Here is a 57,671-nt window from a genome sequence, read left to right on the forward strand (position 1 = left end):
AATGTGTTGAGAAGAAGTAAACCGCGCATGTCATGTGCGGTTTTCGTATTTTCACCAGAAAATGGGCAGAATTTTCGGATGGGAAGTATCTTAGTTGATATGCCAAAAGAAATCTGTACTGGGAAGGTTTTAGTCTGATTGCTAAATGATACTAATTAAAAGGAGTGGTCTGGAGTGGCTAAAATTATGATGGCATTTCAGGTGTTGCCAAAAGTTGAAGACGATCGGCTTTTTGAAGTTGTCGATGAAGCAATCGCTGTTGTGGCTGCCAGTGGTGTGACCTATGAGGTTGGGCCGATGGAAACTACCATGGAGGGGGAACCCGATGAACTGTGGGCGATTATACGAAAGGCACAGGACGCTTGTATAAAAGCCGGGGCGGGGCGGGTTATGACGTATATTAAGATGGACTATAATCCTGGTAAAACGACCATCGAAGAAAAGATTAAAAAATACCGGGAGAAGTAAGGAAATGCCATTCAAATCAGGGCGGTTCCAGAAAAAATGGCGTGATAGTATTCCGACAATCGTATTTCTAGTAATCTGTTTGGCCCTTTGGCAAATCATTGTCTCCTATTTCAAATTGCCTCTCTGGCTGATTCCATCTCCTATAGATGTACTGAAAGCCTTTTGGAATACTAGAGAGTTGCTTTGGGCACACACGTTGACAACACTTTTAGAAACAACTGCGGGGTTCGTTTTGGCAATAGCTTTAGGATTAGCGGCAGGGGTGGCAATGGTACTTTCGCCTTTGATTAAGCGTTTGTTTTATCCCTTGCTGATTGTGTCCCAAACAGTGCCTCTTATCGCGGTTGCCCCACTTTTGATTCTCTGGCTGGGATATGGCCTGCTGCCTAAAATTGTTACTGTTGTCTTAGTGTGTTTTTTTCCAATTGCCGTGAGTTTAATAGAGGGATTAGAGGTCAGTGATGATGACCTGCTTAATCTGCTTAAGAGTATGGGAGCAACACGCTGGCAAATCTTGTATATGATTCGCTGGCCTAATGCTTTACCATCATTTTTTGCGGGATTGAAGATAGCTGCAACCTATAGTGTTATGGGAGCAGTGATTGGTGAGTGGCTTGGAGCTAGTTCCGGTTTAGGAGTATATTTAACCCGTTCGTCTCATTCATTTCGAACAGATCAGGTATTTGCCGCAATTGTCGCTATTACGATATTAAGTCTATTTTACTTTGTCTTAATCGCGGGGATTCGGCGTCTTGCATTACCTTGGTTACATACTAAGGAAGATTAAAAACCTAAGAGTAAAACCTAAAACCATAGAACATCACTATGTTTTAAGGAAGTTGCGAAAAGGAGTAGGAATCATGATTAAACCATTGTTTAAATCAGAAGTTGTCGACGGACGAAAGAAAATAAAGCATGTTAAAAAAGTATTAAGTGTAACGCTGGCTGCAAGCTTATGTGCCCTCCTTTTGTTAACCGGATGCAGCACAAGTACGCAGAAAGCAGCAGAATCTGCGCAGACAAAGCCGGCAGCTCAGCCTGACAAAGTGACAATTATGTTGGACTGGACACCGAATACTAACCATACGGGCCTCTATGTGGCTAAAGACAAAGGCTATTTTAGCAAGGAGGGCCTGGATGTCCAAATTGTTCCTCCTTCGAGTCAAGGAACGGTGGAACAGTTGGTGGCCACTGGCAAAGCTGATTTCGGGATAAGCGCTCAGGAACAAGTCACTGATGCCCGCGTCCAAGGGCTGCCCTTAGTTTCTATAGCCACAATCCTACAGCATAACACGTCGGGTTTTGCTTCCCTGAAGAGTAAGAATATCCAAACTGCGAAGGATTTTGAAGGCAAGACTTACGGCGGCTGGGGTCTGCCGTCGGAGACAGAGACCATTAAAGCCTTGATGGAAAAGGAACATGCGGATTTTAACAAGGTTAAAATAATAAATATTGGTGATGCTGATCCCATTGCCAGTATGTCAAAAGGTTCTATCGATCTGACCTGGATTTTCTATGGCTGGGAAGGGATTCAGGCCGAACTGGCGGGTACGCCTCTGAACATGATGTGGATTAAAGATATTAATCCGGCTCTCGATGATTACACACCGGTTTTAGTCACCAGTGAAAAAATGATTAAGGAAAAACCCGATGTCGTTCGCCGCTTTACTCAAGCCGTCAGTGAAGGATACCAATATGCTATTAAAAACCCCGATGATGCGGCAAATATCCTGATCAAAAATGCTCCGGAGGAGGACCAGAAGCTTATTAAGAAAAGCCAAGCTTGGATTAGCAAGCAATATCAGGCAGATGCTTCGCAATGGGGTGTTCAGAAAGCCTCTGTTTGGCACAATTATGCCCAATGGATGTTCGAACACAAGCTTCTGGATAAAATGATTGATACGGACAAAGCGTTTACAAACGATTTCTTACCCAAGGCTTAGATTATGCTAATACTTAAAGATGTGTCGCTATCGTATCAGGACGGCGGGAAATCTGTTCTGGATGTTTTGAAAAACATTAATCTTGAGGTGGAAACGGGAAAATTCGTATCTCTGATTGGTCCTTCCGGTTGCGGAAAGAGTTCGATTTGTAATTTGATCGCCGGAGTTGAGGTGCCTGCTCAGGGTGATATTTTCTTAGAAGGCCGATCCATTAAGGGTATCCCTGGTCAAGTGGGATATATGCCCCAAAAAGATTTACTCTTGCCTTGGCGCACCTTGTTGGACAATGTCGCCTTAGGCAGCGATATTCGGCGTGAGGATAAACGTCAATCCAGGGAGAAAGCACGCCACTGGCTCGATCGTTTCGGCTTGGGTAAGTTTGCAGAGCATTACCCGCATCAATTATCCGGCGGAATGCGGCAAAGGGGGGCACTTCTAAGAACCTTCTTATTTGGACAGAACGCCTTGATCCTGGACGAACCTTTTGGAGCACTGGACGCTTTGACCCGGCGAGAAATGCAGGAATGGCTTCTTAATGTGTGGAGTCAGAGCCGCCCGACGGTTGTTTTTATTACCCATGATATTGAAGAAGCAATTCTTTTGTCAGATGAAGTTGTTGTTTTAAGCCATAGCCCTGCTCGAATCTTAGATAAGATCCACGTTCCCTTCTCCAGGCCTCGTGAGCAGGACCTTCTCCTTTCCGGTGAAGCAATTAACATTAAAAAACACTTGTTGGATTTGTTGAATGGAAAAAGGAATGTATAGAATTTATTATTCAGAGAATCCTATTTGTGAAATGTTAAAGGGGGTAAATTGGTTATGGCTAAAAAAACAAACAATAAATCACGGAAGCCAGATAACACAGAGAAGATTCCCCTGCCCTTCGACTCTGATAAAATTGGAAAAGATGTCGCCAAAGACCGGGTTTAATCCCGGTCTCTTTTACTTTCTTTCAGGAAATTTAAACTTTCTGAGCAAGGCAGCGAGACTGCCGCGGCCGTACCGAATGTCTCGCTGCGGTGGTCAATGCAAAGTGATGTAATATAATGCAATACAATACAATGCCTATATAATTGAAACCGCTTTGTGTTATGATAAGAAAAAATAAGGGGATATTTTTAGGTAAGCAAGATTAATCTGATTTAATTATCAGAATAAGTTATTAGAAGTTATAGAGAAAGAGAGAGGCTATGTTCGAATTAATAAAGCAATATTCTCCTTATAATGAACAAGAAGCGAAGGATAAAGAGGTCTTTTTATACTGTGCTGAAGTATTTGAAGATATTTTGACAAGGAACAATGAAGTGGCACATATTACCTGTTCAGCCTTTACGGTCAACGGCCGCAAAGATAAAGTGCTTATGGTCCATCATAATATTTATAACTCCTGGTCATGGATAGGAGGCCATGCTGACGGGGACGAAGATTTATTGGCTGTAGCCATAAAAGAACTGCGGGAGGAGACGGGCGTAAAGACAATTCGTCCAGTTACCAACGATATTTTTTCCTTGGATATATTAACCGTTTTAGGGCACATAAAACGCGGAATTTACGTATCCCCTCACTTGCATTTATCCGTTGCTTTCTTAATCGAAGCGGATGAAAAGGATTTGCTTAGGGTTAAAGAAGATGAAAACAGCGGCGTTAAATGGATTCCTTTAGCTGAAATCAACACCTACAGTACCGAACCTCATATGCATAAGGTCTATACGAAACTAATCGCTAAAATCAAGGAGTTTCCCGATTCTCCCGCTTAATTTGTAAACTTAACGAAGGACCCACCCCCATTTATAGAAGTGGGGGCCTTATAAACTGAATAAATAGAATCGCGAACTCCTAAGAAGGAGCTCGCAGATAGTTTTTAATTAGCCAAAACGGACTTAAACGGCTAATAGTTTTATAGTATCAGTTCCGTTGCTAAGGTCCCCCGTTTCCCCAGTGCGACGTTCTTTTGGGCCCGGGTTAAAGGCCGCCCTGATTTGACTAAAGCTGTCAAAACACCACACTGGGAGGTGTCACCAACGAGGATAAAGCCCTTAAGGACGTCCCCCTGCCAAATTAGTTTTTGGTAGATGGTTCTGCCATCGATAATTCGCTGCGCTAGCTCTTCTTCCCAATCTCCTGTTCCCATGGTTTTATTAAGCTTGGTAATACCGGCAGACATGGCTGAGAGACCGAAAAAATCAACCGAATTTTGGCTCAATGATCCCGAATAAACGTTATGGACTCCGCACATATTGGCTCCGGCAATTCTACCTTGGGTCGCTGCATTCGGCCAGGTGGCGTTTACTGTGAACCTTTGGCGAACTATATCCCAGGTTTCGGCAATATCCCCGGCCGCGTAAATATTGGGCAGGTTGGTGGCCAGCAAAGCATCTACCTGAATCCCTTTGCCAATATTAAAGCCGCAATGCCGTAAATCTCCAACATTGGGACATACGCCTTTACCGACGATTACGAGATCAGCGGCAAGTTCTGTTTGAGGTGAGAGCAAGACAACTTGCACACGATCCTTTCCTGAAACAGTTATCACCTCAGTCTGGAAAAGAAATTGAATCCCATTTGCTCTTAAATGATTTTCGATGATACCGGCAGCTTTGTCATCAAGCATCTGAGAGAGGATTTGTCTGGAAGAGACTACTACAATGACTTCAAGTCCCCGTTTTCTCAAGGCGTAAGCACATTTTAAACTGACTAAACCTCCTCCGACGACAACGGCCTTTTTTGATCCTCGTTCAATGACCTTATTAATAGCTTCCGCATCCTCCATGGTACGCAGAGTAAAAACTTCCGGAAGATTCTTACCGGGAATGGTGAGCTTTTTCGCCGAAGATCCCATAGCCAACAAAAGTTTATCATAACGCCATTCCCGACCGTCTATGCTTTGAACCAGCTGACGTACAGAGTCAACCCTGTTAATGTTGACTCCATAAATAATGTTCATGTTCAATTGCTCAGCAAAATCGTCATTCCGTAAGTAAAGCCGAGAAGCGGGGATATCACCTGCTAAAAAATAGGTGGTAAGGCAGCGGGAATAACTTGAGTTTTGTTCAGCTGTGAGAACGAGGAGTTCTGACTGGGTGTCATGTCTGCGAATTTCTTCGACAGCAAACAGGCCGGCAGCGCTGTTGCCAACTACGATATACCTCATACGTTCTACCTTCCTTAACCAGGAAGTCCAAGCTTTTTCCGCTTGGCCCGGATATCCTCAAGAAGTCCTTCGGCCGCTTTAAGGGGATCGGTTTCGACATAGAATTTTCCGCCAATGACATCACTGAGACCCTTGGTAAGCAACTCGGTTACCATTTTACTCCCGAGAACAGGCGGAACAACACCAAGGTGAGTTGTGAGTCCCAAGGTTACGGCCCAAGTCCCAATACTCAGGGCCTTTTCATGTTGGAGTTCGGGAGCGCTTGCAGCCACAGGCAGTTCGGCAGAATCCGTTTTCAGGTAACCGGCAATAGCTGTGACTAAATCCCCGATTCTTGAGTTATCAACGCAGCTTCCCATATGCAGGACCGGGGGAAGGGGAGCATTGAGACCGGCGGCTTGCCCTAAGGCCGCTAGAACTGTCTTTAGGCCTTCACCAGCATACTTTTCCGTTCCCTCAGAATTCATAAGTCCTGCTTTCGCCAGGGCATGGGCAGAACATCCCGTGGCAACGACTAAAACGTTATTTTTCACAAGTTCCTTCACAAGTTTGACATGCATCAGATCTTGAGTAACTTTGACATTGTTGCAGCCTACTGTGCCCACCACTCCTAAAATATTGCCCATAACAAGATTATCCACGAGGGGTTTGAGCGGGTCTTTGGGATCTATTCTTTTTAATGTTCCGATGATAGCCTCCACGCTAAACCCAGCCATAATCTTACATTTGTGATTCGGAATTTTAACTTTTCCCTTGTCTCTTCCGCGATAAGCTGTAATTGCCTTGCGTACAATTGCTTGAGCAGCCTGATCTGCATTTTCCAAAGTAAAGGGTATGTGGCTCGCTCCGGGTATTTTGACAATCGGCATAGTTGTAATAATCTCCGTATGATAACAAGAAGCGACTTGGGTTAAAGAAGGCATAATACATTGAACGTCGACGACTATGGCATCAACTGCCCCTGTAACTATGGCTAATTCCTGGGCCAAGAAGTTCGTGGCAAGCGGAATGCCGTTGCGCATTAAGACTTCATTGCCTGAACAGCAAATTCCCGTGACTTGAATTCCTTCAGCTCCGGCAGCAATAGCTTCTGCTTGAAGTTTCTTCGACCAATAAACAATTTTTTCTGAAAGCAGGGGGACATGCCCATGAACGACAAGATTGACAACGTCTTCTTTGAGAACTCCTAAATTAGCTTCAGTGATAACGGGTGTAGGAGTTCCAAAGAGAATATCCTGCATGTCTGTTGCCAGTTTTAAACCGGAATAACCATCTACGAGACCTTGTTTAGCTGTCGCTAAAACGAGATTTACGGGGTCGGCATCCATTCCCATAGTCGTTTGGTGCATGGCTTCACGGATTTCCCGATCTGGGTTGCGTGGAAGAATTCCAAGATTTCTCCAAACGTCGATTCTTTCTCTGGGGGCATGAGCCATTAACCATTGAACAGGCTTATTTTCATGGTTCGCCAAATCGCTATAAGCAACTTCAACGATCTCCAGGGCAAGCTCCCGCTTGTCTTTATCTGAGACATCTATACCTAAACCCTGGGCAAGCTGCTTTAGTTTTATTTCATCCGTGATAGAGTAATTTATCGTTCCTTTGGCGGCTAACTCTAGCGCTTCAACGGCCTCATAGGCATGGTCGACATGAGCTGCCGCCCCGCCGGCTACTTGCCTCAGCAAATTGCGTGTTACAATGGTTTCCGCACTAGCTCCGCAAATTCCTTTGTTCGGGCCATTACCAAAGGGATCGATCCGGCAAGGGCCTTGAACACAGTGCCGGCAGCAAACTCCTAAACTTCCAAAGCCACACTGAGGTTGTTGAGCTTCGTAACGATCCCAAACAGTTTCAACTCCATCTAGAGAGGCTTTAGACAATAATTCTCTAACGGCAGGATCGATTGATTTTGGAGACTTCATCTTAATTAACTCCCTTCATTAATTCTAAAAGTGCCTGTCTTCCGCTGTGAGTGAATTCCTGAACCTCTACAAATTGCAAAGCTTTCGTGGGGCAAGCTGAGACACAGGCCGGATTATAATCTAAGTCAAGGCAGCGGTCGCACTTCGCCACTTGGCGGATTGATCGAATTTCAGCAATAACTCCATAGGGACAGACCATGACGCACATCATACAGCCAACACACTTTTGGCTGTCAATTTGGATAAGCTCAGTCTTGACGTCAATTTGCATTGCTCCACTCATACAGGCATGAACACAAGGAGAATCTAAACACTGACGGCATTGCAAGGGAAAATTTTGTTCACCATTGGACTCGACAAAGATTCTTTTTTGGGGTAACCTGGGTTCAGCAAGTGCCTGAAACAACGTTTTGCTGGTTGAATGGGCAACGGCGCAAGCCAGCTCACAGCTCTTGCATCCGAGGCAAAGTTCGCTTCTGGCAAGAATATGTCTCACATTTATCCCTCCTAAATACTCCTAGGTTATCTTACGATGGAACCTTACATTTTATGGCATTTTTGCAATAAGTTAACCATATTCTTTGTTACCAGTGGATAAATTAAGTAAGCCCCTCAGCTTATAAGCCGAGGGGCTGTTCCAGTTGATAATCTGTAAGGTTACTTAAGACTAACTGTTACTTGGAGAAGGGCTTGTTTTACTAAAGCCATGACCGTGTTTCTTTCCGAAGCCGGAATATTGTCCTTTAGCAAAATCCTCTTCAACCTGCTTTTGACGCTCTTCAATGAAGGTTTTGATTTTGGCCGCTTTTTCCTGATCAAGGAGTCCAGCTTCCAATTGTTTATCCACCATTTGCTTTTTCAGCGTGAACATTTGCTGGTTTAAGGCTTTAAGCTCATCAAGTTTCGCAGGATCCGGAGCAGCTAAGCAGGTTCCGGCACCTAAAGCCAGAAAAGCTACGGTTAATGAAGCCACTGCAAACTTTCTTAACAATTTGCACTCCCCCTTGTAATTATTTAACTGGAACATTGTTTAGAATGCCCAATATCGGAGGAGAAAATTTTAAGAAAATGTCAAGAATTTGTGAAAGCAATTTCGTCACTGAAGTCCCGATGGGGATTCAATGAGGGTGCCAATAAGTTTTGCTGCAGCCCTGAGTTTACTCACTTTAAAATCTATGAATAGAACCGAACGTCAATTCAAAGACTAGATTTCAAACGACAACCCGTTTCAATTATTTGGAGGTGCTTACCGTGCGAGAATGGAAGGATTTAACGAAAGACGAAAAAGAGATTATTTCAGCTATGCGAATGCAAGGAATTACTCCTGATGACTTAATTCAAAGAATGCGCAATTCCGGCAGAATGGATGAACATGCCCTTGAAGAATTAAGAAAAGCCCTTGAAGATGTTAGACCGTTTCTCGTACATTAGGACAAGATCAAATAGTCTAGTCTCCAATCACTAAAATCAGTAGTTAACAAAGTGTAGATTAAGGAATCTAAACTTATCCTTAGTGAACAATAAAAAGAGTTGCAGCAAACAATTTTGTCATTTGCTGCAACTTCTTCAATCATATTATAACCTTACTCGCACACTTTACCGGGATTAAGAATATTTTTAGGGTCAAAGGCTAATTTGATATTTTTCATGAGCTCCACAAATTCAGGTTCATATTGGTCGAACATATATTGCTTTTTGGCATAGCCAATGCCATGCTCTCCAGATACCAGTCCATGAAGTTCCTGAGATTTTCGATACATTGCGTCAAAAACTTCCGCAAGCTTCTTTGGCCAAGCCTCATCAGAAAGGTCATCCTTTAACACATAGACGTGCAGGTTGCCATCACCGGCATGACCAAAGCTTCTAATTCTAACCTGAAATTCTTCTTGCAGGAGATGGGTATATTTAATAAACTCGGCAACTTTATTACGCGGAACAACAACATCACATTCATCCATGTCAGTGGTTGAAGCTTTCACTGCCTCTAGGAATGCGCCTCGGGCAGACCAGACAGCTTCTTTTCGCTCATCGGTATCAATAATAAAGGCATCCAGAGCACCTTCCTCGAGACAAATATTCGCCACTTTCTCGTAGTCCTTTTCTAATTCTTCGGTGCTATTGCCATCAAAAGTCAGCAAGAGATAGGCATCGGAAGAGTTGTCAGGGAACTTTTTGCCCAGAAACTCCTCAGCTGCAAGAATAACTTCTCTCTGCATAAACTCTATGGCCGTAGGAACACTTTTGGACTTAATAATCTTTGGAACAGTACTAATGGCTTTATCAAGATCAGGAAAGGGTATTAAGAGAGAAATTGATTTTTTCGGCAGCGGGATTAACTTCAAGGTTGCCTTGGTCACAATGCCCAGTGTTCCTTCTGATCCACATATTAAATCTTTTATGCTGTAACCGGATGAGTTTTTGACAACTTTTCCGCCGACATTAATAACGCTGCCGTTAGGCAGGACAATCTCCAGACCGCGAATATAGTCTCTGGTTACACCATATTTAACGGCTCTCATGCCGCCGGCATTAGTATTAATGTTTCCCCCAATGGTAGCTGACTTTTCACCAGGATCCGGCGGGTAAAACAAATCATGATCTTCAACATATTTGCTGATTTCCATTAAGAGTACTCCGGGTTCTAAGGTGAGGGTTAAGTTTTCTTCGTCCAGTTCCAGGATCTTGTTCATGCCGGACATATTCAGCATGATCCCTCCGAAGATAGGAACTGAAGCCCCAACAAGACCTGTTCCCGAACCACGTGCTACAACAGGAATATTGTTATCATAGGCATAGCGCATAATTTTAGAGACTTCATCGGTGGTCAAAACGTTGACTAAAGCCTCCGGAAGTTTACTAATGCCTCCTAATTCATCATGGCTGAAATCATCACTAATTGCTTCACCCGTGAAAACTCGTTCTTCACCTAATAATGAGACTAAAAACTCTCTATCATTAGTATTCAGCGTTTTATAGTTATTCATGAAAATACCTCCGCGTTTTTACTTTCCGAAAGTACAACAACTCCTGCTCATGCCGGTAAGCGGACGGGCTTATCGGCATGAGCAGCTCATTACGTATAGTTCTTCAAGAGTGGATTGCCTGAGTATCTCTGAAGTCAGGGATGGCGAGAAGAGGCGGTCCGTATAGTTTTTTCTTGAGTTTACCGGCTTTATTTCTTAGCGCGCACAAGCCGGAGTCTCGGATCTTTTTAGATTTTCAACTAATTGAGGAACAATCTCATAGATATCGCCAATGATTCCATAATGAGCAATATTGAAAATTGACGCTTGGGGGTCTTTATTGATAGCGAAAATTTGGTCTGAACCGTTCATGCCGGCAGTAAACTGGACAGCACCCGAAATTCCGAGGGTAATGATCAGCTTGGGTTTGACAGTTCGTCCAGATAAGCCGATTTGACGTTTGGCGTTTAACCAACCTGCTTCAACTAAGGGGCGGGTGCCTGCAATTTGGGCGTCTAATAATTGAGCTAATTCTTCAACCATCTTCAGATCTTTTTCGGATTTGAGGGCTCGTCCGACAGCGATAATTACCTCAGCATCAGAGATATTTTCTTCAGCCTCTTTGCGTGTTACCTTTAAAACTTTAATTCCAGACGCTAATTTTTCTGGATCTAAATCACAAAGCGTAACCTTACCGCTGGGCTCATCTTGCTTTTCCGGAGCAGTCATAACTTTATAGCGAACCGTTGCCATTTGAGGTCTTGTATTAGGGCAAATGATCTGAGCCATAATGTTGCCGCCAAAAGCGGGCCTGATCTGCACCAGATCAGTATTTTCCTTCATTTCCAGGGTTGTGCAATCAGCGGTTAATCCGGTTCGAAATCTTGCCGCTACTCTGGGAGCCAGAGAACGCCCGATGGTAGTTGCGCCGACGAGCAAAGACGATGGTTTTACTTTTTGAATAAAGTCTGCAAAGGCTGCGGTGTAAGGTTCAATACGAAAATGTTTTAATTCTTCATAATCATAGACAAATACTTCGTCAACACCATAATGAAGTAATTCTTGAGCTTTATCTTTAATGTTACAACCGATAAAAATGCAATAAACCGGAAAATTGACGACAGAGGCAAGTTCCCTGGCCTTACCGATTAGTTCCAGGGTTACGGGATGAATTTCTCCTTCGATATGATCAACGTAGACTGCAATACCCTTCCATAAACTTTTATCGACGGAAGGCACAGCTTCTTCGATGAATTCCATAACCCCTTTTGGACCTTTTTTGACGCATAACTTACACATTTTACATCCGGCTGTGATTTCAAGGGTCCCGTTGTTAGCTTCAAGAGCTCCAAAAGGGCAAATAGCCACTAATTCTTGAATTTTGGATTCGTCCAGATTTTCTTGATGGCAAATTAATTTACTCATAAATCTTCCCCCCCTAAACAAACTTAAACTGTCTAAGTTTATTGACAATTTGAGATCTTAACTCTTCTGGAGTGCCTGTCCAGGTTTCTCTGTCAGTGTTAGCGGACGGCGGGAATATGCGTTCTACTTGAGTGGGGGAACCTGCGAGTCCATACCTATGCTCATTTTGATCTTCAAAATCCTTAAAGGAGATAATTTTAATTTCCCTGTCCTTCGTGCTCAATTTTCTCTTATAGGAAGGAAGTCTGGGCTGAAAAATATCCTTTTCTACAGTTAAGAGGCAAGGGAAGTTAATTTCGGCAACTTCTATGGTATTAGCCATATCCATTTCGACAAGGAGGGAAGTATCATTGACTTCAATAATATTTAAGACATTAGCTATATGGGGGATGCCCAAGTATTCAGCCATTTCCGGGCCAACTTGGGCTGTATCTCCATCCGTTGTCTGCTTGCCGCAAAGTATGAGATCGAAGCTGCCAAGTTGACGAACTCCTTGAGAAATTGTATAAGAGGTGGCCAAAACATCAGCTCCCGCAAATTTCCGGTCTGAAACTAAAGCCCCTTCGTCAACGCCCATCATATAAGCTTCTCTGATAACGTCTTTAGCCTGTGGCGGTCCCATGCTAATGACTTTAATAGTTCCGCCATGTTGTTCTTTAAGTCTTAAGGCAGTTTCAAGGGCGAATAGATCATAAGGATTCATTTTGGAGTCAACGCCGTCGCGCTTCAAGACACCTGTAATTGGGTCTACGTCAATTTTTGAGGTTCCTGGAACTTGCTTAATACATACGAGAATTTCCATGAGTAAAACCTCCCTGTTTGATTTAAGATGGTTGAGATCGAGAGATAAGGGAAGGAAAGAAAGTTTGTGAAAATTAGTATGTGGTCAGACCATCAGACCGATTGATTTTAATATAGCATAAGATTCATAGTTGTTCAAAATCTATTTATTCACAAGCTTTTGTGAAATATTTCTTATAAATAACAGCTAAATTAATATAAAGGGAAAATTTAAGCAATTTCAAGGATTATGAGCCTCTAAAGGACTTAATTATTATTTTAATGATTGGAAAGAAAAGAAAATTTTATATAAAAAAACTGCCATTCCTTCTTTATTAGAGGTATGACAGTTTCTCTATAATGATATATCCTTGAGTTAATAGTATAATATTAATAGTACAATGAATAGGGCAAAGGGTGGGCGGTCAAGCCTCCGACGGAAAGGAGGTGAGGCCAATGGATGATTATCATGTGATGTCATTGATGATCGCGTTCGCAACGTTAATGGTATTGATATTACAGGGAGCATGATGTGTTAGCAGCACATCATGCTCCTACTATTCTCATTATATCTCTAATCATAATAGTCATGCAAGAAATTGAATTGATCAGTTGATCAAATCCTATGATATAATTTTCCAAAAGGGGTTCTGGGGTATCGTTTGATATTGGCATGAACAGTTAATAATTTGTTAATAAATCGTTTAGAGAAATTCAAGGGCGAACTGTTAAAATAAAGTTACGGAAGCTTCTAGAAAACGGATAAGGAGTTGGGTCCATGAAATTAACCAAGAAAACGACCATGGTTTTGAGCTTTACCCTGGGGGCGATGCTGCTTGCTACGACGGCTCTGGCCGATATCGCAGCCAAGAGCGGATACGATCAATTGAAAGATGCTCTTAAAGTTACGGCTGCTCAATGCAGTGATAATTTAAACAGCTTCACAATGGATATATCTTATGATGTAAAAGATAATGGGAAAACAATAGCTAACATGAATCAAACCGAGAAGTGCGATAGAACCAAGAATGCAAGAGACGAAATTTCATCCGAACAAACTATTAATGGAAATAAATACAGTAATCATACCTATTCTGACCAGTCAACAATGATTAGAGTGTCTAATGATGATCCCACCTATTATGTTACGGAGTTTACCCAAGTACGTAAAAACAACGCATTTTCTGATCCTTTCAAAGAAAACAGTGCCGAAGATGCTGAAAAAATAGCGGATGCTATTGTCGGAAATCTGAAGGATAATGTTGTGGTCACGGAGAACCCGGACGGAAGCAAAGTACTTTCCGGCTCACTCACAGAAGTACAGATACCTTCATTGATCAATGCACTTGCTTCCTTTGAAATGAAACAACGATTTAATGGGCAAGACGGGCAAGATAATGTGCCTCACCTCAGCAAGGATGTTTTTGTCAAAACTATTGACGGAACGGCGAAGGTTAATAAAGATGGCGTAATGGAGAGCATTTTGGGGTCTGCTGTGGTCTCCGGGAAGGATGAGAAGGGGACCGTTCATGACATAACGATTGAGATTTTAGCAAAGCTGACCGATGTAAACTCCACAGTAGTAACTAAGCCCGATCTGAGTGGGAAGAAAGTGGTCAAAGATGTTGTTAAAAATGAAAATTCGGGGCCCGAAATTTCAAATCCCCAAGAATTTATGGGTAAGTTTAAAAATGACATTCTGATCACCAAGGACGGTAAGTTTGTTAAAGTTGGGGAACGAATCATTGAGATCACACAGATTGATCAAACATCGGCAACCGGACGATATTATGAGGTGTATAAACCGGGATTTGAGCAATATGCTACAACGAAACGGGATTTTAGTTTTAAGGCCACGAAGTCGAAGGCTAAAAATTCTCCAGACTATAAGTTCAGAACAGATGCTGGAGTTAATGAAGCTTTCTTCCTCGACGAACATGCCGGGAAAATATATTTAAATGAAAGCACTACATCCTCTGAGGGCGGCATTATCCTCGATTCTACCTTCAGCCCGGATTTGGAATAGTCCATTTGCCTTAAAATACTGTGAAAAATAGCTATGACTGCCGGTTATTCCGGCAGTCCTCTTACCATTGAAGGAGGCAGGTATGGAACCGATTATAGAGATCAAGAATTTAACAAAACAATATGAAAATGGGCGGGGAATTAAGAATATTAACTTAGAAATCTTTGAAGGAGATATTTTTGGCTTCCTTGGGCCGAACGGTGCCGGAAAGACCACCGCCATGAAACTTATGACAGGACTCATTCACCCTGATTATGGGGACGTAAAAATCTTCGGGCACAGCATAACGGAAGACTATGAAAAAGCAATGGCTAAAGTCGGCTGTCTGATCGAAATCGCCGAAGCTTATGCTTTTCTTAGTGCTTTTGATAACTTGAAACAGTTGGCAAGATTTTACCCGGATGTGGATTATCAACGTATTGATGAAGTTCTGGAACTAACGGGTATGGCTAAATATAAACATGAAAAACCGAAGAAATTCTCCTTAGGAATGAAGCAGCGACTTGGTTTAGCGGCAGCTATTTTATCCCGACCTAAAGTCGTTATACTGGATGAACCGTTAAATGGTCTTGACGTCGAGGGAATGATTGATATCCGTAAGCTGATTCAGAAATTAGCCGATGAAGAAAAGACTACATTTTTTATTTCCAGCCATTTAATTCATGATGTCGAGTTGACGTGTAATCGTATCGGTGTGATTTATAATGGCGAAATACTTAATGTTGAGAGCACTAAGACAATTTTGAGAAACTATGCGACACTTGAGAACTATTTTGTAAGTGAGGTAGAACGAAATGGCCGTCTTTCAAGCAGCGTTGGTTAATGAACTAGAGAAGCTCTATAAAAAGAAAAAGGCTTTGGCTGCCCTTTTGCTTTCTATGGCTGTGATTGTTATAGGTCAAATTATTATTGTAGGGGTAAGGAGCGGCTTTGGACTTAGAACAGCAGGCAGCATGGAATTTCCCATGCTTGTATTGTCGGTTGTTGTTAACACTATCTTGCCCCTGTTTACTGCATTAGTAACTATTGATAGTTTCTCAGGAGAGTTTGCTCATAATAATATGCGTATAACGTTAACCCGGCCCGTGAGCCGTTTAAAAATCTTCGCAGCTAAAATTACGGCTATCAGTCTATTCATTTTAGCAACTCTGCTCTTGCTGCTATTTTTTTCGATCATGGCGGGTTTTATTTTCAATACCAATTCAGCAACTCTGGATTCCTTTGTTAGAACTGTATTTTCTTATCTCGTTAGCTTGTTTCCTATGATTGTTTTAGCTTTAGGAATTGTTCTCTTGACAAATTTACTTAGGAGTGGAATTTCTGTTTTCTTTGTATCAATCTTAATCTTTTTAGGCTTAAAAGTATTGGGAGTGTTCTTTTCACAATATTCAAGTATCTTGATGACTACGCAACTGGACTGGTATAATTTATTTCTTATGAAATCCTTTCCCTTAGCAAAAATTATGCGGCAGTTCTTGATTATGCTGGGGTCAAGCATTATGTTATTTACAGCGGGATTCTATTTATTTGATAAAAAGGAATTATAGGGTGACGATTAATGGACCTCAAAAAACGAATGATTTTAGCCAACGCTTCAACAGTCATCATTCCAACGGTGATTACTGTTTTTATTGCCGTGGCTTTTCTTTTTATTTACGGCAAGCTTTCCGGCGATGATCTATCCTTCAAAAATTATCAACGTTTGTCGGAAATTAAGTTTGAGCTTTTAAATACCGAAACCAATGTTCTTCAACAAACTCCAGAACTTATAGAAGACGGGGGGGTTCAAAAACATCTACAAGAACGGCTGGCAGAGATTCATGGGCAGCTTGTGGTTATAAAAGATGAAAAGGTAATCTTTTCTTCCCTCAATCTAAGTAAAATTGATATAGAAAAGGCTTTGGATGCAGGGAATATGAAGAGAACAGAACCCGTTGTTATTGGAGACAACACTTATACCGTTCAATCGATAAGCCTGCAGTTCAAGGATGGTACGAAGGGAAACGTCTTGTTGTTAGCACCTTTAGATCAAGCGGCAATAAACTTTACGAGATTTATAATCATCATTGGAGTAACCTTTGTGCTTGTCTTTATGTTAACGAATAGTCTTGTATCGTATCATTTTTCGCGCACAATTCTTAAACCGCTTCGTAATTTACAAAGTGCCGCTGCGGAAATTAGCCGAGGAAATCTCGAGCAGGCCATTGTTGAAGAAGGGGATCAAGAAATTCAGGCCTTATGCCGCGACCTTGAAGTTATGCGCCTCAGACTAAAGGATTCTGTTCATACGCAACTGAAGTATGAGGATAATCGAAAAATGTTAATTTCAAGTATATCTCACGATTTAAAGACCCCTGTAACCTCTATCAAAGGATATATTGAAGGGATTTTAGACGGGATTGCCAATACACCCGAGAAAAGGGAACGTTATCTCAAAACAATCTCTTTGAAGGCTCATCAAGTTGACCAAATGATTGATGATTTACTTCTTTATGCTAAACTAGATTTAAACCAAATTCCTTTTGATTTTGAAAAAACGGATATTGAGGATTATCTTAAACTCTGCCTGCTTGAAAGTGAGCCGGAATTGGAAAGGAGTCAGATCAAGGTTTCTTTGCGAAATGATCTGCGCCAAAAGCAATTTGTTTTTCTAGATCGTGCGAGAATGAAACGAGTCATCGTGAACATTCTGGATAACTCTCGTAAATACATGAATAAAGAGCAAGGTGAAATTGAAATTCTTCTCAGAGATACGCCCACCAGTATTATTATTGAACTGCGGGATAATGGTTCAGGTATCAGCGAAGGGGATTTGCCCTATATTTTTGACCGATTCTATAGATCTGATAGGGCCCGAAGTAAAGGAAGCGGTCTGGGATTGGCAATAGCTAAGCAAATCATCGAAGGCCATGAAGGAAGAATTTGGGCTATTAGCCATGGAGAGGAGGGAACGAGTATTATGATTTCTTTAAGAAAATCATAATACTGAGAAGGTTATAATGAAGAAAAAGATTTTGATAATTGAAGATGATTTGAGTATCGCTGAATTACAAAGAGACTATCTTGAAGTTGCCGATTTTGAGGTTCTTGTGTGCGCAGACGGCTCAGAGGGTTTAAGAATCTTTCAGGAAAACGATATTGATTTGTTGATTTTGGATATCATGCTCCCGGGAATGGATGGCTTGGAAATTTTAAAGAGCATGAAAGTGGATAAAGATATTCCTGTTCTTTTAGTCTCTGCCAAAAAGGAAGAAATTGATAAGATTAAAGGCCTCACCCTGGGTGCCGATGATTATATTACCAAACCCTTCAGTCCCGGCGAATTAGTCGCTAGAGTAAAAGCTCATCTAGAGAATTATGAACGATTAAAACAGAGATTCCGAGACAGTGTCAAAAAGGGGAATACGTTGACGATTCGTGGGCTGAAGATCGATCAAGAATCTCATAGAGTTTTTGTGCTCGGCCGGGAAGTATGTTTAGCTCAGAAAGAATTTAGTTTACTTTTATATCTGGCCCAAAATCCCAATCGTGTGTTCGGACGCGAAGAGTTATTTGAGCGTGTTTGGGGTTTAGAGGCCTTAGGGGACTCATCGACAGTAACGGTACATATTGCAAGAGTACGGGAGAAAATCGAAAGCGATCCCTCCAATTCTCAATACATAGAAACTGTATGGGGTGCAGGTTACCGCTTTAGGGTCTGAATACAATACATAGTTCCATCCGACCAAGTAAATACTATAGGTCAGGTAGGTGCGCCTATACGTTTACATAGGAAGGTGGTTCCCCATGATCAGTCAAAAAGAACGGATGATGCTTCAAGATCAGAAAAGCCATGAAGAAATGTGTGTTCAAAAATACACAAAATATGCTAATGAGGCTCAAGATCAACAACTCAAACAGTTATTCAATGACCATGCTTCTCATGAAAAACAACATTTTAACACTCTCAACCAAATTTTAAACGGCCAAACGCCAACCATAAGCGGTCAAGGCCAAGGTCAGCAGACCGGAGGGCAGAATCAAGCAGCGCAAACAAATCCTGCCGGACAAACTGTAAACCCTAATGATGTCGCCTTGACCAAAGATATGCTTGTAACAGAGAAGTATATCTCGGGCGCCTATGATACGGTTATCTTCGAGTGCCAAGATCATAATATTCGCCAGGCCCTAAATCATATCCAAAAGGAAGAGCAGCAGCATGGCGAAGACTTATTTAATTATCTTAGCAGCAGAGGAGCCTATCCTATTCAGTAACCTAGTCTATGAATGCAATAAGGCTTTTCATCCAGCCTTCTGAGAGATTGTATATAACAATTTATCAGAAGGCTTTTTATCCGATGTTCAGCTTTAGCTGAACGAGTTCACTTACTCACTCTTACGCACTTTCTAGAGAACAGCATTTCAGTTAGAATCGTAATTATTGACATATGTTTTTAATGATGTATAATTAAGCTTGAAAAAGGCATATGTCAATAATCTGAAAGGAGACTATCAGTGATGGAGGTTAATGGGTCGTAGTGCATAATCGAAGGGGCATAGTTTTTCGGCGAAATTGTTTCTATATCTGGCAAGGGGATGACATAATCGTAAAATAATGATATAAGATAAAGAAGCAGGAGAACGCTTCTGTTCCTTACGTCACAAGCAGAGGAGAACGAATTATGCCAAGACCAAGAAAATGGAGAAAAGTATGTTGTTTGCCGGAAAGTAACCAATTTGGGCCGCTTAACGTTCCTATTAATCAAGAACATTTTCTGACTATGACTGTTGATGAGTATGAAACGATACGGTTGATTGATTTGGAAGGATTTACTCAGGAAGAGTCTGCAGATCAAATGAAGATAGCACGTACAACAGTTCAGCGTATTTATAATGATGCTCGGAAAAAGCTTGCAGAGTCGTTAGTCAAAGGGAAAGTGCTAAGGATTGAAGGCGGAGATTATCAACTTTGTGACGGCCTTGAACCGTACTGTGGTTGTGGCGGCTGTCAGAAACATCGATGTAACCGAGCTTTTCAGGAAAAATAAAATTGCTCAAGAAACTAGTGTATGCCATTTTAAACAAAGTATTCTAAATGCGCAATTTGGGAGGATTCTTTTATGAAAGTTGCAATTCCGGTTAATGACAAGTCAATGGAAGCAAGTGTAAGTGAATCCTTTGGACGGACACCCTATTATTTGATTTATGATACCGAGTCAAAGGAAAGTGTATTTCTTGATAATAGTGCAATTGCCAGTCAAGGCGGTGCAGGGATAAAGGCTGCACAAATTGTTGTGGATAATAGGGTGAACGCTCTGATTACTCCACGATGTGGTGAAAATGCAGCAGAAATTATTCAAGCAGCTAATATTAAACTATTTAAAACGATTAACGACTCAATTAAGGATAATCTTATAGCTTTCGTTGAAGGAAAGTTAGCTTTATTAGAAGAGATTCATGCTGGATTTCATGGCCATGGAGGAACCTAAGATGAAGATCGCTGTGCTCAGTGGCAAAGGCGGCACAGGCAAAACACTGGTATCCGTTAATTTGGCAGCTTCTGCTATAGATTCCTGTTATATCGACTGCGATGTTGAAGAGCCTAACGGGCATCTTTTTTTTAACCCCAAGGATATAAAAACGGAGAACGTTTCTGTCAAAATTCCTAGTGTGGATAATAAACTCTGCAGCGGATGTCGGAAATGTATCGATTTTTGCAGGTTTAACGCCTTAGCCTATATCAAGAATAATTTGCTTATATTTGACGACGTTTGTCATTTCTGCGGCGGCTGTGTGCTCTTCTGCCCGGAAAAGGCTCTGTCGGAGAAAGATTATGCTGTTGGCGAGGTTCAAAGAGGTGTTTCCGGGAATGTTGAAGTTATTACAGGAATATTACATACTGGGAAAGAATCGGGCGTTCCGATTATAAAGACACTTTTAGAGAATCTCCAGGGGAATGAGAAATTCACAGTTATTGATTGTCCTCCCGGCAGCGCCTGCACAGTTATGGAAAGTATTAAGGACGCGGACTATTGCCTACTGGTGGCTGAACCTACGTTATTTGGGGTTCACAATCTAAATATGGTTCATGAGCTGGTGACTTTGTTTGGTAAGCCACACGGTGTGGTCCTCAATAAGTGCCAGGAAGGAGACAATCCGGCGGAAGAATTTTGTTTGGAAAAGGGTATCAATATCATAGGCAAGATCCCTTTTGAAAATGAGTTGGGAACGCTAAATGCGCAAGGGCATATTGCCGTTAGAAAAAATGAAACGTATCGGGAATTCTTCTCTTCGATGCTTCAAATAGTGTCTAAGGGGGTGCAAAATGAAGCAACTACTCATCCTTAGCGGCAAAGGCGGTACCGGTAAAACAACGGTTGCCAGCGCCTTTATTAAGCTATCTGAAGCCAGGGCTTTTGCAGATTGTGACGTCGATGCTCCCAATTTGCATTTGATTTTACATCAATCTTCGGAAGCCAGACGAGCCAACTTCTACGGCATGTCCAAAGCAGCGATTGATCCGGAATTATGTGTGCAATGTGGTTTGTGTCAGCAGTATTGTCATTTTGAGGCAATTCAGGCAGGTAATCCTTATAACGTTGATAGCTTCGCCTGCGAAGGATGTGGTGTCTGTGAAGCGATCTGCCCTGTAAAGGCTATATCCTATCAACCTTCCGTAGCAGGCGAACTTATGCTTTATTCTGGTGATAGAGTGTTTTCCACTGCGCGGCTGAAAATGGGAAGCGGGAATTCGGGGATGCTGGTAACCGAAGTAAAAAGGTATATGAAGTATACAGCAATAAACGCCGACCTGGCGATCATTGATGGATCACCGGGGATTGGCTGTCCAGTGATCGCCTCATTGAATGGTGTTGATATGGTACTGATTGTGGCAGAACCCTCTATCTCAGGCATTAGTGATATGGAACGAATCATTAAAACCGCTGAGAAATTTCAAACGCGAATCGCAATTTGTATTAATAAATTTGATGTAAGTCAGGATAATACCGAAAAAATTGAATCGTTCTGTCAAAGACTTAGACTTCCTATCGTAGGAAAAATACCCTTTGATCCTGCCGCTGTCAAAGCAATCAATGAGGGAAAGAGTATTGTCGAGATGGATTGTGCTTCGGGGCGTGCCGTCAAGGATATTTTTGCTCAGACAATAAGTTTGCTGTAAAAGCTTAATCTAAAAAGGGCATAGTCTTGATTTTTTGCTTCACATATGGTACACGCTAGGTATGCGGCTAACATGCAATTCAATAGGATAAAGATTAAAACGCCTTCTGGAGTCGATTCGAGTAATCTGCTCCAGAAGGCGTTTGTTTAAATAGTTCCTTAAATAGTCCGCCGGAAAACGTTGAAATTATTCTTCTAAAAACTCCATAAACGGCTTTTTCATACTCACAAGAGCATTGACCATTAATTCTACTAAACCACCATACTGAACATTGAATTTTGCCGTTGCTTCATAAAACTCCAGAATATCTCTAATTGCTCCTTTGCAGTTAGAACAAGGAGCACATACATATTTAGGCTGATTGGAGTCCGCCATTGTATCCTGAAAGGCTCCAAGGATCTGATTAAACTTCATGCGCGAGCTTACTTTATTTCTCCATTCGCTGAAGTTGACGGAATTTGTAATGGCAAAGCCGCCGCCCCCGCCGCAGCAATAATTATTTACTCCGTGAGGTGTCATTTCTCTAAACTGAGGGCAAATCTCCTTCAGGACATTGCGCTGTGGCTCAACAATTCCCATGCCCCGAACATAATTACAGGGGTCATGAAGGGTCACCGGGAAATTATTTCTGCTAGGGTCCAACTTTAAACGTTTGTCCTTCACCATATTCCAAAGCAGAGGCAGGCAGCTTTCCACCGGAATCTTGTCATCACCGTAAGTCATGCGATCGCCTACAATCATGGCAGCTTTATGAGCATGACCGCATTCCGCAATAACAATTCGATTGACTCCCAGTTCTTTGGCAACTTTCATTTGCAGCAAGGCAAGCTTCTTGGCCTGAAAATCATCATACCAAATACCGTAGTTTACATTATCATAGCCCGCAATTTCGCTGCTAAGTGTCCAGTCTATACCCGCTTCTTCAAAAAGAATGGCAAAAGCAATAGGGTTTTCAGGCCAAGCCATATATTCGCCAGCATTGTGGATGAGAAGAATATCGGCACCTTTTTTGTCAATGGGGAATTTGATTTTATAACCATACTTTTCCTTGATATCCTCTTCCATAAATTCGATGGTATCTAAAAAAGCAGGCTTGGTAATTCCTGTCGATGAGCCTGTTTTAAGCTGCAGGACAGTACCTTTAGTGTGGAGAGGCAGAGGTGCAATGCCCATTTCTTGGCTGAAGATTTTACGAATCTCTTTGGTAAGAATAGAATTGTCTAAACCAAGGGGGCAGGTTTGGGCACAACGGCGGCAAAGATTGCAGCGATAAGCTAATTCGCCGAGCCGGGCTATGGTTTCCCAGTTCACATCGATATCTGCACCGACAAAACCTCCTAACAATTTCCCACTTTTGGTAAAATATTTTTTTACGATTTTTCTTAGAACCTCGGAACGGAAAATTGGACGATATAGTTCATTTTTCCCTGATGCTTCGTAGATATGACAAGCTGAGGAACAGGTATCACACTTGGCACAATATTCAAAGGACAATAAGAAGGGTTGAAGCGCCCCATTGTTACCATCCGAAAAACTTTTCTCTAAGCCGTTGAGAAACGTCTGAACGAATTTGTCCTCTTCTTCTTTAGTTTTTGGGCGTGTTAAGGTGTCAATGCCTACGTAGCCATCCAAAGAAGTACAGAATTTTTCTCTCCAGGCAGGTTTAGGATCCGTAAGCGGAGGTTCCATCCCCGGTAGATTATAAGGCGGCAATAAAGGCATGAGCTGCCTGGGATTCACTCTGACCAGTTGTTCATCCGCTCTCCCCATATCCTTGGGGCGTAAATTTTTGTGATCTATCATACTCGACTCTCCTCTTCCACAATGTTAACGTTCAAAAACTCATGGTGAGGTTCCCACAGTCTATAATCTGGCGGGACTATGTAATCATTAAATACCTAATGTGAATGTGAATTAAGGTATAAAGTAAAGTAAATAATATAAGGCAATTAGGTGCAATAAGCTAATAAAGTAACAAAGAAATAAAGTTAAACCTCCTTTTTAGTTATAGGCATATGTCCTTTTCGGATTAATTATACTAAATATTGAACATATGTCAATTAGGCTGTTTTATATACCCCATTTAAATAAGTCGATAATTCTTGAAGCCAGGCGAAAAAGTGCAAAAGAAAAAGGCATGCAATTTTATTATTCTGCATGTCTTTTTGTTAATTAGGCTTAATGAATATAAGAGGTGTCACAAAACACGCCCTTTATGGGTACAGTTCGGCCTTTTGTAAACTATGTTGCCAGCGGTTCCAGACCTTCAAACTGCATATTATAGTAATGAGCGTAAATTCCATTCTTTTCAATTAACTTCCTATGACTGCCCCTTTCTTGAATACCTTCATCGGTAACAACGATAATCTCGTCTGAATTTTTGATGGTGCTTAATCTGTGAGCAATCACAACAGTAGTTCTGTTAATTGAAAGTTTTTCCAGCGATTTTTGAATATAGAGTTCACTTTCATTGTCGAGTGCTGAGGTAGCTTCATCTAGGATCAAGATCGGAGGGTTTTTTAAAAACACCCGAGCAATAGAAAGTCTTTGTTTTTGCCCGCCCGAAAGCCTGACACCCCGTTCTCCGACATAAGTGTCATAGCCTTCTTCAAGTGACATGATAAACTCATGAATATTGGCGTTTTTCGCTGCCTCTATTATTTCAGCATCCGTTGCATCCATTTTCCCGTAAGCAATGTTCTTTTTAATGGAGCCGTCAAATAAATAGACATCCTGCTGCACAATGCCAATAGCATTTCTTAAAGATTTTAGAGTAATATCTCTAATGTCCTTTCCGTCGATCGTTATAGAACCTGAGGTTACATCATAAAATCTCGGCAAAAGTGAACATAAGGTTGTCTTGCCGCCACCGGAAGGCCCCACTAGAGCAACCGTTTTACCTGCTTTTATTGACAGGCTGACATGATTTAAAACATTATAGTCATCATTATAGCGGAAGGATACGTCTTTATATTCAATATTCCCAAAGACCTTGGTAAGAGGCTTAGCCGTTGGTTTATCAGAGATGTCCGGCTGGGTTTCCAATACTTCGACAAAACGTTTAAAACCTGCGTATCCTTTTTGAAACTGTTCGGTGAAGTTTATTAAGACATCAATAGGGTTAATAAAAATGTTAATGTAAAGAACATAGATCGCCAGATCCGTGATTTTGAGCGATCCTCGGGCGATAAATAAGCCGCCTGAGACAATGACGACAACATAGAGTAATCCCTCAAAAAAAGAATCCCAAGCAAAAAATTTGCCCATAGTTTTGTAGGTTCTGATTTTGGAGACTAAGTATCCCTGATTACTTTGGCGAAATTTTTCGCGTTCTACGTCTTCATTAGCGAAGGATTTAACGACTCTGATCCCCGAAAGGCTGTCCTGAACGCTGGAATTAACGGTGGCAATTTTCACACGGTTATCTGTAAAGATAGGAGCCATTTTTATATTGTTATGGACAGTGTAGAGCACCATAATTACCGTTACAATTAATAAAATCAGCGTCATTTTGCTGTTGATCAGCATTAAGAGGATAAAGGAACCAAGGATTTTCAGAGCGGAGATAAAGAGGTTCTCCGGACCGTGGTGCGCTAATTCAGAAATATCGAATAGGTCCGAGACAAGTTTAGACATCATTTCACCGGTATTATTTTTGTCATAATAGGAGAAGGATAGACGCTGATAATGATCGAAGAGATCGTTCCTCATTGCGTTCTCCATCCTTGCTCCCATGACATGTCCCCAGGAAATGATGAAATACTGGCAGAAATATTTGCAAACATACATTGCTACTAAGGCTATTCCGATAAAAGGTAAGGCATGTAGAATCGCAGGTGCATCCTGAGTAAAGAGAGTTTTAGTCAGGTAATTGAGTATTTGCGGAAAAGCCAGATCAATGATCGATACAATGAGTGCGCAGAATAAATCAGTAAACAGAAGGAATTTATGAGGCTTATAATAGCCAATGAATTGTTTGAAGATATCCATAAATGCGGCAGGTTCTCCTCTCAAGGTATAGGTATTTCACTGCAATCTACAGAAGAGACTCAGTCGTTGCTGCACGGCTGAGTCCTTTGAAGGCGTTTTCAAAAACACCGATAGGTCCAAAAAGATTCTCGCTGGAGCATGTGACTATAAGCACGGGGAAACATCACCTGGGATTGCGAGCGGTGCGCCAGGATGGCAGCGTATTTGACATCAGCAACTGCTGAAATATCGTTGACGATATCTGGCGGACCAATCACGTCTTGACAGTTTCGGGCAAAAGCATGGGCATAGATGGTAGGGCGATCTTGCGTAGAAAGATGAGATACTGCCTTGATGGTCAATTCCCCCAGGGCATTGTGATCCGGATGTACCGCATATCCGGGATAATGAGTAAGCACCAGAGATGGCTGAACTTCCCGGAGAATCTGTTCAATTCGGGTGACGATAGGTTCAGGGTCCTCAAACTCAATGGTTTTATCGCGTAAGCCAAGCTTGATCAAATGTTGAATCCCAATGGCTTTGCAAGCTTCCTCCAACTCTGCTTCCCGAATTTTAGGCAATGTCTCTCGGTTAGCGAAAAAAGGGTTTCCCATGTTTCGCCCCATTTGCCCTAAGGTTCCGCATATATATGTGATCGGAATTCCTGATTTGGCAAAGAGTGCTAAAGTTCCGCCGCATCCAAAGGTTTCATCGTCTGGATGAGGAAAAACTACTAGAATGTGTTGGCCCAAAGAATGTTCCTCCCATGTTAATTTACTAATTAATTACAGCATCGAAGGTTCTACCCCCAAAAACAATTTGTATACTTTTGAAAGTTACAACTCAAAGGGCTCCATACTGAGTTCCAGAGCTACAGCCAGCCGCCCCTCTTCATCATGACCGGCGAGCAAAAGTTTTCCTTCTTGTCCCAGATCAAAATCGGTCAGCCCTTCGGCGTAAACCCAGCCGTCTTGCATCTTCAGTCCCACCCGATAGGGTCCTTCACCCGTGATGGTTCCCCGGATAAAAGAAATACGGCCATTGCGGATGTAGGCCCCTACTGTCATCTTGCTCTCTTGTCTATGTGCGGCATAGGCCCCATTGGTTGTCTCAAGGTGGAGGTAAACCTCCCGATTGAGAAAACGGTCCAGCGCCGGTTGTACTATTGACCTATCGATTGGGTGCATGACTATCAACCACCTTAACTAAGGATCATTCTCGACTATTTTATATTATATAAAGTCTAACTTTCGGTTGCCTGCTTTCCTCTATCATAACTGTTGCTAACCTGCCGCTGGCCGTGGATGGACGAGTGTCATGTTTTTTTTTCATTATATACTGTTTGGCGAAGAATGAATAGTTTGGCCTCACTGTTTACAAGGGGTTCTCCATAGCCTTAAGGTCAGACAGCGAAGACTGCCGCCGCCGGCTAAAAGAGCAGCGGGATGAAATTCATGGATCTGAACACCGCGTTCCTTCAACAACTTTTTTGTCTTAATAGTTAAAGCTAGATCATAGTGAATTAGTTTTTTAGGTTCTAAAGAGACAAAGCTGCAACCCCAATTTCTTTGTTCTTCATCACTGATTGGTATCAGTTCTATAGACTTCCCCCTTAAGTAGTTCTTAAAGTTAATTTCTTTTCTCGTCTGCCGATTAATTAAGTAGGTATGAAGAAATGCCGGGGGAAAATACAGCGCCAAGTCTTCACTAATTCTGTTAAAAATCATATCTGCATGCATATACCGGCGGGCTTGTGGTGCCTCAATATAAATGACTTCCGCAAAAATCGTCAGGGCTTTGCTAAAAAAACCTTCAATTGTATTGGAGTTTGATCGTTCGGTATTTACGATGATTAAGGTTGTGGGAGATAGTATTAAACAACCTTCAAACTGTTCCTGGGTATTAAATTCATGAAAGATAGGTATGCCGATATTCGTGAGGGCCTCTTTAACGACCTGTTCCTCTCCGGCCCGGGTGCCGGGACACATTTCAGATAAAATAGCACCTTTGCTTGTGATGACAGCGGTATCGTGGAGATAGGGCAAATTAGGAAGTTTTGCCAACAGGTCTTTAGTTTGTCGGACAAAATCTCTCACAAACAGGACTTTGACATCGTGTTCTCGCAACATTTGAACATATTGTTCATGTTCTTTCAGGTATTGATCAACCTTGGGAACAAAATTGAACAAATGATACTTGTAATTCTCTTCAGAAATTGCAGAGAGGGATTCGATGGGGTTATGGAGCAAGACTTTTCTCAACCGGCCAAGTTCCTCGGTTCCAAACATCGTTTTCGATTCCATTCTTCACACCCTAATTTTCAGTATTTGTTAATCTCTATTATTTACCACTGTCCAATTTAGATACTTGTGGGCGTGGCGAATCTGGTTTTGAAAGCAATTTACCAGGGTGATACCATGAAAATCTTGCAGGAAATATTAGAAAAACGCAGAATTGACAGAGGTACCACCTATGCCTTTGTGGTAATAGGAGTGAAAGGATAAGTCTATGTTAAAAAAACCAATTAGACTAAACATTACTCAAAAGCTCGCTATTTTTTTAGTATTGTCCTGTGTACTTCCTATGGCTCTTTTAGGCAGGATGTCTTATGTGAAAACGAAAGCAGCTATGACAAACGAAATGACTATGTCTGCACAAAACTTGATGACCGAGAAACAGCGCAGTTTGGATGTTCTGACAGATAATATTGAAGGGCTGTTCGCTAACATATCAAGCATTGACTTTGTCAAAAGAGTGTTGGCGAAGGATGAAAAAAAAGTCTCTGAGCAGGAGAGACAAGGGACACGAATCATGATAAATTCTATTCTTGGCAGCTTTACCAATCTTAAAGGTCTCGTTTCGATTGATCTTTTCTCGTTAAACGGCCAGCATTATCATGCCGGGGATATTTTGGGCGGACAAAAAATTAATCAAAATGCTTTGGCCGCTTTATATCAAAAGGTCTTGAACTCTAAAACCCCGATTCTTTGGCAGGGCATTGAAGATAATATTAACCTCCAATCAAGCTCTAAAAAAGTAATTATTATCGGGACAATTCTTAAAACAATTGATCCAAATTCCCTCAAAGAAAAGCCCGTCGGTCTGCTTGTGCTGAATTATAATATTGATGTTTTCTACAATCATTTTACGAGCACTTATAATAATACGGAGTATTTGATTCTGGATAAGGACAACAGGATCGTTTACAGCTCAAATAAGTCAAAAATCGGCAGTAAGATGAATGGGGATTTATTGCGAAGTGTTAATGCTGATTCCGGAAGTTTTAAAACATATGTTGATGGCGATGATAAGGTGGTCCTTTATGAAAAATCAAAGAGGAACTCCTGGATCCTTCTGTCACTGATCTCGGAACAAAGCATTATTAACAAAATAAAAGATACAAGTTTGGGAATGCTTTTCGGCATTTCTATAATTCTTGTATTCCTTTCTGCTTTCCTTATTGGCAGGATATTTGTCAGTCGCATTAAGAAAGTAACGAATTATTTTAAGGAAATCCAAGAAGGCAGCATTGATTTTAAAACTCGCTTACCTGTTACATTAGGCGACGAAATGGGAGAATTGTATAGATGGTTTAATGTATTTTTGGAAAGTCTCGAACAAAAACAAAAGACGGAAGAAGAATTGGTCAAGGCCAAGGAAGTTGCTGAAGCAGCGAACAGAGCTAAAAGTCAGTTTCTAGCCAATATGTCCCACGAAATAAGGACTCCTATGAATGGGATTATTGGTTATATTGAGCTCCTCTCCGCCATGCCTTTGGAAAGAGAACAGGCAAGTTATATAGCTGAGGTTAAAGCGTCAACGGACGCGCTTCTTGTGCTGGTAAATGATATTTTGGATTACTCGAAGATCGAAGCCGGTAAAATGTTGATTGACAACATTCCCTTTAACTTGCACAGACTAATCGAAGACGCCGTTTCTTTATTTTCGCCGAAAGCCCATGGTAAAGGAATTGAAATTCTATCCTTTATTGCGGCAGGAGTTCCCAGTCAAGTTCAAGGAGATCCGGCCAGATTGCGGCAAGTCATGAATAATATTATCGGTAATGCTGTTAAATTTACTGACCAGGGCGAAGTGACTCTCAAAGCAAGAGCGCTCAAGGAAGATGACGATAAGGTCCTTTTGCAAATTGATGTTCAGGATACCGGCATAGGCATTTCTGAGGAGGATATGCAGCGGTTATTCCAAGTATTCACTCAGGCTGATGCTTCCACAACAAGAAAGTACGAAGGAACCGGGCTTGGGCTTGCTATATCCCGTAGGATCATGGACCTTATAGGTGGGAGCATTTCAGTAGATAGTCAGATCAACAAAGGCAGCACCTTTACCATAACTCTCGAGATGAAAAAAAGTAAAATCATCATTGGGAATGAAAAGCACCAACTTCTGTACACCAGCTTAAAGGGATTAAAGATCATGATTGTTGATGACAATGAGAGCAATAGAATGATCTTTAGGGAATACTTGAAAGAATTCGGTTGTGAGATCATAAGTGTTACAAATGGTAGAGAGGGTCTTGAGTTTCTTCAGGGGCTGGATGATGAGAATTTATTACCTCAGTTTATTCTTGTTGATTATATGATGCCCGGAATGAATGGCCTTGAATTTGGCCAACAGGTGATGGGAGATAAAAAGTTCAGCCATATCAAGCTGATTTTACTTAATTCTGCTGTTCTGCAAGGTGAAGCAAGATTAACCAAGACAATGGGCTTTTATGGCTATATTTCCAAGCCTGTCCGAAAGCTGGAGCTGCTTGATGCAATTTCTGGTTTTGCCTTTCCAAAAGCTGCCGCAGCGAAGGAGGAGCAAGTTAGGCCCTATACTATCATGGAAGACCGGCAACAAGCTTCAGATATTTCCATCCTGCTTGTCGAGGATAAGGTGATCAATCAACGGTTGGAAATGATTATGCTGAATAAGCTTGGCTTTTCCGCAGATTTAGCAAGCAATGGGAAGCAGGCCGTAGAACTATGTGATACTAAAAAATACAATATCATTCTTATGGATTGTCAAATGCCTGTAATGGATGGCTACGAAGCAACAAATAAAATAAGAAAATTGAGTTTATTTAACAAGGACTCTCCTGTTATTGCAATGACCGCCCATGCTATGGGAGGCGATCGAGAAAAATGCCTTGCGGCAGGAATGAATGATTATATCAGTAAACCAATTACTCTAGTTATGCTCAAGGAGAAAATTAACAAGTATTTACAAGCCGAAGATAATTGAATTACTCCTTTTTGTTCAACTTTAGGATTACAGAAACGTAGCCAAAAGCCCACGGTTTTAATCGTGGGATGAAGGCGGCTTCGTAATTTCATGTAAATGTCTTAGCACTATGATAAACTAGAATTAGTTTGATCTTTGAAAACTGGATAGAGTAAGAGGTTCTGATAGCTAATGCGTCTATCAGGTAAAACTCTATGTGTCGTCAAGAAAAAGACGTTAAAACGATCGTTTTCAAAGAAACTGTGGTAGCTGGTAACAGGCTATCAGCCTAGAGTACCATTGTGTACTGCTCTAGGATGGGCTAATGGCATAGCCCTGAACTTGGGGTCATACTCCGATAGCAGAAATGTACTTCGGTTTAATCACCCAAGAATCCCATCGGCTTTAGCCGTGGGAGTGTCAAACTAGTGAACTCGCTTACGCTAAAGCTGAACATCGGGGCTTTAGATACAATAATGTCCAGTGGACATTATTGCCAAGCCGCCTTTCCCAATAGGAATACTCAGCGGCGAAGGAGGACTCTACCTCACCTGAAGTTAACGAGGGACCCACCCCCACTTATAGGAGGCCACTGAAAATCTAGGAAAATCTATTGCTTGGGTATCCAAAGCCACCATATGCCGTAGGTAAAATAGAAAGTCAGCACTATATATGGTACTGACCTTCTCGAAGATAAAGTTTTTCAGTGGCCTCACTTATAGACGTGGGGGTCTTAAAAGCCGGATAAATTTTTGAGAGCGAATACTGCGAGTTGTGTTCTATCCTTAAGGTGAAGTTTAGAGATTATCGTGGTAATTATATTTTTAACGGTCCCTTCAGCAATGAACAGGGAGGCGCTTATTTCTTTGTTATCTTTTCCCTCAACAATCATTTGGACAATATCTAATTCTCGATCTGTTAGCTTTATATCAATTCCCTCAATGGTTACTTGGTTGTGTCGTAGCATATTGGTTTCTCCTGAAGAGCCGGCGAATGTTTCGGGTTTAAAAACATCCTTGTGAATAATTTGCAGGCCAAGATATGTACTTTTTATCGAAAGAATTAATTCTTCAGTTCCAACTGTTTTGAGAATATAACCGTCTGCCCCATTCATTATAGCTTGTGAAACATCGTTTTCGTCGTCAGAGGCAGTAACTATTAGAACTTTTATGCTGGGATATTTAGATTTGATTAATTTAGTTGCTTCGGTTCCATTGTATAAAGGCATCGAGATGTCCATAAGTACAACATCCGGTTTAAGTTTAGCACATAATTCGATGGCCTCTTTGCCATTAGCAGCACATGCTACAACCTGCATCTCGCTATTTTTTTCGATAATCGTTTTGAAGCTTTCCCTTAAGAGCTTTTGATCATCTGCTATTAAAACTTTCAACATTATTACCTCTTTATATGTATCAAGATAATCAATTTTTCCAAATTGAAATAGGTTAGCCATAGAATTATTATCTGATATCGATACCGTGATACGCAAAGAAAGCTGTTATTTCCTGAACAGCATTTTCATAAATGATAAAAAGATCATTTAATTGGGATTGCAGAGATAGAATATCGCAGCTGTTCTTTAAGGTCTTACTTATTTTGCAAGTTTGTTCATATAGGTCTAAAATCTTAAAGTTTGCTGATATTCCCTTGATGTTATGGTTAATCCGTTGAAGTTCCTCAACGTTATTGTTTATTAAAACGTTTTCTGCTTTAGACAATTCATCTTTGATTTCTTTAATAAACTCAGAGAAAAGCTCGGCTGTATCTTTTAAAGGAAGTCCAAGCTCATCTGAAAAACCTTTAAGATCGTACCTACAGGGGGAGTTCATAAAGACACTCCTTTTTAGCGATTTAATTTTAGTATACCTCAATATACGACAATGTGTAATATAATTTTTCTTTAACCCTACAAAATTGTGCTTTTGGCATACTGTTTTTGTGCCATTAGTCACTTCTCAAGATCCATAAATTTAAGTATGCTTAAAGGGCCAGTACTCTGAGATGAAATCAGAATTTACGGCCTTCTTACTTCTTAAGTGGCTTAAAACAAGTTCAGGTTCAATAAATTATTTTAAGTTAGTTCTATTTGACTGTTTACTTAGCATTTAGTTTAAGTAAACTAAGGAGGATAAGAATGGAGATTCAGACAGAGGATCTAAAAAATTTGATTGAAGAAGGCTCAAAGCTTTTAGAAATGGGCTGCAAAGTTCAAGACTGCAGATGCATCTATTGGTTCCTGCGAGGGAAATCAACGCTGGATCAACTTGGCTTAGAATCGGAACTATTAGATAGATTCAGATACAGTAAAGAGCTCGAAGAAAGGGTTAATATCTTACAGTCAGTTTCGGGTTTATAAATCACCCCATTGACATTGAGCAGGGTATTGCCCGCCAAATTAAATGGGTAATATCAGCAGCGAGTTTCATAACCGTATGTAGACGGGTTCCTTGCAAAACTTGAAATTCAAAAAAACCCCCGACATTCACAACCCCCAAAATAGAAATATCACCTACTGAGGGCAAATTTTTGTGTACTGCAGAACCAGGGGTTAAGGGAAAATCAGCGAGGGTGATCATGCCAATATCTTCAGTCTTACCGAGGCAGGCATCAATAGCAATAACTATATCGGGCCGCTGAATCGCCAGAACGTTATTGATTTCTGAAATTAAATTTTGTGCGTGCAGGGGTTCGGCTAATGTCCCTAATACTGTATACCCTAAACGCTTTAAATTTGTGCCGACCAGTGGTCCCAGACAATCACCCGTTGCTCGGTCCGTACCTATACAGGCGAAGAGAACCTTTTTTCCGAGGGAAAGATCATTTAACGTGGAGATGAATGACTGTCTTTCGCCAAAATTATAGACAAGGGAATTAACTGAGACAAATGTTTTTCTTGAAAGCTCTGGAATAATTTCCACCTCCACCGAATTTAATGCCTAATCTATCCCGTTTATTTTCAGCGATATGACATAACAATAATAAAAAAGGGAGCACCTAAAGCCCTTATTAATCATTGTATAGTTAAGAATAAAATATATTCCTGGAGAAAAGAAAATTGGCAAACGAAGAAAAAATGTGGGGATGGCTTATTGTTCACAGCAGTAATGCCTGTCCCCACGTTTTGTTATCCCAAATACTTCTATGTAACTATAAAAAGGTGTAAAGTAAGTAGTATAAAAGATGATGCAAGGAGACAATATGGATAGAATTGCAATAATATCGGATATTCATGGTAATATGCCTGCTTTAGAAGCGGTTTTGGCTGATATCAAGAATAAGAATATTCAGATCATTTACTGCCTGGGTGATTTAGCGGGGAAGGGACCTAACCCGGCAGAAGCAGTCGATACTATTAGGGAAAACTGCGAAGTCGTCATTAAAGGCAACTGGGATCATTTTTTAACTGAACAAAAAGGGCAGGAAGTATTAACCTGGCATCAGAGCAGGCTGGGAGCAGAACGTTTAAAGTATCTGAGAGACTTGCCGATGTACAAAGAATTTTATATTAGCGGTAAGCTCCTAAGGCTCTGTCATGCTTCCCCTAATGATCTTTTTCATAGAGTTTATCTTTCTACGAAGCGCCGGGAACGACTAAAACTATTTGAAGCCACGCCTACCCTTGATATCGAAGCAGATGTAGTTGGATATGGAGATATTCATGGTGCTCACGTCGATTATTTCGCAGGAAAGACAATTTTTAATGTTGGAAGTGTGGGTAATCCTCTTGATATAACCCAAGCTTCTTATGGCATAATCGAAGGAATATTAAATAGCAAACATCCATCCTCATTTACTATAGCTCTTGTAAGAGTACCGTATGATATCGATCTGGCTGTTAACCAGGCTGGATTAACCGACATGCCTGAGAAACAGGAATACATTAAGGAATTAAAGACAGGGATTTATCGCGGTCTAACCAAACATAAGAAAGAAGGATAACTATGCTGAACATTGGCTGCCATCTTTCAATTTCCAAAGGATTTAAGGCGATTGGAAATGAGGCACTTAAAATCAACGCTAATACCTTTCAATTTTTCACCCGTAATCCAAGAGGGAGCAAAGCCAAAGAAATTGATCCCGGAGATGTTGAGGGATTACTTAAGATAATCCTGGAAAATCAATTTGCGCCAATTTTGGCTCACGCTCCTTACACTCTTAATGCCTGCTCGCCGGAAGGAAGAGTGAGAGAATTTGCGTCAGAAGTAATGGCTGACGATCTGATGCGAATGGAATATATACCGGGCAACCTGTACAATTTTCATCCGGGCAGCCATGGAGGACAAGGTAGTGACATTGGTATTCAACAAATAATTGACCAACTTAATAATCTCCTAAAGCCAGAGCAGACAACTACAGTACTGCTGGAAACCATGGCGGGCAAAGGCACAGAGGTGGGCCGAACTTTTGAGGAGATCAAGCAGATTTTAGAAGGTGTAACACTCTCTGAAAAGATGGGTGTTTGCTTAGATACTTGTCATGTTTATGATGCCGGGTACGATATTGTCAATGACCTTGACGGTGTGCTTACTTCCTTTGACAAAGTTATCGGTTTGGAGAGGCTGTATGCCATTCATCTTAATGATAGTATGAATCCAAAGAGCAGCCATAAAGATCGCCATGCCAAAATTGGTGAAGGGTCGATTGGTCTGGAAGCCATAACTCGAGTTATCAATCATCCCCAACTCCGTCATCTGCCCTTTTTCCTTGAAACACCAAACGATACAGACGGTTACGCTCATGAGATAGCCCTATTGAGAGATCTTTATAAGGAATAATATTAGAGAGTTTACAAAGGATCCACCCCCACTTATAGAAGTGGGGGCCTTAAAAACAAGATCAAACATGCCCACGACGAAGATGCTTTGTCGTGGGCATGTTTGATCTTGTTTTTACTTAGGACCCGAAATCATTAATAAAACGTCTTTATTCGTTTGGCGCGGCAGTAAGGCGATGGTATGATTGTTTTTCTGGGCAACGAGGCTTGCGGGCTTTTTGTCTTTCGTATAACTCCAGCTTAGAGTCCAGCCATCGTTTTTGAGGATATCCCCATATCCCGTTAATACTTTATCGACGGTTGTATTTTTAATTAGGTACCTGGAGGTTTGACTCTGATCGGTTTGGGTTAAGCCCTGATACTGCATATTGTTATAAGCCGGAAAATATGAGAATTCTTTCGTATAGGTAACCGTATTTTGAGAAGTGTCAGATGGCGTTTTTGAATTACAGGCGGTTAATCCAACTACCAGAAGAAAAAGAAGAATAAACGTTGCTATTTTTTTCATCCTCAGTCACCTCAAAAACTATATTTTCAATACTATTTTAATACATTCTTTAATGATTACAAAATTAAATACATGCATTTTTACAAGCGTCAAAAATTCATATATAATGGTAAGTATTAGTAGTTTGACAAAGATAATGTGGATTTTAATAGAATCTTGGCGAGGAGGAACGAGTGTGCTTGACAGTGATATTCTCATAGCCGGAGCTGATCCGGGATTTGGAGCAATTAAACTGGACACCCGCGATACGAAGATCTTATTTCCTGCGGTAATCTGTAAAGGCAATGAACGGATTTTCTCAACCTTAGGGAACGTTATAATGGATAAGGGTTCAGACATTGAAACCCAAGTCTCTTCGCTTGATGTAATTGTTAAGAATAATTCAACAGGTGTAGAAAACCATTATTTTATGGGGAGTTTAGCGGAAAGCTTAAACCCTAATGAAGCTCACTATTGTTGGGATGAAGATAAATCTTCTGATGAGGAGGCTACTTCATTATTAGTAGTTGCTTTAGCCCTAGCTCAACAAAATCCAAAGGTTAATGTCTATCTGGGGACAGGTGTACCGGTAAAATACTATTCGAGCTTGAAGGAAAAGTATGAAGCTGAGTTAAAGGGATCCTTTTCTGTAAAGTTCCTCTCCGGTCCTTTAGAAGGAACGACACGTCATCTAAATATTCTTCGCTCACGAGTGCTCCCGCAGAGTTATGGCGTGTTTATAAAAGAAACTCTCGATGAATACGGACTTCCGACGAATGAGAAGCTTTTTAACGGCTATGTTGTTGTCATCGATGTCGGTTTTCGAACAACGGATATCGCAACTTTTTATGACGGTGTTATGCTTGATCCTCCGAACTCCTTCAGTATTGAGAAAGGCTTGAAATGGGCGTACACTGGTGTGGCGGAAAAGCTTAAAGAAATGACAAGTTCTCACGCCAATCCCATTGAGACGGATGATAAAGAACTGGATAAAATTTTCCGTGTCAATCAAGGACAATATCCATGGAATAATGGCTCCTTAAATCTTAATCCAATTATGCAAACTATGTTAGCTCAACTGGGAGCAGATATTACCCGAGAAGTGAAGAAGACCCTAAAACCAATGCTTGGCAAAATACACACGGTTCTCGTTGCCGGAAATGTTGGCGAAAAGGTATTTGCACATATTCAAATAGAAAATAAAACCTTAATTGAAAATCCACAGTTTGGGAATGCTGCGGGATTTAGAATAATGGCTTCGACCTTAATCAACTCATTAACTAAGAAGGAAAATTCTACAGTATGATAACGCCTTTACCGTCCTCTATTCTACTGAATTTTAATGAGGCTGACACGGAACTTTGGCAGGATTTGCAACAAATTGAGCCGGATTTGCGAAATGATTTTATTAAAGAGGCCTTGTGTATGATGTTCAAATGTTGTCACGCTGCGAAGAGATTTCTGCCACAGTCGGCCATGATGAAAAGCGGCGATGTTCTGCAACATCCCGAGAACCACGGTATTCATGAGCATTACGACTCCAAAGGGATTGAGGAAGATTATTCTCAGGTAGATTCCAAAGTGGATTCCTTTTCTCTGGAGGCGTTGTTTACTGAAGGGACGGTTCTTAGCAGAAGTGAAAACCAATCTAAATCATCACTGGGATATCAGCATCTTATGAACAATGTTATCGGACTTGAAGATGATGAAGAGGTACTAAAGGTATTGCAAGACCTATCCAATCATAAGACTAAATAACTTCCAACAGGGCTTATAGGTTAAAAGTAGTCGGTCAATATGTTTGCTGGTCATGGTAAAGGGCGAGTATACTGTTTAAATTAAGCAGTGTTCCTGCCCTTTTGTGTGATTAGCGGAATGATGCGGATAGCGAAGTGATCTTTGAATCAAGTAGGGCGTATGAAATTTGAGACAAATCTTAAATAATAGTTGTCCCTCTATAAAATTATTTATTGATTTCTCAAAAAAAGAGGTTTTTCTGATTAATTCGTGAATATATTGTATAAAGTATAAAGTTTTTTAGGTTCAACGAAAGAGGTGCACCCACTTGCGTTCGCTCAGACATAAACTGTCAATCTTGCAGCTGGTTTCACTTATTATTTTGGCAGCGAGCTTAGTCATGATTTTTGGCTGGTATATGAAGGACCGTTTAACAGTTGAAAGTTCTTCAAAAGCTCAATCAGATTTGACAATATGTAAGGAATTTATTGACTTGAAATATCCCGGTTCATGGGTCGTAAGAGACGGCGAGCTGTATAAAGGGACTACCAAAATGAGTCTCAACAGCGATATTGTAGATCATATCTCCCAGATAACGGGGGATACTGTCACAGTCTTCTTAGGAGATACACGAGCGGCGACTACACTTCGCAGTTCCAATGGTGAACGAGCCATTGGAACTAAGGCTTCAGATAATGTAGTTACGAAAGTTCTTAAAAATGGTCAGGTGTATCTTGGGAATGCTGATGTTATTGGCCAGCCGTACCAATCAGCTTATGCTCCCTTACGAGCGGAAAATGGCGTGATTATTGGGATGCTCTATGTTGGGATTTCTCAAGCTTCAGAGCAGGAATCTCTTAAAAGATCCTTGGTAACACTGGGGGGGATAGGACTGGCCTTAACGGCCTTAATAGCGCTCTTTGCTGGACTTTTTCTTCGTAAACTAATTCACTCTTCTTCCCCGGAGGACATAGACAGGCCGCTGCAGGAAGCTGCCGCTGGGCAAAATCCATCCAGTTCTCCTGGTGCTGCGGAGATCGAGAAACTTGAAGATGCTCTTATCCAGATGGCTGAGCAAATTCAAACCTTAACAGGTGAAATCAATAAGTCAACAGCTACCATTCATGAAAGCAGCCCGCCAAAAGGGAGCCTCAATACTATGCTTGAGCAACTCAAAGATTTTGAACCAAGTAATGAATTTTCCTCAACTGAAACTATCTCTCAAGAGTATGAACCATTATTTGGACTGGATACTCCCTGGAACAGTGGAGCAGATGCTTTGCCCAAAGGGCTGAACAAAGCAACTCTTAACCAGATCGTTCACTATCTGGAAAAAAATCGTCGGCCGATTTCTACAGAAGAAGTAGCAGAAGGGGTTAAGCTGACTCGAGTTACCGTACGCCGTTACCTCGAATTTTTAGAACAGTGTGGAGCTTTAAGATCTGAACAGAAATGCGGGACGGTCGGACGACCTGTGAAAATTTTCATCCCTCTTTAAAAATAGAGCACAAAATCATTGTGGAGAATTTAGGGAGGCATTGACTCAAAAGAACTGGTTATTTTATTATGAAATAAAAGACGAGTTTATTTTTACTCGTCTTTTTATTTGTGGATTGAACTGAACATCGGGACTCTACCCCCACTTGTAGAAGTTGGGGTCTTAAAAACTGGATGAATTATATAAGTCTTATTGACTTTAATAATTAAGCTCACTTTAATAAAGCATTTTAATTATTTTAATTATGTTAACAAACAAGACAATTCAAACTAATCACGCTAAACTATGTATACAGCGGAACTTTTCAGTAATTTCAATCTATTGACTGGTTGCTCGAAGGGCGAAAAACAAGTAACTAAAAAGTGATTAGGGGAGGAAGATGAAGGACAGCACTACTTTGTTTTGAAATAAATTTAAGAGGAGGAGGATTTAAATGTGCAACAGCGATTCGCCAAATGAGTTCGCGCAAAAGTTAGATAATTATATTGACAGCTTGCCTAATAAAAAGGAAAATTTGATTGCAATTCTCCATTATGCTCAGGAAATATATGGCTGGTTGCCAGATAACGTTCAGTGGCATATTGCTCAAAAGCTCGACATACCCTCGGCCAAGGTTTACGGAGTGGTGAGCTTTTATTCATATTTCACTATGAAACCTCGAGGAGAACATGTTGTTAACGTATGTATGGGCACAGCCTGCTTCGTACGTGGAGCAGAAAAATTAAAAAATGAACTAGAAAATCAATTAAAGATTAAAGCCGGCGAAACTACTCCGGATAATCTCTTTACGTTAGAGACTTTGCGCTGCGTTGGAGCCTGTGGCCTTGCCCCTGTCATGATCGTTGATGGAGAAGTCCATGGAAAAATGCATGAGCCCCAAGAAATTAATGAGGTTCTGGCGAAGTACCGTCCGGAAGGTAAATAAATATATGCTGACAAAGTAGATGGATGTGTGAGAAGCGTCATCGAAGGAAGGGAAACCAAATGAAACTTAAAGATACCGAAGAATTAAATGTTTTGAAAGCTCAAAGTCTCAAGCTTATTGAAGCCCGCCAAGCCAAAGAAGGGGTGGATACTAAAAATGCCGCCGGTTTAGTCAGACATATATTGGTCTGTGGGGGACCGGGGTGTCATTCCTCAGGCAGTCCGCGAATTGCTGAAGTTTTAGGAGAAGAACTTGATCGTGCAGGATTAGCGGATCAAATAAAGGTTTTTGAACCCGGTTGTTTTGGATTCTGTGAAAAAGGTCCTATGATCCAGATTCATCCTGATAATGTTACGTATTGTGAAGTTTCTCCTGAGGATGTCTCTACTATTGTGCAAGAACACTTAATTGAAGGGAAGCAAGTAGAACGCCTTCTATTTATGGATCCCAACACAAAAGAACGTTTTGCTGCGAACATTCCCTTTTATAATAACCAACTGCGCATTGCCTTGCGCAACGTTGGCTACATTGCGCCGGAAAATATTCTGGAATATATTGCTGCAGATGGTTATCAAGCATTAGCCAAAGTTCTTTTTCACATGACTCCTCTGGAAGTTATCGATACTCTTAAAGTCAGCGGGCTGCGAGGGCGCGGCGGGGCTGGATTCCCAACAGGAGTGAAGTGGGAATTCACTCGCAGGAGCGAAGCAGATCAACGCTATATTATCTGCAACGCCGACGAAGGTGATCCGGGTGCTTTTATGGATCGCTCAGTTTTGGAAGGGGACCCTCATAGTGTTCTTGAGGCAATGCTTATTGCAGGTGCAGCGATTGGATCTTCACAGGGATATATTTATGTTCGGGCAGAATACCCTGCCGCTATCCATCGTTTAAAAATCGCTATTGAACAAGCACGTGAGTACGGCTTGCTTGGCAAACAGATTTTGGGCAGCGATTTTGACTTTGACATTGAACTTAAATACGGAGCCGGTGCTTTTGTCTGCGGTGAAGAAACGGCACTTATTCATTCTATTGAGGGATCAAGGGGAGAACCTACAGTCAAACCTCCATTCCCTGCCCAAAAGGGACTGTGGGGTAAGCCTACTTGTGTCAACAATGTGGAAACGTTAGCTAATATTCCGCCCATTATTTTGAGGGGTGCGGAATGGTTCGCTAACATCGGGACTGAAAAAAGCAAAGGAACAAAAGTATTTGCTCTGGCCGGAAAAGTAAATAATGTTGGCTTAGTGGAAGTTCCTATGGGAACAACCCTGCGCGAAATTATTTTTGGCATTGGCGGGGGGATTAAACGCCATAAAACATTTAAAGCAGCTCAAACCGGAGGCCCTTCCGGCGGATGTATTCCGACAAAATATTTGGACTCTCCCATAGATTATGAATCATTAATGGCCATTGGATCCATGATGGGTTCCGGCGGGCTTATTGTTTTAGATGAAGATGACTGCATGGTGGAAATTGCCAAGTTTTTCCTGGAATTTACCATGGATGAATCCTGCGGACGCTGCACAGCTTGCCGTGTGGGAACAAAACGACTGCATGAAATTTTACAAAAAATTACCGAAGGCCGCGGCACCCTGGAGGATCTGGAAAACTTAGAAAAACTGTGCAATATCATCAAGGATACTGCCCTTTGCGGCTTGGGGCAAAGTGCTCCAAACCCAATTCTTTCAACCCTGAAATATTTCCGGGATGAATATATTGCTCATATTGTTGATAAAACCTGCCCAGCGGGCGTATGTAAGAGTTTGTTAAAATACGAAATCACCGAGAAATGCGTTGGCTGCGGCCGTTGTGCCAAACAATGTCCCACGCGCGCCATTAGCGGTTCACCGAAAAAACGTCATGTTATTGATCAAGAACGTTGCCTAAAGTGTGGGGCCTGTATGGAACAATGCCGAGTCGATGGCGCCATTATTCGTCACTAAGGCCCGTAAAGGAGGACTCCCTGTGGATATACATCTAACTATTAATGATATACCCCTAACTGTTCCCGAAGGAACGACAATTTTAGAAGCAGCACGAACCATAAATATAGATATTCCGACATTATGTCATATGAAACTCCACGAAATGCATTATAATAATAACATAGCTTCTTGCCGAGTCTGTGTTGTGGAGATTGAAGGCCGACGCAATTTAGCCTCTTCTTGTTCAACTCCTGTGATGGAGGGAATGGTCGTAAAAACTGATTCCTTGCGGGCTATTCAGGCTCGAAGAGCCATGGTTGAGCTGCTGCTTTCGGACCATCCGAAGTCTTGTTTAACCTGTGCCAAGAACATGGATTGTGATCTGAGAAAACTGGCTGCAGAATTAGGTGTGCGTGCCATCAGCTATGAAGGGGTAGAATCCGAGTTTGAAATTGATCAATCCAGTTCATCAATTGTCCGTGATCCAAATAAATGTATTCGCTGCCGCCGCTGTGAAACAATGTGTAATGAAGTTCAGACCGTTGGAGTATACTCGGCAATGGGGCGTGGCTTCGAGACAGTGATCAAAACTGCGTTTGATTTACCCCTCAGCCAAACGGCCTGTACGTTCTGCGGACAGTGTTTGGCGGTCTGTCCGACTGGTGCTCTGACTGAAGTGGACCAAGTGGATAAAGTTTGGAAAGCTCTCAACGATCCTAATCAATTTGTGGTTGTTCAAACTGCACCGGCTGTACGGGTTGCTCTGGGAGAGGAATTTGGTATGGAACCGGGGTCGATTGTTACAGGCAAAATGGTAGCTTCCCTGCGACGCCTTGGATTTAATCGAGTTTTCGATACGGATTTCGCGGCAGACTTGACGATTATGGAAGAAGCCAGCGAACTTGTACACCGCATAAAACATGGCGGCCGTTTACCATTGCTGACAAGCTGCTGCCCGGCCTGGGTTAAATTCTTTGAACATCAATTCCCAGATCTCTTAGACATCCCTTCAACGTGTAAATCTCCGCATCAAATGATGGGAAGTTTGATTAAGAGCTATTATGCTAAAACGTTGGGCATTGATCCCAAATCCATCACGGTTGTTTCCGTAATGCCCTGTGTCGCTAAAAAATATGAAGCGGCTCGTCCGGAACTAGCTCAAAGTGCCGAAACTGCTGATGTGGACATTGTTATCACAACTCGCGAACTTGCTCGCATGGTCCGCGAAGCTAGCATCCATTTTGATCATCTTAAGGATGAAGAGTTTGATCACCCGTTAGGGGAATCAACAGGTGCAGCCATTATTTTTGGAACAACAGGCGGAGTTCTGGAAGCGGCCCTGAGAACAGCCTATGAAATGCTGACAGGAGAAGCTCTGGAAAAAGTAGAGTTTGAAGCCCTTAGAGGCATGGATGGAATTAAAGAAGCTGTTATCCCTATTGCAGGGCAAGACTATCGAATCGCTGTTATTCATGGTCTGGGCAATGCTCGCACTGTGCTGGAGAAAATACGGGCCGGTGAAAGCGATTATGATGTAATTGAGATCATGGCTTGTCCGGGAGGATGTATCGGCGGCGGCGGTCAGCCCTATCATCATGGCAATATGGAAATTCTTAAATCCCGTGCAGCTGCTATTTACCGCGAAGACCGTGCTAAGCCATTACGTAAATCCCATGAAAACCTGGCAATAGTCGCTTTGTATAAGGATTACTTGGGCGAACCCTACGGAGAGAGGGCTCATAAATTACTGCATACCAGTTATACGGCACGCAGAAAAATCTAATGTTGTCCCCGATCATGCCATGTCTAGGAGTGCTTTCAGCTTGTTATTGGCATAATACTCCATAGAACTAAGACTAATTTCATATTAATCATCGACTGTGTTGGGAGTTTCCCGCCGCAGTGGATTCATAACAACAATGATCTAATTGTGAAGATTGATCTGAGCAAGAGGAGAAGGGTGAAATTAAAGCTAATGTTAGAAAGCCTTCTTACTTTTGAAGAAGGCTTTCTTTATTTGGAGGAATTGAAAGCATGGATAGTAGAATCGGAGTGGTAGGGATCGTTATTGAAGAATTTGAAAGCGCAAATCTGGTCAACGAAACGCTGCATGAGTTAGCGAGTATAATCGTTGGGAGAATGGGGATTCCACGTAAGGAGCGAGGAATAGCGATTATTTCTTTGATTGTCGAAGGCACTACAGATGAAATTAGTGCTCTCACAGGAAGGCTTGGAAAAATTAAAGGAGTTAACGTCAAATCAGCTTTAACTAAAAAGTCGGGGGAGTAAAGGGAAACTTGATACAAGTTGAGTTTGGCCCCCATCTGAATCTCAGTTAAGTGTTGATATATAAGATAATTAAAAAGGAGTAAAGACTATGTATGATTGTAAGTCAAAAATTGCAACGGAGTTTATAGATGACGGTGAGATTCTGGCCACTCTTGCCTATGCGCAGGAAAACAAAAGAAATCGTGAACTGATTGATGCCCTGATAGAACGTGCCAAGGACTGCAAGGGCTTAACTCATCGAGAGGCTGCCGTTCTGCTGGAATGTGATCTGGAAGATGAGAATGAAAAAATGTTTAAACTTGCCAAGGAGATTAAGCAAAAGCTTTATGGCAACCGTATTGTCATGTTTGCTCCGCTCTATCTTTCAAACTACTGTGTAAACGGCTGTGTGTATTGCCCTTACCACCATAAAAATAAAAATATATCTCGTAAAAAACTATCGCAGGAGGATATTGAGCGAGAGGTCATCGCTTTACAGGATATGGGACACAAGCGCTTGGCTTTAGAAACAGGAGAAGATCCTGTGAACAATCCCATTGAATATGTTTTGGATAGTATCAAGACTATTTATAGTATTAAGCATAAAAACGGAGCTATTCGTCGAGTTAATGTTAATATTGCTGCAACAACCGTGGAAAACTATCGCAAGCTGAAAGAAGCAGGTATTGGTACGTATATTCTGTTCCAGGAAACCTATAACAAAAAAAGCTATGAGGAACTGCATCCCACCGGACCAAAGCACGACTACGCCTATCATACTGAAGCAATGGATCGTGCTATGGAGGGCGGTATTGATGATGTGGGAATCGGAGTTTTGTTCGGCTTAAATATGTATCGTTATGACTTTGTAGGTCTACTCATGCATGCTGAGCATTTAGAGGCAGCAATGGGCGTGGGTCCGCATACTATCAGCGTTCCGCGCATCCGCCCTGCCGATGATATCGATCCCAAGAACTTTTCCAATGCCATCTCAGATGGTATTTTTGCAAAGATTGTAGCCGTAATTCGTATTGCCACCCCTTATACGGGAATGATTATTTCCACCCGTGAATCGCAAGCAACCCGTGAGCGTGTACTGGGCTTGGGCATATCCCAGATAAGCGGAGGCTCAAGCACCAGTGTTGGCGGATATGTTGAGCCGGAAACAGAGGATGATAATTCAGCACAATTTGAAGTTAATGATACCCGTACCTTGGATCAGATTTTAAACTGGCTCCTTGGAATGGGGTATATCCCCAGCTTCTGTACGGCGTGTTATCGTGAAGGGCGTACAGGGGATCGGTTTATGAAACTTGTTAAGTCCGGGCAGATTGCCAACTGCTGCCAGCCCAATGCTTTAATGACTCTCAAAGAATATCTGGAGGATTATGCTTCGCCGGATACCAAGAAAAAGGGTGAGGCAGTCATTGAAAAAGAAATTCCCAATATACCTAATGAAAAGGTTCGGGCAATTGCTTCAACGCATTTGAACGAAATTAAGGATGGAAAGCGAGATTTCCGCTTCTAACTCCTGGAGGATGTAACGTGAACGTTAGAATAGAAAAGGACAATATCGGTGAACGGGAAATTCCAGAATTAAGTTATTACGGAGTTAATACGAAACGGGCTCTTGAAAACTTCGATTTAGGGACGAGAAGTGTTAATCGAAAGCTGATCTATGAAATAGCCTTAATTAAAAAAGCAGCAGCAATGGTCAATCATCGTTTAAAGAAATTGACGAAGGACAAGGCACAAGCTATCATTAAAGCCTGCGAAGAAATCATTGAGGGTAAATTTGATCAGGAATTTGTCGTCAATGCTTTGCAAGGGGGAGCGGGAACTTCCACGAATATGAATGTCAATGAGGTCGCCGCCAACAGAGCCATCGAGATTCTTGGCGGAAAAAAAGGAGATTATCATCTTATCCACCCCTTAAACGATGTAAATATGTCTCAATCAACGAATGACGTTTACCCTACTGCCTTGCGAATTGCAGCCATACGTCTGCTGCGAAGGTTAAGCTATTCTCTGGCGGATCTGCAGGAAGCCCTCCAGAAGAAGGAAAACGAATTTAGTGATGTCCTTAAACTTGGCCGGACAGAGCTGATGGATGCTCTGCCAATGATGTTGGGGCAGGAATTCGGTGCCTATGCCAAGGGTATCGAAAGGGACCGCTGGAGAGTTTACAAAGGCGAAGAGCGGCTTAGGCAAATTAACTTGGGTGGTACCGCTATTGGTACCGGCATGAATGCTTCGCATGACTATATTTTTATGATCACAGATACTATTCAGGAACTGACAGGACTGGGCTTAGCCCGGTCTGACTATCCGATAGACATAACCCAAAATAATGATGTTTTTGTTGAAGTATCCGGCCTTTTAAAAGCTTGCAGTACAAATTTGCTGAAAATTTCCAATGACCTGCGTCTAATGGCCTCCGGACCTAAAGGGGGCTTGGGAGAAATAGAACTTCCTCAAAGGCAAGCAGGTTCGACCATAATGCCCGGCAAAGTAAACCCTGTCATTGCGGAAATGATTGGTCAAGTGGCCATGAAGGTTATGGCGAATGATTATGCGATTACTTTAGCGGCTTCTTCCGGACAGTTGGAACTTAATGCTTTTATGCCCTTGATCGCAGAAAGCTTATTGGAATCCCTTGAATTGCTGAATCAGGGAGTTATTATCTTCCGGGAAAAATGCATCGAGGGAATTCAGGCCCAGAAGGAAAAATGCCAAGCCAATCTTGAAAGGTCAACAGCATTAGCTGCGGCTCTTGTTCATCATATCGGTTATGACCGGGCTTCTGAGCTCGCTGGAAAAGCCTTAAGGGAAAATAAATCCATAGGCGACGTCTTAAAAGAAGAAACAACCTTATCGGACTCCCGGATTGCCGAAATTCTCAATCCTTGGGAAGTCACGAAACCGGGTATACCGGGAGGACTGGAAAAATGATTTGCCGGAGGAATTTTAATGAGTTTAAATGATGCACCAAGAGGGGTGAGAGTTCACCTGGCGCTTTTTGGTAAAAGAAATGCCGGAAAATCCAGCGTGATCAATGCCCTGACAGGACAGGAGACAGCTATTGTTTCTGAGGTAAAGGGAACTACCACCGACCCTGTTTTCAAAGCGATAGAAATCTTACCAATAGGGCCTTGTGTAATCATCGATACGGCTGGCTTTGATGATGTAGGAGAATTAGGAGAGCTAAGGATCAAAAAGACCCTGGAGGTTCTTGATAAGACAGATGTTGCCCTGCTGATCATAGACATTAATCTTGGAATTAGTGACGATGACAATTTAATTATTAAAACCTTAAGAGATAAGAAAAAACCGGTCATTGTTGTCTTAAACAAGATGGATACTCTGGACAATTCAGAGGCGGGAAAAAAAGCGTCTCAACTGCAGGAAACTTTAAATACTCCGGTAGTTGCCCTATCAGCTCTCACGAAACAAGGAATCAAAGAGTTAAAAAGCGCAATTACCTCGGTTATTCCGGAGAACGAGGATACTTTCAAAATTGTCGGAGACTTGATTAATCCTGGCGATTTCGTTGTGCTGGTTACGCCTATCGATAAAGCTGCTCCTAAAGGACGTCTGATTCTGCCTCAACAGCAGACGATCCGCGATGTCTTGGAGAGCGATGCCATGGCGATTGTGACCAAGGAATATGAACTGAGAGAAACCCTAAGCAATTTGGCTAAAAAACCCAAACTTGTGATTACGGATTCCCAAGTGTTCCTAAAGGTTGCTGCAGATACACCTAAGGATATCTTAATGACCTCCTTCTCAATCCTGTTTGCCCGGCAAAAAGGAGATCTCACCGAATTTATCCGAGGAGCGAAAGCCATTGACCGCCTCCAGAATGGAGACAAAGTATTAATTGCCGAGGGTTGTACCCATCACCGGCAATCCGATGATATCGGCAGTGTGAAGATACCCAGGTGGATACGTCAAAGAACAGGGAAACAGATAGAGTTTGAATTCACATCCGGAGTAACCTTTACCGAGGATGTCAAGAAATATGCCCTGATCGTTCACTGTGGAGCCTGTATGATGAACCGGACCGGCATGCTCAGCAGAATAGCGAGTGCTAAAGCTTTGGGCGTCCCTATTGTCAACTATGGAATTTTGATTGCTTATGTACAGGGATTGATGAACAGAGCTCTCGAACCGTTCCCCTTAGCCAAGATGGTTTTGGAAGAAGAGTTCGGTTAATAGAGACAATTTGGCAATTTGAGAGATTCAAGCAGAAAAAATGCTGCCCTTGATGGAGGAAATGAGTAGTGACTATGCATAATTTAATCGAGAAAGCCTATCAGACTAATGATCTCTCAAAAGAGGAAATAATTGCACTCATAGAGACTATCAAACCTGAGGAAAGGGAAATTCTCTATAAACGTGCCCTTAAGACAAAACAAAAGTATTATGGAAACAAAGTTTATTTGCGAGGGTTGATTGAATTTTCTAACATTTGCCGTCAAGATTGCTTATATTGCGGTCTTCGAGCTTCCAACACCAAGGTGGAACGATATCGGCTGACACCGGGGGAAATATTGGCTTGCTGTGATAAAGGCTATGAATTAGGTTATCGGACCTTTGTTTTGCAAAGCGGTGAAGATCTTTGGTACACCGTTGAGATACTTAGTGAGCTGATTCGTCAGATTAAGAAACGCTATGACCAAGAGGTGGCCGTCACCCTATCCATCGGCGAGCGGGGAGCGGAAACGTATCAGAGTCTTTTTGCTTCCGGGGCTGATCGCTTTTTGATGCGCCATGAAACTGCCACGGAGGGATTGTATGAATCACTGCATCCGACAATGAGCTTTACTAATCGCAGGGCTTGTTTAAATGCTTTAAAAGCGATCGGGTATCAGGTGGGAGCAGGGTTTATGGTTGGACTTCCCGGACAGACTCCAGCAGATTTGGCAGAAGACCTTCATTATTTAAAAGAACTTCATCCCGACATGATTGGAATCGGACCTTTCATTCCTCACAGCGAGACGCCTCTGGGAAAAGAGAAGGGTGGAACGGTAGACGATACCTTAGTGATGGTGGCTTTGGCACGACTGCTTGTTCCGGACAGCCTTATTCCCGCCACAACAGCCTTGGGCACGCTCCACCCCCTTGGGAGGGAGATGGCCCTTCAAGCGGGTGCCAATGTTGTTATGCCTATCATTACCCCGACATCGGTAAGGAAACAGTACGCACTTTATGAAAATAAAATCTGCGGCGATGATCATCCCGAGGATTGCCGTTATTGTATTGAGCGAAGAATTCAGGCGGTGGGACAAGAAGTAGATTTGGGCAAAGGTGATAGTTGGAAGTTTATAGTAACGCGTCAAAATTAATTGAGGTTTTCACCCAATTTGTTTAAATTCTTAGTTAACAATTTGGCCTATTTGGGGGCCACAGCTTTATCCAGTTTTTAAGCCCCCACTTCTATAAGTGGGGGTGGGTCCTTTGTTCACTTTAGTAGAAAAAGGCCGTTGCTTGCGAACTATTTTAGTTCGTTTTGCAGCGGCCCTTTTTTGGCTAAGTTTATATTGTTATTCTCTTTCATAGTAGGATCAGCCTTCTGGTCAGCCGGAAGGACAATGGAAATCCTTGTGCCGATATCTTGTCTGCTTAAAACTTCCATGTGTCCGCCATGACGTTCGGTGATCCACTTAGCAATCGATAAGCCCAGCCCCGTTCCGCCGGTGGCCCGGGCACGGGATTCGTCGGTTCGAAAGAAGCGGTCAAAGATTTTGGGGACTGCTTCAGGGGCAATACCAATTCCTTCATCTTGGATGGTCAGACGGGCAAGATGATCTGAATTGGAAACTGAAATCGTAATTTTTTTACCCGTGGAAGTATATTTCATAGCATTATCTATCAGTATCCTCAGAGCTTGTTTAATAAGGCTTTTATCCGCATTAATGAAAACAGTCATAATTTTCGAATCATAAACATGTCCTTCATCAATCATCTGCGTCTCCCTCAGTACTTCTTCGACCAGAGCAGATACTTCAAAGGATTCTAATTGCAAAGCCATAGTGTTATTGTCGCCTCGAGCCAAAAACAAAAGCTGTTCTACCAAGCCCTTCATATTCGCAGTTTCATCTTTGATAGCATCAATTGATTCCTGTAATGTCTTTTCATCGTTTTTTCCCCATCGATCCAGCAGATTGATATACCCTTGAATAACCGAAATTGGTGTCCTTAATTCATGGGAAGCATCGGAGACAAATCGTACTTGGGAACGATAGGATTCATTGATCCTGTCCAGCATTCCATTGATGGCCGCTGCGAGGGTTTTAAGCTCACTTTGTGTATCTCCCACAGAGATTCTGGTGTCGAGATGAGTAGCATTAATATCATCTAATTTGCCGGCCAGAACTTCCAACTGTCCGGGAGAAAAAACGCCTTCAGTACTCAGGTTTCGGGCTGTTTGAGCTAATTCCTGAATTGGTCGGAAGGTATTGCGGATTATTCTTGCACCTGTAAAAATGCTGCGCAGGAGCATCAAAAGCTCAAAGGTTATAACAATGGCAAACATTATAACAAGGATCTGAAGTGTCTTTTGCAGGTGGAAAGATATTCGATAAGACTGATTACCGGTTTCAATAGTCACATTATAAGTAATATCCAAAAACCGTCCCCATTCATTTACGCTTTTGGGATTCGGCAGGTCAATACTCCGAATTCCTGAGGCAGTTTGCTTTGAGAAGTAAGTCTTCAAAGGCGGGGGGATTTGGATACCTTTAGGTTCCTCCGTTGGGGTTGTTATACTGCATTCATTGATGGCAAGCCATTGCTCCGCCTCCGGAGCAGGTAAACCTGATTCGGTGATTAGTTGTGCTGCCGATGTCACAGTTTGTTCGGAGCGTATAAATAAGCCTGCAGCTGCCAGCAAACATAAAAACAAATCCAGGACAAGAAAAAGTCCCAGCATACGAAAAAACAAGGTTATGTTGAGCTTCCAGACGATGGAAAAACGTATTCTGCTGCTAATACTGCTGGAGGAATTTGGGGACTCATTTAGAGGTTCATTTTTCATCCTTAATCACATATCCCACGCCCCTCACAGTATGAATCAGCTTGACATTGAAGACCTCGTCAATTTTACCGCGCAGAAAACGCACGTAAACATCAACAGCGTTAGTTTCCCCTGTAAAATCAAAGCCCCAGACATTCTCCAGCAGCGCTTCCCGCGAGACGACCATGCCCTTATTTTTAAGCAGATAGTGCAGAAGATCAAATTCCCGTTTTGTCAGGTCGATAGGTTTCCCCTCCATTGTAACCTTGTGCCGGCCGATATCCAGCAACAGGCCGGAGGCGGACAATACTTCTGCGTTTTCGATCGTTGTTTTGCGCAGGGCGGTTCGGATTCGGGCCAAAAGCTCCTCAATAGCAAAGGGTTTCGTGATATAATCGCTCGCTCCGCTGTCAAGTCCGAAAACTTTATCCATCACGCTGTCCCGAGCTGTCAGCATAATGATTGGAACAGAGGAGGTTCGGCGAAGTCTGCGCAGGACCTCCATACCGCTTAATTTGGGCAGCATAACATCTAACAAAACAAGGTCGAACTCGCCTGTTTCGGCGAGTTCAAGCCCCGTTCTGCCATCGAAGGCTTTTGTTGTGATATAACCCTCATAACCAAGTTCCAGTTCGATAAAGCGGGCAATTTTTTCCTCATCCTCGATAATCAATATTTTAGAACTCATGAAACCTCACGTCATTTCCCTAATTTTTCAAACTTAGATGTTATTAGATGTTAATAGATTTCTTGAGATTTTCAGCAGCATCGGCCGCGCTATCCATTGCCCTATTGACAGTATTATTGCCTAAGTCAGGCCCATTGAAGCGATAGTGTAAACCAAAGAAAAGCCCGATGACAAGAAGGGGAATAGTAACCCAGAAAGCGAAGATCAAGAGCAAGCCGAGTACCGTAACCGGGAAAGAGCCTTTGACTTCTTCTCCCTTAAGCACTTCAAAGGAATTGGAATTTCCCTTGCGAATAATTTTCAGGCAAAATTCCCCAATTTTTTTTATAACGGAGAAAAAGGTTTTTTCGTTGTGACAATGATGATGTTGGTGATAATGCTGTTTTCCCCAACAATTGTCTTGATAAGTCTCGGCATTGGGGTCAATTGTTTTTTCACTGCTGTAATAACCGCCTCCTGTTGGGGCAGAAACCTTTCCCTGTTTTTCTAAATAGATAATGGCATCCAGCAAATCTCCATTTGCTGCATCGAGGGCAGCTTTGGCTTCTTCATAACTGATATTTGCCATCGTACATAATTTTTCGACTTGTTCCAGGGTTGTCATTTTAAGAATTCCTCCTTGTTTTCTGTTAGAATACCTCTTCGCAGAATTTCAATGTATATCGCGGTGCCGCGACTGACTATGTTTGTATTCTAACCTTGAAAACTTCAAGGATAATTTGATAAAAATTAAAATTCCATTAAAAAATTAATGTAATGGATTTGCAGATGTCTAAAAATTCTCTGCCAAGATTTTCTATATAAATACTATCAACGAAGCCCATTTTGTCAATAGCTCACTAAAGTATTTGTCTCCTTTTGCCGCCTTGGGAATTGTAACGATTGGTTCTAAACGAGCGTAACCTACTGTGCAGAAACCTTTTGCTTTAATCAAAGAGAAAGGAGGGTTGAAAGATGAATGGAATTGACTGCGCTACAAGGCTAAATTTAATCAATGTTCAAAATTTAAAAATAGCGGGAATATTAGCGGTCGGACGATACCTTGGCTACAAACAAGGCTGGGCAAAATCATTGACTCCTGATGAAGTTAGATTAATTCAAGCGGCCGGGTTAGCCATCTTTCTTATTTGGGAGTCCAATCCAATTAGGAAAAGTTATTTCAGCTATGCTCAAGGAGCAGCTGATGCCAAAAAGGCTGTTATGGAGGCTGAGTTCCTAAACGTTCCCAATGGAACTGCGATTTATTTTGCAGTTGATTATGATGCTCAGGCCGGAGATATGATTACTATCCAAGACTATTTCACTGGAGTGAAGGATGTATTAGGCGGACAGTTTTTAACGGGGGTCTATGGATCTTATGCGGTTATGAAGGCAATTCAGGCAGATAAATATTTCCAAACCTATGCCTGGTCAAATGGCCAAAAAGCACCAAATCATATTTATCAATATAATAACAATATCTATTTGGCAAGCGTGTTTGTCGATCAAGATTATGTAAATGAAGACGCAGGCTTATGGAAGAGGAGTGACAATATGGGCTTAGATATAGCGGTCTTATTATATACAAAGGAAGACTTTTGGGCAGGAAATGACGTAGCTGTTAAAAATGGAAATTGTGCCTTATTTGTGAGGCCGGGCGATCATTCTGTCCCTAAGGCTGCGATGAGCGCAGCAACACTAATTGTGGTCGGCGGACCTACGACGGGACATCCCAAAGAAGTGCTTCTGAGCGGCAATGACAAGTATGATACAGCTGCAGCGGTAAAAAAATATCTGGGCTAAGATTAGACTGTTTTAACAGAGGGTAGAGTTTACTGAGAATTCATGATGATTTTAGATTTAAACTATTCTTTACAGTACGTTTATGGAAAGATAACTTTCAAGGACTATTATAAGGGTACAGCACACATCATTTTAACCCCTCCATCCTGAGGGGGCTTTTTTTGCCTATTAACCTCCCATGATGTTAATACGGTACCATCGGCAGAATGAAATTAGCAATGAGTTTTCTCTCTTGTGGGTGAAGCTCATAACTCCTGAAATCTCTGGATTTTTCAGAGAAGAGTAGAGAATGTTTTTTAGGTTTAACATATTTTTTAATTAAAGTTCATGGAACTATAACAAAAATAATCTATGATAAAGGCAAGAGCTTAAGGTTTAAAACCGAAGCAAGTAAAAGATTGTTATCCGCTGAGCGGTTAACATATTCTCACTTTTCTTCCGTCGTCCTTCCTTTACTCCCCTCTCTATGAGGGGCTTTTTTTTGCCCATAGTGAACTCGTTCAGCTAAAGCTGAATATCGGGGTGGGGGTCTTAAAAACCGGATAAAGTTTATTGATAGATGGCTTGCCTGAATCCTTGCTAATATTATCCTTGCGAAATGAAAGTATTAAGAGGGTCATACTAAGCAATAAGAAAAAATCGCTTTGATTATATTGACACGCATAAAAAATATACCTACAATATATAATATCATTATATATATAACATTTATATATATAATGATATTATACTTGCATAAAACTACGGGGTAAGGTGAGCAATTTATGGCAACTGTTAATAAGACTAAATATGCACTTCTAGGAGTTTTAAACGTAATGCCTTGTTCGGGATATGACATTAAAAAGTTTTGTGATTCTTCTATATCCCATTTTTGGAATGAAAATTATGCGCGGATATATCCCGTACTTAAGGAGATGGAGAAAGAAGGACTGGTAGTTAAGGAAACGGAACATACAGAAGGAAGGCCTTCGAAGAACGTTTATTCAATTACTGAAGCAGGTAAACATGAATTGGCTGCCTGGCTTTTGGAACCGGTTCAAAGCGTTATGGGGAGAAACGAGTTGTTGCTGAAATTATTCTTTTCTTCTGAAGTGCCTCTGGAAAATATCATTGAGAAGCTTGAGAAAGAAAAGGTAAAGCATGAGAAACTTGTCGCTGATTATTTGCAGATGGAAGCTTTTCTGAAAGCAGATGAGCAGGTGAAGAACAGTAAAGATTTTCCGCTTTGGCTCGCGACCCTTAGTTGTGGAAGATATAATTCTGAGGCAAGGATTAAATGGTGCCAGGAGACGATAAGATCCTTGACAAATGGCTTCGCTAAGGAAGGAGATTGACCATGAATACCATTAAATCTAAGGAAGTACAATCTAATCAGGCAGTAACGCAAAAATTACTGTCAGAGAACTTTTTTAATCTGGAATTCTTTTTAAGTGTTGTAATTCCCATTATTTTATTTTCTGCTTTTGATCATTTTGACAGGACTCTTACTGGAACAATCACTGCCGGAGTTTGGTCTTTAGGCGTCCTTTTGCTTCAATTCTGCTTCCGACGGAACGTGAATATCTATGGGGCTATTGGCGCAGGTTGTGCTGCAATTGGTCTTATAGGGACTGTTCTGTCAAAGGATCCCATCTATTATCTTGTTTCGCCGATTATCATAGATTTGATTCTCGCTGCCGTCTTTTTGGGTTCTGTTATATTGGGGAAACCCTTGATTCGGATTTTAGCCGAGTATTCGCTAAAACAAGGTTTTTCAGAGGAAATACGGAAACAGCCGAAGTTTAAATCGGCTTGGATCATACTAACGATTGCCTGGGGAGTGCTGAGTATAACTCAGGCCCTCTTGAGAGTTGTCCTCCTATACACGGTGTCAAAAAATGTTTATTACGCTATAAGTACCGCTTATGGAAATATCTCCACTCCATTGCTGCTTATTATTTCTTTTTGGTTTCCGGGATGGTATTGGAAAAGAAGCAACACTTAGAAAAACATTATAAGATCAAAGGAGGGTATAGGCTGTGAAAGTGCTGATACTCAATGGAAACCCAAAAGCAGAGAACGAGAGCTTCGAGGAATACATTCAAAAATTGGTCCTTGAGCTAAAGAAGAATGGTCATAATACCACTGTGTTAAATCTGAAGGAAATGGAAATAAACCGTTGTATTGGTTGTTATTCTTGTTGGCTCAAAACCCCTGGCAGATGTATTTTTAACGATGATGGCCCCACAATATTAAGGGAATATTTGCAAGCCGATTTTGTTTTATTTGCTTCGCCTATTATTATGGGCTTTATCAGCAGTTTGCTCAAACGTGTCCAAGAACGATGCTTACCCTTGGTGCTTCCGTTTTTGTATATTAAGAACGATAGAATGCAGCATATAGCCAGGTATGAGAAGTATCCGGCAATCGCCTTGCTCCTTGACCATTCGGAAGATTATGATCAGATCAGCGCCGAAATCATAGAAAAGGTCTTCCGGAGCAGTAACAGTCGTAAGTTTCTTTTTACGAAAACTATGAACAATGGTCCTGAGGAGGTCGCTTATGCAATTAACAGTATTTAACGGATCACCAAAGCTTGGGAAAAGCAATACGGAGCTGATGGTGAATGGGTTTCTTGGAGGTTTTGAGAAGACACCGGGTAATGGGTCCAGGGTGTTTAAACTTAATCAATTAAAATCTGTACAGGAAGCTGTAAGCATAATTGAAGACTCGGAGGATATACTTTTGGCTTTTCCTTTGTATTCTTATTCCATGCCGGCAGGGGTTAAGGAATTGATCGAGGAACTGGAACCTTTATGTGGAAAGTGCGGCCATAAGAAGATAGGATTTTTAGTGCAATTCGGGTTTAGAGAGGCCATACACGCACGGGCATTGGAGAAATATCTCGAGAAGGTAACTACTCTCTTAAATGGGGAATACTTAGGAACCATTATTAAAGGCGGGTGTGACGGACTGGCGAAAGAATTAAATTCTTCCCACACTAAAAAAGTGCTGGATGGGATCTCTGACATCGGCAGGGTCTTTGGAGAAACAGGCAAGTTCAGTCGAGATCTTCTGGATCAATATTCCAAGCCTGAGACTCAGACGATGCTTTCGAGAATGATGATGAAATCCTTTGTCAAGCTTGCCAATAAATATTACTGGGGAGCGGAGCTTAAGAACAATGGTGTATTTGAAGAAAGCTATGCCCAGCCTTATAAATCGGACTGATCACAATTTCTCTTTCTGGTATGCTCCAAAGTGTGGACTACTTTTTAAACATGAACTGTCTGTTTTCCGGGAGTAAGATTCGTCTTTAGCCGCCGGTGTTTGCAAGTAATGTGGTTCAGGTAAAGCGACAACAGGAAAGCGCAGCTTACGAAACCTAAGATTAGACTAATCACGCCTCCCCAGCCAAATGCTTGCCAAAAGGTACCCCCGACGGTTCCTCCCGTACTTGAACCTGCATAATAGAAAAAGAGATAAAGCGATGAGGCTTGTGCTTTGTCACGAATGGCTTGGTGGCCAACCCAGCTGCTGGCGATGGAATGA

At 41.7% G+C, this 57,671-nt stretch carries 56 protein-coding genes and 1 riboswitch (2 of these 57 cut by a window edge); of the genes, 36 read left to right on the forward strand and 20 right to left on the reverse strand.

Annotation, left to right across the window (positions count from 1 at the left end; translation table 11 throughout):
- A riboswitch (TPP riboswitch) is annotated at positions 1–19 on the forward strand (it extends 91 nt beyond the left edge of the window).
- A 167-nt stretch (positions 20–186) separates the two neighbouring features.
- From B5771_RS07570 to B5771_RS07590, 5 genes are all read left to right on the forward strand, one after another.
- Positions 187–468, forward strand: coding sequence for a thiamine-binding protein (locus tag B5771_RS07570; protein WP_200903088.1), 282 nt, complete (start codon positions 187–189; stop codon positions 466–468).
- A gap of 4 nt (positions 469–472) precedes the next feature.
- A complete protein-coding gene (locus tag B5771_RS07575) occupies positions 473–1,255 on the forward strand; it encodes an ABC transporter permease (RefSeq protein WP_047808447.1) in 783 nt (260 codons plus the stop codon).
- A gap of 73 nt (positions 1,256–1,328) precedes the next feature.
- Positions 1,329–2,411, forward strand: a complete 1,083-nt coding sequence (locus B5771_RS07580) for an ABC transporter substrate-binding protein (protein ID WP_088186984.1) — start codon at positions 1,329–1,331, stop codon at positions 2,409–2,411.
- A 3-nt stretch (positions 2,412–2,414) separates the two neighbouring features.
- Positions 2,415–3,176, forward strand: a complete 762-nt coding sequence (locus B5771_RS07585) for an ABC transporter ATP-binding protein (protein WP_242966783.1) — start codon at positions 2,415–2,417, stop codon at positions 3,174–3,176.
- Between the two features lie 425 nt (positions 3,177–3,601).
- A complete protein-coding gene (locus B5771_RS07590) occupies positions 3,602–4,168 on the forward strand; it encodes an NUDIX hydrolase (protein WP_088186986.1) in 567 nt (188 codons plus the stop codon).
- Between the two features lie 140 nt (positions 4,169–4,308).
- On the opposite strand, the gene B5771_RS07595 is transcribed toward B5771_RS07590, so the two are convergent.
- The 4 genes from B5771_RS07595 to B5771_RS07610 all read right to left on the reverse strand — a co-directional run bounded on the left by B5771_RS07595 (position 4,309) and on the right by B5771_RS07610 (position 8,475).
- Positions 4,309–5,562 (reverse strand): FAD-dependent oxidoreductase, encoded by a 1,254-nt coding sequence (locus tag B5771_RS07595; RefSeq protein WP_088186987.1) that lies wholly within the window; start codon positions 5,560–5,562, stop codon positions 4,309–4,311.
- 14 nt (positions 5,563–5,576) lie between these two features.
- Positions 5,577–7,484: an anaerobic carbon-monoxide dehydrogenase catalytic subunit gene (gene cooS, locus B5771_RS07600; protein ID WP_088186988.1), complete on the reverse strand. Its 1,908-nt coding sequence runs from the start codon at positions 7,482–7,484 to the stop codon at positions 5,577–5,579.
- A gap of 1 nt (position 7,485) precedes the next feature.
- Positions 7,486–7,980 (reverse strand): 4Fe-4S dicluster domain-containing protein, encoded by a 495-nt coding sequence (locus tag B5771_RS07605; protein ID WP_088186989.1) that lies wholly within the window; start codon positions 7,978–7,980, stop codon positions 7,486–7,488.
- A 171-nt stretch (positions 7,981–8,151) separates the two neighbouring features.
- Positions 8,152–8,475 (reverse strand): DUF2680 domain-containing protein, encoded by a 324-nt coding sequence (locus tag B5771_RS07610; protein WP_088186990.1) that lies wholly within the window; start codon positions 8,473–8,475, stop codon positions 8,152–8,154.
- A 260-nt stretch (positions 8,476–8,735) separates the two neighbouring features.
- On the opposite strand from B5771_RS07610, the gene B5771_RS07615 reads away from it, so the two are divergent.
- Positions 8,736–8,915 carry a hypothetical protein gene (locus tag B5771_RS07615; RefSeq protein ID WP_088186991.1) on the forward strand — a complete coding sequence of 60 codons (180 nt, stop codon included), beginning with the start codon at positions 8,736–8,738 and terminating at the stop codon, positions 8,913–8,915.
- Between the two features lie 152 nt (positions 8,916–9,067).
- Here the strand turns inward: B5771_RS07615 and B5771_RS07620 are convergent, their stop codons facing one another.
- The 3 genes from B5771_RS07620 to B5771_RS07630 all read right to left on the reverse strand — a co-directional run bounded on the left by B5771_RS07620 (position 9,068) and on the right by B5771_RS07630 (position 12,674).
- Positions 9,068–10,468: an FAD-binding oxidoreductase gene (locus B5771_RS07620; protein WP_088186992.1), complete on the reverse strand. Its 1,401-nt coding sequence runs from the start codon at positions 10,466–10,468 to the stop codon at positions 9,068–9,070.
- Between the two features lie 195 nt (positions 10,469–10,663).
- The gene (locus B5771_RS07625) at positions 10,664–11,872 is read right to left on the reverse strand and encodes an electron transfer flavoprotein subunit alpha/FixB family protein (RefSeq protein WP_088186993.1); all 1,209 of its coding nucleotides are present in this window, start codon (positions 11,870–11,872) and stop codon (positions 10,664–10,666) included.
- Between the two features lie 13 nt (positions 11,873–11,885).
- On the reverse strand, positions 11,886–12,674 hold the full coding sequence (locus B5771_RS07630; RefSeq protein ID WP_088186994.1) for an electron transfer flavoprotein subunit beta/FixA family protein: 789 nt from the start codon (positions 12,672–12,674) through the stop codon (positions 11,886–11,888).
- Between the two features lie 756 nt (positions 12,675–13,430).
- Here B5771_RS07630 and B5771_RS07635 point away from each other — a divergent pair.
- The 10 genes from B5771_RS07635 (at position 13,431) to B5771_RS07680 (ending at position 21,837) form a co-directional block, all read left to right on the forward strand.
- Positions 13,431–14,678, forward strand: a complete 1,248-nt coding sequence (locus tag B5771_RS07635; RefSeq protein WP_088186995.1) for a hypothetical protein — start codon at positions 13,431–13,433, stop codon at positions 14,676–14,678.
- Positions 14,679–14,760: 82 nt separating this feature from the next.
- Positions 14,761–15,501, forward strand: coding sequence for an ABC transporter ATP-binding protein (locus B5771_RS07640; protein ID WP_088186996.1), 741 nt, complete (start codon positions 14,761–14,763; stop codon positions 15,499–15,501).
- Positions 15,473–16,225 (forward strand): ABC transporter permease, encoded by a 753-nt coding sequence (locus B5771_RS07645; protein ID WP_088186997.1) that lies wholly within the window; start codon positions 15,473–15,475, stop codon positions 16,223–16,225. Before B5771_RS07640 ends, B5771_RS07645 begins: the two co-directional genes overlap by 29 nt.
- 11 nt (positions 16,226–16,236) lie before the next feature.
- A complete protein-coding gene (locus B5771_RS07650) occupies positions 16,237–17,661 on the forward strand; it encodes a HAMP domain-containing sensor histidine kinase (protein WP_088186998.1) in 1,425 nt (474 codons plus the stop codon).
- Between the two features lie 16 nt (positions 17,662–17,677).
- Positions 17,678–18,379, forward strand: coding sequence for a response regulator transcription factor (locus B5771_RS07655; protein WP_088186999.1), 702 nt, complete (start codon positions 17,678–17,680; stop codon positions 18,377–18,379).
- An 85-nt stretch (positions 18,380–18,464) separates the two neighbouring features.
- Positions 18,465–18,932 carry a DUF892 family protein gene (locus B5771_RS07660; RefSeq protein WP_047808462.1) on the forward strand — a complete coding sequence of 156 codons (468 nt, stop codon included), beginning with the start codon at positions 18,465–18,467 and terminating at the stop codon, positions 18,930–18,932.
- 407 nt (positions 18,933–19,339) lie between these two features.
- Entirely contained in the window at positions 19,340–19,705 is a 366-nt protein-coding gene (locus tag B5771_RS07665) for a DUF134 domain-containing protein (protein ID WP_047808463.1), read from the forward strand.
- 72 nt (positions 19,706–19,777) lie between these two features.
- Positions 19,778–20,146 (forward strand): NifB/NifX family molybdenum-iron cluster-binding protein, encoded by a 369-nt coding sequence (locus B5771_RS07670; RefSeq protein WP_088187000.1) that lies wholly within the window; start codon positions 19,778–19,780, stop codon positions 20,144–20,146.
- Position 20,147: 1 nt separating this feature from the next.
- A complete protein-coding gene (locus tag B5771_RS07675; RefSeq protein WP_088187001.1) occupies positions 20,148–21,005 on the forward strand; it encodes an ATP-binding protein in 858 nt (285 codons plus the stop codon).
- A complete protein-coding gene (locus tag B5771_RS07680) occupies positions 20,983–21,837 on the forward strand; it encodes an ATP-binding protein (protein WP_088187002.1) in 855 nt (284 codons plus the stop codon). Before B5771_RS07675 ends, B5771_RS07680 begins: the two co-directional genes overlap by 23 nt.
- A gap of 186 nt (positions 21,838–22,023) precedes the next feature.
- Here the strand turns inward: B5771_RS07680 and B5771_RS07685 are convergent, their stop codons facing one another.
- The 5 genes from B5771_RS07685 to B5771_RS07705 all read right to left on the reverse strand — a co-directional run bounded on the left by B5771_RS07685 (position 22,024) and on the right by B5771_RS07705 (position 28,109).
- Positions 22,024–23,640 (reverse strand): (Fe-S)-binding protein, encoded by a 1,617-nt coding sequence (locus tag B5771_RS07685; protein WP_088187003.1) that lies wholly within the window; start codon positions 23,638–23,640, stop codon positions 22,024–22,026.
- A 438-nt stretch (positions 23,641–24,078) separates the two neighbouring features.
- Positions 24,079–25,827 carry an ABC transporter ATP-binding protein gene (locus B5771_RS07690; protein ID WP_088187004.1) on the reverse strand — a complete coding sequence of 583 codons (1,749 nt, stop codon included), beginning with the start codon at positions 25,825–25,827 and terminating at the stop codon, positions 24,079–24,081.
- 98 nt (positions 25,828–25,925) lie between these two features.
- Positions 25,926–26,558 (reverse strand): bacillithiol biosynthesis deacetylase BshB2, encoded by a 633-nt coding sequence (bshB2, locus tag B5771_RS07695; protein ID WP_088187005.1) that lies wholly within the window; start codon positions 26,556–26,558, stop codon positions 25,926–25,928.
- A gap of 84 nt (positions 26,559–26,642) precedes the next feature.
- Positions 26,643–26,993: a YojF family protein gene (locus tag B5771_RS07700; RefSeq protein WP_047808471.1), complete on the reverse strand. Its 351-nt coding sequence runs from the start codon at positions 26,991–26,993 to the stop codon at positions 26,643–26,645.
- A 180-nt stretch (positions 26,994–27,173) separates the two neighbouring features.
- Complete coding sequence (locus tag B5771_RS07705; RefSeq protein WP_088187006.1) at positions 27,174–28,109, reverse strand: arginine deiminase family protein; 936 nt, start codon at positions 28,107–28,109, stop codon at positions 27,174–27,176.
- Between the two features lie 205 nt (positions 28,110–28,314).
- On the opposite strand from B5771_RS07705, the gene B5771_RS07710 reads away from it, so the two are divergent.
- Positions 28,315–31,053 carry a response regulator gene (locus B5771_RS07710; protein WP_088187007.1) on the forward strand — a complete coding sequence of 913 codons (2,739 nt, stop codon included), beginning with the start codon at positions 28,315–28,317 and terminating at the stop codon, positions 31,051–31,053.
- A gap of 712 nt (positions 31,054–31,765) precedes the next feature.
- Here the strand turns inward: B5771_RS07710 and B5771_RS07715 are convergent.
- Together B5771_RS07715 and B5771_RS07720 are read right to left on the reverse strand one after the other, a co-directional pair.
- Positions 31,766–32,428, reverse strand: coding sequence for a response regulator transcription factor (locus B5771_RS07715; protein WP_047808474.1), 663 nt, complete (start codon positions 32,426–32,428; stop codon positions 31,766–31,768).
- Between the two features lie 67 nt (positions 32,429–32,495).
- A complete protein-coding gene (locus B5771_RS07720) occupies positions 32,496–32,864 on the reverse strand; it encodes an Hpt domain-containing protein (protein ID WP_088187008.1) in 369 nt (122 codons plus the stop codon).
- A gap of 305 nt (positions 32,865–33,169) precedes the next feature.
- On the opposite strand from B5771_RS07720, the gene B5771_RS07725 reads away from it, so the two are divergent.
- On the forward strand, positions 33,170–33,391 hold the full coding sequence (locus tag B5771_RS07725) for a hypothetical protein (protein WP_088187009.1): 222 nt from the start codon (positions 33,170–33,172) through the stop codon (positions 33,389–33,391).
- A gap of 1 nt (position 33,392) precedes the next feature.
- Here the strand turns inward: B5771_RS07725 and yyaC are convergent, their stop codons facing one another.
- Positions 33,393–33,959: a spore protease YyaC gene (yyaC, locus tag B5771_RS07730; RefSeq protein ID WP_088187010.1), complete on the reverse strand. Its 567-nt coding sequence runs from the start codon at positions 33,957–33,959 to the stop codon at positions 33,393–33,395.
- A gap of 274 nt (positions 33,960–34,233) precedes the next feature.
- Here yyaC and B5771_RS07735 point away from each other — a divergent pair, with 274 nt between their 5' ends.
- Both B5771_RS07735 and B5771_RS07740 read left to right on the forward strand, forming a co-directional pair.
- A complete protein-coding gene (locus B5771_RS07735; protein ID WP_088187011.1) occupies positions 34,234–34,974 on the forward strand; it encodes a metallophosphoesterase family protein in 741 nt (246 codons plus the stop codon).
- A 2-nt stretch (positions 34,975–34,976) separates the two neighbouring features.
- On the forward strand, positions 34,977–35,810 hold the full coding sequence (locus tag B5771_RS07740; protein ID WP_088187012.1) for a deoxyribonuclease IV: 834 nt from the start codon (positions 34,977–34,979) through the stop codon (positions 35,808–35,810).
- A 114-nt stretch (positions 35,811–35,924) separates the two neighbouring features.
- Here B5771_RS07740 and B5771_RS07745 read toward each other — a convergent pair whose 3' ends face one another.
- On the reverse strand, positions 35,925–36,317 hold the full coding sequence (locus B5771_RS07745) for a hypothetical protein (protein ID WP_088187013.1): 393 nt from the start codon (positions 36,315–36,317) through the stop codon (positions 35,925–35,927).
- 175 nt (positions 36,318–36,492) lie between these two features.
- Here B5771_RS07745 and B5771_RS07750 point away from each other — a divergent pair, with 175 nt between their 5' ends.
- The 11 genes from B5771_RS07750 (at position 36,493) to hydE (ending at position 50,000) form a co-directional block, all read left to right on the forward strand.
- Complete coding sequence (locus B5771_RS07750) at positions 36,493–37,602, forward strand: ParM/StbA family protein (RefSeq protein ID WP_088187014.1); 1,110 nt, start codon at positions 36,493–36,495, stop codon at positions 37,600–37,602.
- Positions 37,599–38,054: a hypothetical protein gene (locus tag B5771_RS07755; protein ID WP_088187015.1), complete on the forward strand. Its 456-nt coding sequence runs from the start codon at positions 37,599–37,601 to the stop codon at positions 38,052–38,054. The genes B5771_RS07750 and B5771_RS07755 overlap by 4 nt, the downstream gene beginning before the upstream one ends.
- A gap of 307 nt (positions 38,055–38,361) precedes the next feature.
- On the forward strand, positions 38,362–39,531 hold the full coding sequence (locus B5771_RS07760; protein ID WP_088187016.1) for a cache domain-containing protein: 1,170 nt from the start codon (positions 38,362–38,364) through the stop codon (positions 39,529–39,531).
- 433 nt (positions 39,532–39,964) lie between these two features.
- Entirely contained in the window at positions 39,965–40,456 is a 492-nt protein-coding gene (gene nuoE, locus B5771_RS07765; protein WP_088187017.1) for an NADH-quinone oxidoreductase subunit NuoE, read from the forward strand.
- A 59-nt stretch (positions 40,457–40,515) separates the two neighbouring features.
- Positions 40,516–42,402, forward strand: coding sequence for an NADH-quinone oxidoreductase subunit NuoF (locus B5771_RS07770; protein ID WP_088187018.1), 1,887 nt, complete (start codon positions 40,516–40,518; stop codon positions 42,400–42,402).
- A gap of 22 nt (positions 42,403–42,424) precedes the next feature.
- Positions 42,425–44,167 (forward strand): NADH-dependent [FeFe] hydrogenase, group A6, encoded by a 1,743-nt coding sequence (locus tag B5771_RS07775; RefSeq protein WP_088187019.1) that lies wholly within the window; start codon positions 42,425–42,427, stop codon positions 44,165–44,167.
- A 251-nt stretch (positions 44,168–44,418) separates the two neighbouring features.
- Positions 44,419–44,673: a TM1266 family iron-only hydrogenase system putative regulator gene (locus tag B5771_RS07780; RefSeq protein WP_088187020.1), complete on the forward strand. Its 255-nt coding sequence runs from the start codon at positions 44,419–44,421 to the stop codon at positions 44,671–44,673.
- A gap of 88 nt (positions 44,674–44,761) precedes the next feature.
- Positions 44,762–46,180, forward strand: a complete 1,419-nt coding sequence (gene hydG / locus B5771_RS07785) for a [FeFe] hydrogenase H-cluster radical SAM maturase HydG (protein WP_088187021.1) — start codon at positions 44,762–44,764, stop codon at positions 46,178–46,180.
- A gap of 17 nt (positions 46,181–46,197) precedes the next feature.
- The gene (locus tag B5771_RS07790) at positions 46,198–47,604 is read left to right on the forward strand and encodes an aspartate ammonia-lyase (protein WP_088187022.1); all 1,407 of its coding nucleotides are present in this window, start codon (positions 46,198–46,200) and stop codon (positions 47,602–47,604) included.
- An 18-nt stretch (positions 47,605–47,622) separates the two neighbouring features.
- Complete coding sequence (gene hydF / locus B5771_RS07795; protein ID WP_088187023.1) at positions 47,623–48,867, forward strand: [FeFe] hydrogenase H-cluster maturation GTPase HydF; 1,245 nt, start codon at positions 47,623–47,625, stop codon at positions 48,865–48,867.
- 74 nt (positions 48,868–48,941) lie between these two features.
- Positions 48,942–50,000: a [FeFe] hydrogenase H-cluster radical SAM maturase HydE gene (gene hydE / locus B5771_RS07800; RefSeq protein WP_088187190.1), complete on the forward strand. Its 1,059-nt coding sequence runs from the start codon at positions 48,942–48,944 to the stop codon at positions 49,998–50,000.
- A 149-nt stretch (positions 50,001–50,149) separates the two neighbouring features.
- On the opposite strand, the gene B5771_RS07805 is transcribed toward hydE, so the two are convergent.
- The 3 genes from B5771_RS07805 to B5771_RS07815 are packed head-to-tail and all read right to left on the reverse strand — an operon-like array spanning position 50,150 to position 52,962.
- A complete protein-coding gene (locus tag B5771_RS07805; RefSeq protein ID WP_088187024.1) occupies positions 50,150–51,691 on the reverse strand; it encodes a HAMP domain-containing sensor histidine kinase in 1,542 nt (513 codons plus the stop codon).
- Positions 51,681–52,358, reverse strand: a complete 678-nt coding sequence (locus B5771_RS07810) for a response regulator transcription factor (RefSeq protein ID WP_047808492.1) — start codon at positions 52,356–52,358, stop codon at positions 51,681–51,683. The genes B5771_RS07805 and B5771_RS07810 overlap by 11 nt, the downstream gene beginning before the upstream one ends.
- Before the next feature lie 43 nt (positions 52,359–52,401).
- On the reverse strand, positions 52,402–52,962 hold the full coding sequence (locus tag B5771_RS07815; protein WP_088187025.1) for a ubiquitin: 561 nt from the start codon (positions 52,960–52,962) through the stop codon (positions 52,402–52,404).
- Between the two features lie 350 nt (positions 52,963–53,312).
- Here B5771_RS07815 and B5771_RS07820 point away from each other — a divergent pair, with 350 nt between their 5' ends.
- The 5 genes from B5771_RS07820 to B5771_RS07840 all read left to right on the forward strand — a co-directional run bounded on the left by B5771_RS07820 (position 53,313) and on the right by B5771_RS07840 (position 57,350).
- Entirely contained in the window at positions 53,313–54,140 is an 828-nt protein-coding gene (locus B5771_RS07820; protein ID WP_088187026.1) for a DUF1906 domain-containing protein, read from the forward strand.
- 764 nt (positions 54,141–54,904) lie between these two features.
- A complete protein-coding gene (locus tag B5771_RS07825; RefSeq protein WP_088187027.1) occupies positions 54,905–55,474 on the forward strand; it encodes a PadR family transcriptional regulator in 570 nt (189 codons plus the stop codon).
- A 2-nt stretch (positions 55,475–55,476) separates the two neighbouring features.
- Positions 55,477–56,124 (forward strand): VC0807 family protein, encoded by a 648-nt coding sequence (locus B5771_RS07830; RefSeq protein WP_088187028.1) that lies wholly within the window; start codon positions 55,477–55,479, stop codon positions 56,122–56,124.
- Positions 56,125–56,158: 34 nt separating this feature from the next.
- Positions 56,159–56,701: a flavodoxin family protein gene (locus tag B5771_RS07835; protein WP_088187029.1), complete on the forward strand. Its 543-nt coding sequence runs from the start codon at positions 56,159–56,161 to the stop codon at positions 56,699–56,701.
- Positions 56,682–57,350 carry a hypothetical protein gene (locus B5771_RS07840; RefSeq protein WP_088187030.1) on the forward strand — a complete coding sequence of 223 codons (669 nt, stop codon included), beginning with the start codon at positions 56,682–56,684 and terminating at the stop codon, positions 57,348–57,350. The genes B5771_RS07835 and B5771_RS07840 overlap by 20 nt, the downstream gene beginning before the upstream one ends.
- 44 nt (positions 57,351–57,394) lie before the next feature.
- On the opposite strand, the gene B5771_RS07845 is transcribed toward B5771_RS07840, so the two are convergent.
- Positions 57,395–57,671 carry the end of an MFS transporter gene (locus B5771_RS07845; protein WP_088187031.1) on the reverse strand. The gene runs 968 nt beyond the window's last position, so 277 of the gene's 1,245 nt are visible here — the last part of the coding sequence; its start codon lies beyond the right edge, outside the window — the gene reads right to left on this strand; it ends in the stop codon at positions 57,395–57,397.

The sequence above is a fragment of the Desulfosporosinus sp. FKA genome, assembly GCF_002196785.1.
GTDB lineage: Bacteria > Bacillota > Desulfitobacteriia > Desulfitobacteriales > Desulfitobacteriaceae > Desulfosporosinus > Desulfosporosinus acididurans.

What these genes read in the sequence shown, in the direction of transcription:
- hydG (WP_088187021.1), top strand. Translation starts at nt 44,762, where the DNA reads ATGTATGATTGTAAGTCAAAAATTGCAACGGAGTTTATAGATGACGGT.
- B5771_RS07665 (WP_047808463.1), top strand. Translation starts at nt 19,340, where the DNA reads ATGCCAAGACCAAGAAAATGGAGAAAAGTATGTTGTTTGCCGGAAAGT.
- B5771_RS07680 (WP_088187002.1), top strand. Translation starts at nt 20,983, where the DNA reads ATGAAGCAACTACTCATCCTTAGCGGCAAAGGCGGTACCGGTAAAACA.
- B5771_RS07675 (WP_088187001.1), top strand. Translation starts at nt 20,148, where the DNA reads ATGAAGATCGCTGTGCTCAGTGGCAAAGGCGGCACAGGCAAAACACTG.
- hydF (WP_088187023.1), top strand. Translation starts at nt 47,623, where the DNA reads ATGAGTTTAAATGATGCACCAAGAGGGGTGAGAGTTCACCTGGCGCTT.
- B5771_RS07810 (WP_047808492.1), bottom strand. Translation starts at nt 52,358, where the DNA reads ATGAGTTCTAAAATATTGATTATCGAGGATGAGGAAAAAATTGCCCGC.
- B5771_RS07740 (WP_088187012.1), top strand. Translation starts at nt 34,977, where the DNA reads ATGCTGAACATTGGCTGCCATCTTTCAATTTCCAAAGGATTTAAGGCG.
- B5771_RS07735 (WP_088187011.1), top strand. Translation starts at nt 34,234, where the DNA reads ATGGATAGAATTGCAATAATATCGGATATTCATGGTAATATGCCTGCT.
- B5771_RS07840 (WP_088187030.1), top strand. Translation starts at nt 56,682, where the DNA reads ATGCAATTAACAGTATTTAACGGATCACCAAAGCTTGGGAAAAGCAAT.
- B5771_RS07830 (WP_088187028.1), top strand. Translation starts at nt 55,477, where the DNA reads ATGAATACCATTAAATCTAAGGAAGTACAATCTAATCAGGCAGTAACG.
- B5771_RS07655 (WP_088186999.1), top strand. Translation starts at nt 17,678, where the DNA reads ATGAAGAAAAAGATTTTGATAATTGAAGATGATTTGAGTATCGCTGAA.
- B5771_RS07575 (WP_047808447.1), top strand. Translation starts at nt 473, where the DNA reads ATGCCATTCAAATCAGGGCGGTTCCAGAAAAAATGGCGTGATAGTATT.
- B5771_RS07715 (WP_047808474.1), bottom strand. Translation starts at nt 32,428, where the DNA reads ATGTTGAAAGTTTTAATAGCAGATGATCAAAAGCTCTTAAGGGAAAGC.
- B5771_RS07710 (WP_088187007.1), top strand. Translation starts at nt 28,315, where the DNA reads ATGTTAAAAAAACCAATTAGACTAAACATTACTCAAAAGCTCGCTATT.
- B5771_RS07585 (WP_242966783.1), top strand. Translation starts at nt 2,415, where the DNA reads ATGCTAATACTTAAAGATGTGTCGCTATCGTATCAGGACGGCGGGAAA.
- hydE (WP_088187190.1), top strand. Translation starts at nt 48,942, where the DNA reads ATGCATAATTTAATCGAGAAAGCCTATCAGACTAATGATCTCTCAAAA.
- B5771_RS07805 (WP_088187024.1), bottom strand. Translation starts at nt 51,691, where the DNA reads ATGAAAAATGAACCTCTAAATGAGTCCCCAAATTCCTCCAGCAGTATT.
- cooS (WP_088186988.1), bottom strand. Translation starts at nt 7,484, where the DNA reads ATGAAGTCTCCAAAATCAATCGATCCTGCCGTTAGAGAATTATTGTCT.
- B5771_RS07595 (WP_088186987.1), bottom strand. Translation starts at nt 5,562, where the DNA reads ATGAGGTATATCGTAGTTGGCAACAGCGCTGCCGGCCTGTTTGCTGTC.
- B5771_RS07685 (WP_088187003.1), bottom strand. Translation starts at nt 23,640, where the DNA reads ATGATAGATCACAAAAATTTACGCCCCAAGGATATGGGGAGAGCGGAT.
- B5771_RS07635 (WP_088186995.1), top strand. Translation starts at nt 13,431, where the DNA reads ATGAAATTAACCAAGAAAACGACCATGGTTTTGAGCTTTACCCTGGGG.
- B5771_RS07660 (WP_047808462.1), top strand. Translation starts at nt 18,465, where the DNA reads ATGATCAGTCAAAAAGAACGGATGATGCTTCAAGATCAGAAAAGCCAT.
- B5771_RS07770 (WP_088187018.1), top strand. Translation starts at nt 40,516, where the DNA reads ATGAAACTTAAAGATACCGAAGAATTAAATGTTTTGAAAGCTCAAAGT.
- B5771_RS07625 (WP_088186993.1), bottom strand. Translation starts at nt 11,872, where the DNA reads ATGAGTAAATTAATTTGCCATCAAGAAAATCTGGACGAATCCAAAATT.
- B5771_RS07650 (WP_088186998.1), top strand. Translation starts at nt 16,237, where the DNA reads ATGGACCTCAAAAAACGAATGATTTTAGCCAACGCTTCAACAGTCATC.
- B5771_RS07590 (WP_088186986.1), top strand. Translation starts at nt 3,602, where the DNA reads ATGTTCGAATTAATAAAGCAATATTCTCCTTATAATGAACAAGAAGCG.
- B5771_RS07705 (WP_088187006.1), bottom strand. Translation starts at nt 28,109, where the DNA reads ATGGAATCGAAAACGATGTTTGGAACCGAGGAACTTGGCCGGTTGAGA.
- B5771_RS07670 (WP_088187000.1), top strand. Translation starts at nt 19,778, where the DNA reads ATGAAAGTTGCAATTCCGGTTAATGACAAGTCAATGGAAGCAAGTGTA.
- B5771_RS07780 (WP_088187020.1), top strand. Translation starts at nt 44,419, where the DNA reads ATGGATAGTAGAATCGGAGTGGTAGGGATCGTTATTGAAGAATTTGAA.
- B5771_RS07620 (WP_088186992.1), bottom strand. Translation starts at nt 10,468, where the DNA reads ATGAATAACTATAAAACGCTGAATACTAATGATAGAGAGTTTTTAGTC.
- B5771_RS07745 (WP_088187013.1), bottom strand. Translation starts at nt 36,317, where the DNA reads ATGAAAAAAATAGCAACGTTTATTCTTCTTTTTCTTCTGGTAGTTGGA.
- B5771_RS07755 (WP_088187015.1), top strand. Translation starts at nt 37,599, where the DNA reads ATGATAACGCCTTTACCGTCCTCTATTCTACTGAATTTTAATGAGGCT.
- B5771_RS07690 (WP_088187004.1), bottom strand. Translation starts at nt 25,827, where the DNA reads ATGGATATCTTCAAACAATTCATTGGCTATTATAAGCCTCATAAATTC.
- B5771_RS07825 (WP_088187027.1), top strand. Translation starts at nt 54,905, where the DNA reads ATGGCAACTGTTAATAAGACTAAATATGCACTTCTAGGAGTTTTAAAC.
- B5771_RS07630 (WP_088186994.1), bottom strand. Translation starts at nt 12,674, where the DNA reads ATGGAAATTCTCGTATGTATTAAGCAAGTTCCAGGAACCTCAAAAATT.
- B5771_RS07580 (WP_088186984.1), top strand. Translation starts at nt 1,329, where the DNA reads ATGATTAAACCATTGTTTAAATCAGAAGTTGTCGACGGACGAAAGAAA.
- nuoE (WP_088187017.1), top strand. Translation starts at nt 39,965, where the DNA reads ATGTGCAACAGCGATTCGCCAAATGAGTTCGCGCAAAAGTTAGATAAT.
- B5771_RS07815 (WP_088187025.1), bottom strand. Translation starts at nt 52,962, where the DNA reads ATGACAACCCTGGAACAAGTCGAAAAATTATGTACGATGGCAAATATC.
- B5771_RS07700 (WP_047808471.1), bottom strand. Translation starts at nt 26,993, where the DNA reads ATGCACCCAATCGATAGGTCAATAGTACAACCGGCGCTGGACCGTTTT.
- B5771_RS07720 (WP_088187008.1), bottom strand. Translation starts at nt 32,864, where the DNA reads ATGAACTCCCCCTGTAGGTACGATCTTAAAGGTTTTTCAGATGAGCTT.
- B5771_RS07645 (WP_088186997.1), top strand. Translation starts at nt 15,473, where the DNA reads ATGGCCGTCTTTCAAGCAGCGTTGGTTAATGAACTAGAGAAGCTCTAT.
- B5771_RS07725 (WP_088187009.1), top strand. Translation starts at nt 33,170, where the DNA reads ATGGAGATTCAGACAGAGGATCTAAAAAATTTGATTGAAGAAGGCTCA.
- B5771_RS07570 (WP_200903088.1), top strand. Translation starts at nt 187, where the DNA reads ATGATGGCATTTCAGGTGTTGCCAAAAGTTGAAGACGATCGGCTTTTT.
- B5771_RS07640 (WP_088186996.1), top strand. Translation starts at nt 14,761, where the DNA reads ATGGAACCGATTATAGAGATCAAGAATTTAACAAAACAATATGAAAAT.
- B5771_RS07820 (WP_088187026.1), top strand. Translation starts at nt 53,313, where the DNA reads ATGAATGGAATTGACTGCGCTACAAGGCTAAATTTAATCAATGTTCAA.